47 protein-coding genes are annotated in these 52,765 nt (G+C 57.8%); 30 read left to right on the top strand and 17 right to left on the bottom strand.

Annotated elements, in window-relative coordinates:
• Positions 1-189 precede the first annotated feature (189 nt).
• From QZY07_RS16630 to QZY07_RS16600, 7 genes are all read left to right on the top strand, one after another.
• Positions 190-1,278 carry a radical SAM protein gene (locus tag QZY07_RS16630; protein WP_363184377.1) on the top strand — a complete coding sequence of 363 codons (1,089 nt, stop codon included), beginning with the start codon at positions 190-192 and terminating at the stop codon, positions 1,276-1,278.
• A gap of 758 nt (positions 1,279-2,036) precedes the next feature.
• Positions 2,037-3,203 carry an efflux RND transporter periplasmic adaptor subunit gene (locus QZY07_RS16625; RefSeq protein WP_295405149.1) on the top strand — a complete coding sequence of 389 codons (1,167 nt, stop codon included), beginning with the start codon at positions 2,037-2,039 and terminating at the stop codon, positions 3,201-3,203.
• A gap of 70 nt (positions 3,204-3,273) precedes the next feature.
• The gene (locus QZY07_RS16620; RefSeq protein WP_295405148.1) at positions 3,274-7,170 is read left to right on the top strand and encodes an efflux RND transporter permease subunit; all 3,897 of its coding nucleotides are present in this window, start codon (positions 3,274-3,276) and stop codon (positions 7,168-7,170) included.
• A gap of 156 nt (positions 7,171-7,326) precedes the next feature.
• Positions 7,327-7,938, top strand: coding sequence for a hypothetical protein (locus tag QZY07_RS16615; RefSeq protein WP_295405145.1), 612 nt, complete (start codon positions 7,327-7,329; stop codon positions 7,936-7,938).
• Positions 7,939-8,232: 294 nt separating this feature from the next.
• Positions 8,233-9,009 carry a hypothetical protein gene (locus QZY07_RS16610; RefSeq protein WP_295405142.1) on the top strand — a complete coding sequence of 259 codons (777 nt, stop codon included), beginning with the start codon at positions 8,233-8,235 and terminating at the stop codon, positions 9,007-9,009.
• A gap of 61 nt (positions 9,010-9,070) precedes the next feature.
• Positions 9,071-9,703: a ParA family protein gene (locus tag QZY07_RS16605; RefSeq protein WP_295405139.1), complete on the top strand. Its 633-nt coding sequence runs from the start codon at positions 9,071-9,073 to the stop codon at positions 9,701-9,703.
• Positions 9,704-9,771: 68 nt separating this feature from the next.
• On the top strand, positions 9,772-10,239 hold the full coding sequence (locus QZY07_RS16600; protein ID WP_295405154.1) for a hypothetical protein: 468 nt from the start codon (positions 9,772-9,774) through the stop codon (positions 10,237-10,239).
• 155 nt (positions 10,240-10,394) lie between these two features.
• Here QZY07_RS16600 and QZY07_RS16595 read toward each other — a convergent pair whose 3' ends face one another.
• The 3 genes from QZY07_RS16595 to QZY07_RS16585 form a co-directional block, all read right to left on the bottom strand.
• A complete protein-coding gene (locus QZY07_RS16595) occupies positions 10,395-11,030 on the bottom strand; it encodes a DUF3782 domain-containing protein (RefSeq protein ID WP_295405136.1) in 636 nt (211 codons plus the stop codon).
• A 274-nt stretch (positions 11,031-11,304) separates the two neighbouring features.
• Positions 11,305-11,640 (bottom strand): type II toxin-antitoxin system RelE/ParE family toxin, encoded by a 336-nt coding sequence (locus tag QZY07_RS16590; protein WP_295405134.1) that lies wholly within the window; start codon positions 11,638-11,640, stop codon positions 11,305-11,307.
• Complete coding sequence (locus tag QZY07_RS16585) at positions 11,627-11,878, bottom strand: type II toxin-antitoxin system prevent-host-death family antitoxin (RefSeq protein WP_295405132.1); 252 nt, start codon at positions 11,876-11,878, stop codon at positions 11,627-11,629. Before QZY07_RS16585 ends, QZY07_RS16590 begins: the two co-directional genes overlap by 14 nt.
• Positions 11,879-11,943: 65 nt before the next feature.
• Here QZY07_RS16585 and QZY07_RS16580 point away from each other — a divergent pair, with 65 nt between their 5' ends.
• Positions 11,944-12,423, top strand: a complete 480-nt coding sequence (locus tag QZY07_RS16580; RefSeq protein ID WP_295405131.1) for a hypothetical protein — start codon at positions 11,944-11,946, stop codon at positions 12,421-12,423.
• Positions 12,424-12,520: 97 nt separating this feature from the next.
• Entirely contained in the window at positions 12,521-13,441 is a 921-nt protein-coding gene (locus QZY07_RS16575; protein ID WP_295405128.1) for a 5'-nucleotidase, read from the top strand.
• 4 nt (positions 13,442-13,445) lie between these two features.
• Here the strand turns inward: QZY07_RS16575 and QZY07_RS16570 are convergent, their stop codons facing one another.
• Genes QZY07_RS16570 through QZY07_RS16560 form a run of 3 tightly spaced genes read right to left on the bottom strand, consistent with a single transcriptional unit; the run spans position 13,446 to position 16,681 of the window.
• Positions 13,446-14,009: a L,D-transpeptidase family protein gene (locus QZY07_RS16570; RefSeq protein ID WP_295405125.1), complete on the bottom strand. Its 564-nt coding sequence runs from the start codon at positions 14,007-14,009 to the stop codon at positions 13,446-13,448.
• Positions 14,010-14,026: 17 nt separating this feature from the next.
• Positions 14,027-15,220 carry a methyltransferase domain-containing protein gene (locus QZY07_RS16565; protein ID WP_295405123.1) on the bottom strand — a complete coding sequence of 398 codons (1,194 nt, stop codon included), beginning with the start codon at positions 15,218-15,220 and terminating at the stop codon, positions 14,027-14,029.
• 33 nt (positions 15,221-15,253) lie between these two features.
• Entirely contained in the window at positions 15,254-16,681 is a 1,428-nt protein-coding gene (locus tag QZY07_RS16560; protein ID WP_295405120.1) for a LysM peptidoglycan-binding domain-containing protein, read from the bottom strand.
• 177 nt (positions 16,682-16,858) lie between these two features.
• Between QZY07_RS16560 and QZY07_RS16555 the strand changes: the two genes are divergently transcribed.
• From QZY07_RS16555 to dnaQ, 3 genes are read left to right on the top strand one after another with little or no spacing between them, the layout of a single operon-like run.
• Positions 16,859-17,623 (top strand): methyltransferase domain-containing protein, encoded by a 765-nt coding sequence (locus QZY07_RS16555; RefSeq protein ID WP_295405117.1) that lies wholly within the window; start codon positions 16,859-16,861, stop codon positions 17,621-17,623.
• Positions 17,616-18,077 (top strand): ribonuclease HI, encoded by a 462-nt coding sequence (gene rnhA / locus QZY07_RS16550; protein ID WP_295405114.1) that lies wholly within the window; start codon positions 17,616-17,618, stop codon positions 18,075-18,077. The genes QZY07_RS16555 and rnhA overlap by 8 nt, the downstream gene beginning before the upstream one ends.
• A complete protein-coding gene (dnaQ, locus tag QZY07_RS16545; protein ID WP_295405111.1) occupies positions 18,058-18,774 on the top strand; it encodes a DNA polymerase III subunit epsilon in 717 nt (238 codons plus the stop codon). Before rnhA ends, dnaQ begins: the two co-directional genes overlap by 20 nt.
• On the opposite strand, the gene fnr is transcribed toward dnaQ, so the two are convergent.
• Positions 18,771-19,532, bottom strand: a complete 762-nt coding sequence (fnr, locus tag QZY07_RS16540) for a fumarate/nitrate reduction transcriptional regulator Fnr (RefSeq protein WP_295405108.1) — start codon at positions 19,530-19,532, stop codon at positions 18,771-18,773. The genes dnaQ and fnr overlap by 4 nt on opposite strands.
• Before the next feature lie 241 nt (positions 19,533-19,773).
• Here fnr and QZY07_RS16535 point away from each other — a divergent pair, with 241 nt between their 5' ends.
• Both QZY07_RS16535 and kdsA read left to right on the top strand, forming a co-directional pair.
• Complete coding sequence (locus tag QZY07_RS16535) at positions 19,774-21,417, top strand: CTP synthase (RefSeq protein WP_295405106.1); 1,644 nt, start codon at positions 19,774-19,776, stop codon at positions 21,415-21,417.
• Entirely contained in the window at positions 21,414-22,244 is an 831-nt protein-coding gene (gene kdsA / locus QZY07_RS16530) for a 3-deoxy-8-phosphooctulonate synthase (protein ID WP_295405104.1), read from the top strand. The genes QZY07_RS16535 and kdsA overlap by 4 nt, the downstream gene beginning before the upstream one ends.
• A gap of 39 nt (positions 22,245-22,283) precedes the next feature.
• On the opposite strand, the gene ispA is transcribed toward kdsA, so the two are convergent.
• The 3 genes from ispA to QZY07_RS16515 are packed head-to-tail and all read right to left on the bottom strand — an operon-like array spanning position 22,284 to position 23,626.
• Positions 22,284-23,177: a (2E,6E)-farnesyl diphosphate synthase gene (gene ispA / locus QZY07_RS16525; RefSeq protein ID WP_295405103.1), complete on the bottom strand. Its 894-nt coding sequence runs from the start codon at positions 23,175-23,177 to the stop codon at positions 22,284-22,286.
• Complete coding sequence (locus QZY07_RS16520; protein ID WP_201096067.1) at positions 23,167-23,412, bottom strand: exodeoxyribonuclease VII small subunit; 246 nt, start codon at positions 23,410-23,412, stop codon at positions 23,167-23,169. Before QZY07_RS16520 ends, ispA begins: the two co-directional genes overlap by 11 nt.
• A gap of 52 nt (positions 23,413-23,464) precedes the next feature.
• Positions 23,465-23,626, bottom strand: coding sequence for a hypothetical protein (locus QZY07_RS16515; RefSeq protein WP_295405100.1), 162 nt, complete (start codon positions 23,624-23,626; stop codon positions 23,465-23,467).
• A gap of 180 nt (positions 23,627-23,806) precedes the next feature.
• Here QZY07_RS16515 and parE point away from each other — a divergent pair, with 180 nt between their 5' ends.
• Together parE and QZY07_RS16505 are read left to right on the top strand one after the other, a co-directional pair.
• On the top strand, positions 23,807-25,708 hold the full coding sequence (gene parE / locus QZY07_RS16510) for a DNA topoisomerase IV subunit B (RefSeq protein WP_295405098.1): 1,902 nt from the start codon (positions 23,807-23,809) through the stop codon (positions 25,706-25,708).
• A gap of 20 nt (positions 25,709-25,728) precedes the next feature.
• On the top strand, positions 25,729-26,850 hold the full coding sequence (locus tag QZY07_RS16505) for an FIST N-terminal domain-containing protein (RefSeq protein WP_295405096.1): 1,122 nt from the start codon (positions 25,729-25,731) through the stop codon (positions 26,848-26,850).
• Between the two features lie 113 nt (positions 26,851-26,963).
• Here QZY07_RS16505 and QZY07_RS16500 read toward each other — a convergent pair whose 3' ends face one another.
• Positions 26,964-27,647, bottom strand: a complete 684-nt coding sequence (locus QZY07_RS16500) for a YceH family protein (RefSeq protein ID WP_295405094.1) — start codon at positions 27,645-27,647, stop codon at positions 26,964-26,966.
• Positions 27,648-27,711: 64 nt separating this feature from the next.
• A complete protein-coding gene (locus QZY07_RS16495; RefSeq protein WP_295405091.1) occupies positions 27,712-28,359 on the bottom strand; it encodes a biliverdin-producing heme oxygenase in 648 nt (215 codons plus the stop codon).
• 227 nt (positions 28,360-28,586) lie between these two features.
• On the opposite strand from QZY07_RS16495, the gene QZY07_RS16490 reads away from it, so the two are divergent.
• The 8 genes from QZY07_RS16490 to QZY07_RS16455 all read left to right on the top strand — a co-directional run bounded on the left by QZY07_RS16490 (position 28,587) and on the right by QZY07_RS16455 (position 37,950).
• Positions 28,587-29,585: a sulfotransferase gene (locus QZY07_RS16490; protein WP_295405089.1), complete on the top strand. Its 999-nt coding sequence runs from the start codon at positions 28,587-28,589 to the stop codon at positions 29,583-29,585.
• A gap of 55 nt (positions 29,586-29,640) precedes the next feature.
• The gene (locus QZY07_RS16485) at positions 29,641-30,807 is read left to right on the top strand and encodes a GNAT family N-acetyltransferase (RefSeq protein ID WP_295405086.1); all 1,167 of its coding nucleotides are present in this window, start codon (positions 29,641-29,643) and stop codon (positions 30,805-30,807) included.
• A gap of 85 nt (positions 30,808-30,892) precedes the next feature.
• Positions 30,893-31,555, top strand: a complete 663-nt coding sequence (locus tag QZY07_RS16480) for a polysaccharide biosynthesis/export family protein (RefSeq protein WP_295405083.1) — start codon at positions 30,893-30,895, stop codon at positions 31,553-31,555.
• 78 nt (positions 31,556-31,633) lie between these two features.
• Entirely contained in the window at positions 31,634-32,782 is a 1,149-nt protein-coding gene (locus QZY07_RS16475; RefSeq protein WP_295405081.1) for a hypothetical protein, read from the top strand.
• A 101-nt stretch (positions 32,783-32,883) separates the two neighbouring features.
• A complete protein-coding gene (locus QZY07_RS16470; RefSeq protein ID WP_295405077.1) occupies positions 32,884-34,467 on the top strand; it encodes a lipopolysaccharide biosynthesis protein in 1,584 nt (527 codons plus the stop codon).
• A gap of 41 nt (positions 34,468-34,508) precedes the next feature.
• A complete protein-coding gene (locus QZY07_RS16465) occupies positions 34,509-35,327 on the top strand; it encodes a CpsD/CapB family tyrosine-protein kinase (protein WP_295405074.1) in 819 nt (272 codons plus the stop codon).
• A 35-nt stretch (positions 35,328-35,362) separates the two neighbouring features.
• Positions 35,363-36,730 carry an O-antigen ligase family protein gene (locus QZY07_RS16460; protein ID WP_295405071.1) on the top strand — a complete coding sequence of 456 codons (1,368 nt, stop codon included), beginning with the start codon at positions 35,363-35,365 and terminating at the stop codon, positions 36,728-36,730.
• A 41-nt stretch (positions 36,731-36,771) separates the two neighbouring features.
• Positions 36,772-37,950 carry a glycosyltransferase family 4 protein gene (locus QZY07_RS16455; RefSeq protein WP_295405069.1) on the top strand — a complete coding sequence of 393 codons (1,179 nt, stop codon included), beginning with the start codon at positions 36,772-36,774 and terminating at the stop codon, positions 37,948-37,950.
• A 49-nt stretch (positions 37,951-37,999) separates the two neighbouring features.
• On the opposite strand, the gene QZY07_RS16450 is transcribed toward QZY07_RS16455, so the two are convergent.
• A complete protein-coding gene (locus QZY07_RS16450; RefSeq protein ID WP_295405066.1) occupies positions 38,000-40,282 on the bottom strand; it encodes an AAA family ATPase in 2,283 nt (760 codons plus the stop codon).
• A 337-nt stretch (positions 40,283-40,619) separates the two neighbouring features.
• Here QZY07_RS16450 and QZY07_RS16445 point away from each other — a divergent pair, with 337 nt between their 5' ends.
• Positions 40,620-41,459 (top strand): polysaccharide deacetylase family protein, encoded by an 840-nt coding sequence (locus tag QZY07_RS16445; protein WP_295405063.1) that lies wholly within the window; start codon positions 40,620-40,622, stop codon positions 41,457-41,459.
• Positions 41,460-41,512: 53 nt separating this feature from the next.
• Here the strand turns inward: QZY07_RS16445 and QZY07_RS16440 are convergent, their stop codons facing one another.
• The 4 genes from QZY07_RS16440 to QZY07_RS16425 all read right to left on the bottom strand — a co-directional run bounded on the left by QZY07_RS16440 (position 41,513) and on the right by QZY07_RS16425 (position 44,445).
• Complete coding sequence (locus QZY07_RS16440) at positions 41,513-42,403, bottom strand: alpha/beta hydrolase (protein ID WP_295405061.1); 891 nt, start codon at positions 42,401-42,403, stop codon at positions 41,513-41,515.
• Between the two features lie 129 nt (positions 42,404-42,532).
• Positions 42,533-42,766, bottom strand: a complete 234-nt coding sequence (locus QZY07_RS16435) for a SlyX family protein (RefSeq protein WP_295405058.1) — start codon at positions 42,764-42,766, stop codon at positions 42,533-42,535.
• Positions 42,767-42,777: 11 nt separating this feature from the next.
• Entirely contained in the window at positions 42,778-43,392 is a 615-nt protein-coding gene (locus tag QZY07_RS16430; protein ID WP_295405055.1) for a hemolysin III family protein, read from the bottom strand.
• Between the two features lie 6 nt (positions 43,393-43,398).
• Complete coding sequence (locus tag QZY07_RS16425; RefSeq protein WP_295405053.1) at positions 43,399-44,445, bottom strand: serine hydrolase; 1,047 nt, start codon at positions 44,443-44,445, stop codon at positions 43,399-43,401.
• Positions 44,446-44,609: 164 nt separating this feature from the next.
• On the opposite strand from QZY07_RS16425, the gene QZY07_RS16420 reads away from it, so the two are divergent.
• From QZY07_RS16420 to QZY07_RS16400, 5 genes are all read left to right on the top strand, one after another.
• Positions 44,610-45,839, top strand: a complete 1,230-nt coding sequence (locus tag QZY07_RS16420; RefSeq protein ID WP_295405050.1) for a GTPase — start codon at positions 44,610-44,612, stop codon at positions 45,837-45,839.
• Positions 45,836-47,377: a GTPase domain-containing protein gene (locus QZY07_RS16415; RefSeq protein WP_295405047.1), complete on the top strand. Its 1,542-nt coding sequence runs from the start codon at positions 45,836-45,838 to the stop codon at positions 47,375-47,377. Before QZY07_RS16420 ends, QZY07_RS16415 begins: the two co-directional genes overlap by 4 nt.
• A gap of 398 nt (positions 47,378-47,775) precedes the next feature.
• A complete protein-coding gene (locus tag QZY07_RS16410) occupies positions 47,776-50,577 on the top strand; it encodes a methyl-accepting chemotaxis protein (protein ID WP_295405046.1) in 2,802 nt (933 codons plus the stop codon).
• Positions 50,578-50,662: 85 nt separating this feature from the next.
• Positions 50,663-50,803 (top strand): hypothetical protein, encoded by a 141-nt coding sequence (locus tag QZY07_RS16405; RefSeq protein ID WP_295405043.1) that lies wholly within the window; start codon positions 50,663-50,665, stop codon positions 50,801-50,803.
• Between the two features lie 175 nt (positions 50,804-50,978).
• The coding region (locus tag QZY07_RS16400; RefSeq protein ID WP_295405040.1) for a methyl-accepting chemotaxis protein at positions 50,979-52,765 on the top strand (1,787 nt) is incomplete at its 3' end.

Genomic DNA, 52,765 nt, shown 5'->3' with positions numbered 1-52,765 from the left:
TACCAACCATGTTTTTTAACAGAGCATCGGTTTCGCTACCAATCGCGTTAGCCATGATCTGCTATTTCCAAATATAATTTTGCCCTGAAAATAATATTGGCAAATCATAAGCTTATGTCAAGCTAACAAAGTAGAATTAGTCAGCACATCCATAGTGCTGAAATATTTCATTATTGCTCCAAGGTGGAAATGTTTATGGATCTGCAACGGCTAAGTAGCTTGGCTTGGAATCACGCTCTGAGTTCGTTCGGCGAGGAAGTATATCTTAAAACTGGCCTAGATTTGACAAAGCCCGTGTCTTTCTCCGCGCTCGTCAATGAGCGATGCAACGCGAAATGCCTTTACTGCGACTACTGGCGGCTCAAAGAATACAATGAGATGAGCATCGACGAGTGGAAGCGTGCTCTCCTCAGTATAAAGGACTTCGTAGGCAACTATTCCATCAGTTTTAGTGGGGGAGAGCCATTTATCAAGGTTGGTTTCATGGATCTTCTTCTCTGGTGTGCCGAGAATAATATCTCTTCGGGCGTGACGACTAACGGCTCGGCCTTGACCCTGCGCAATGCGGAAAAGGTTGTTGCGGCGCGTCCGTTCAATGTCAACGTTTCGGTGGACGCACCAATCGCAGAAGTACACGATTATCTGCGGGGGTCTCCTGGCTTGTTCGACCGACTCAGCGCAGGTATTAGAAATCTAGTCCAAGAGCGTGAACGCCAGGGCGCTAAATTTCCAATCATTATCAAACCGACTGTTAATGCGAAGAACTTCAGATATCTTCCTGAGATGGTGGATTGGACGAAGAAGATTGGCGCGAGCTGCGTGTACCCGCAGCCGATGAATAAGTGGACACAGGAGACGACCGACGATTTGTGGATAGAGGAAAGGGATCTACCGGAACTTGAGAATGTCATCGATCATCTAGTCGAGATGGCGGGCAGTGGCGAACCCATCCTCACGCCACCGAAAATTCTTAAGCTGATCCCCGACCATTTCAGAGAAAAAAAGGCACCTAGGGACACTCTGCCTTGCCGCGTTGGTGCTCGGAATTTTTTCATTCGTCCTACGGGAAGCGTCGAATTGTGTCACCATGGATTCGCCTCGGTTGGAAATCTGCGCGATCAGTCCGCTCGGGATATCTGGTACGGCCAAAAGGCCCAAGAAGTGCGGCGGCAGACCGTGCAATGCGAGCAACTCTGTTTGGTGACGTGCCTCTCTCAGAAGACCCTCAAGGACAAATTCACTATGGGCAAGCGTCTCCTCCGGTCTCGTGGTGGTTAGCATCTGAAGCCTACACAGCCGCCTTCAGGCGCCCGAGTTCGCCGAAGGCCTGCTGAAGCGCCTCGATAGAGAGCTTCGCGCGTAGCGCGAAGGGTTTGAGTTTGTGGACCCGCTTGAGGCATTCGAGCTTGAAGACGGCGTAGATCGATTAGGAAAACGTGATTGTACTGTGTCCGCACCGTCCGTCGGTGATTTGGCGAGGGCTGCGTTGGACTTGAGCGATTGGTATTGCTCCTCGATACCCCATCACGAAAACCGCTATAGAGGCGTTTTTGACAACCCCAAACTCCCCTTCCGTGATCTCGGCGACCGACTGGGTCCTACTCAACAAACACGCCTGAAATCCATGTTGCGCGGCAAACTCGGCCAGACAACCGTCAGGCTGGTTTCGTTATCGACTGTGCGATCGAGAAACCTGGCGCGCGCGGGTTCGTCATTTGGTTTTATGGCGCTGAATCCGGTGCGCTGTCCGTTGAAGGAGTGGCTTGGCTTGAATGTCGAATGGTGCTGAAGGCATACTGCACCACTGCGCCGATTGAGAATAACCATAATGTCCGGGCAACTTGATGAGGCGGCGCCCTCGGCGATCTCAACCTCGAAGGATTCCGTCTCTCGCCTCGGAACTGACGGTGGACGAGGGGGCTTCGTCGAGAGCCGATATCGAGTGTCACTGAACTTTAGGTCCGGCCGTGGTGAAGCGTGTCGGGCATTTCCACTCAAAAATACAGCGTTTGGTGTGCAATCCGATGGGAATACAGATGAAAATCGCGTCCGCCGCTTCCCTGCTCGCCCTCGTTGTTCTGGCATTGCCGAGCACGGCCGACGAGATTGCCCAGAGGCTGGCCGGCGAGGAGGTTGGCGAATCCTTCGTGGTTCAGCAGGCGCAGGGCGCGCCCACGATCTCGCTGGGCGGCACGGTCGTCCCCTATAAAGAGGTGACCCTGGCGGCCCAGCTTCCTGGACGAGTGACCTTTATCGTGGGCCGCGAGGGAGATTCCTTCGAGGAAAGCAAGCTGCTGGTGGCCATCGGCGACGAGGAACTGCTGGCCAACCGGCGCGCGCTGCTGGCGCAGATGGCGAGCGCGGATGCTCAACTGCGCAACGCCGGCGTCCAGTACAGCCGTGAAATTCATTCGCCACAGTCGCGCAATGCGCCTGGCGGCATGGGGTTGCCGAATCTGTTCGATCAGATGTTCACGCGTCCGGTCGAGGGTTTCGTCGGCGACCGCGATCGCGGCGCGGAGCGTTCCGCCGACTTGTTTTCGTCCGGAACCCAGATCCAGGAGGCGCAGAACGCCTTGTTGAGATTGCAGGCGGAGTTGCAGGCGCTGGATGCGAAGATCCGCGATGCCCGCAGTATCGCGCCGTTCACGGGGGTGATCGTCAAAAAATTCGTCGAGGTGGGCGACACGGTGCAGCCGGGTCAGCCGTTGCTGAACTTCGCCGATGTCGAGTATCTTCAGGTCGAGGTCGATATCCCCGCCAGACTGCGCCCTGGTTTGAAGGAAGGGCAGATGGTTCAGGCCGAACTCGATCCCTCCAGTCGACGGGTACCGGTGCGGGTCGCGCAGATTTACCCCATGGCCGATCCGCAGCGTCACACCATCAAGATCAAATTCGATCTACCCCAAGGGGTCTCCGAGCCGGGCATGTACGCCAAGTTGCTGGTACCTGACCTCAGCGCCCCGACCCGTGCCAATCCGGTGATTCCAGCCAGCGCCGTCCGCTATAACGGCAGTCTGCCGGGGGTCTATGTCCTCAATGATCGCGGCGCTCCGCAATTGCGGTTGATCCGGGTCGGGGAGGAACTGAGCGGCGGTTTGATCACCGTCTTGAGCGGTCTGAAGGCGGGCGAGCGGGTGCTCGTCAATCCGGGGCCACAGGTCACCGCGGGTTGGGCCAGGGGTTCCGCCGCGGATCGCTAGGAACCCGCGCCCGTCCCTTGGATTTCATGCCGCGGTCGCGCGGCGAAGGCCCGGATAACCTGGATTCGATATGCGCCAAGACAACATTTCTCCATCGCCACACGACAATCCGCATCCGTCGACACCTTCGACCGCGCTCAACATGGATGACGACTATCTAGGCATCGCCGGGCGGACCGCCAAGTTTTTCATCCGCTCGCCCCTGTCGCCGCTGTTTTATGTCGCCATGCTCATGATGGGCATGCTGGGTCTGCTCATGACGCCACGTCAGGAAGACCCGCAGATCTCGGTGCCCATGATCGACATCATGGTGCAATATCCGGGCGCCTCCTCCCAGCAGGTGGCGAATCTCGCGACCCAGCCGCTCGAACGGATCATGAGCGAAATTCCTGGCGTCAAACATGTCTACTCCGCCTCGCAGCGCGGTCAGGGCATCGTCACCATCGAGTTCGACGTTGGCGAGAAAATGGGGCCGTCGCTCGTCAAGGTGAACGACAAGCTGTCCTCGAACATGGACAAGATTCCGCCGGGGGTCATGCCGCCGCTGGTCAAGAGCAAGGGCATCGACGACGTGCCCATCGTCACCTTGACACTCTGGTCCAAGGATCTGGACGGCGATGGAGCACCCGATGTCGACGATGGTCAATTGCGTCTGCTGGCCCAGGACATGCTTCAGGCCATCAAGCAGGTCAAGAACACGGGTAACGCCTTCATCGTCGGCGGGCGCCGGGAGCAGGTCACCATCGATGTCTCTCCCGAGCGTCTGTCCGGGTATCAGATTAGTCTCGATCAGGTGGCTCAGACGCTGAAAAGCGCCAATGCCGAAACCACGGCGGGCGGCGTCGAGGCGAGCGGCTCGCATTTCATGGTGACGACTGGCGCCTTTTTGACCGGTGTCGAGGACATCAGCCGGCTGGTGGTCGGCACCTTTAACGGGATGCCCGTCTATCTGCGCGATGTGGCCGATGTCAAGCTGGGGCCCGAGGATGCGTCCCAACTGGTGGCCTATTACACCGGGCCGGCGGCGGACAGCGAGACGCGGGCCGATGGCCGTCCCGCCGTCACCATCGCGATCGCGAAGAAGGAACTGACCAATGGCGTGACCGTGGCGCAGGCCATCCTCGATCAGATGGAGGGTCTCAAGGGTTCCCGGATTCCGGACAATGTCGAGGTCAGCGTCACCCGCAACTATGGCGAATCCGCCGATCAGAAGGTCTCGGAACTCATCCTCAAGTTGATCAAGGCGACCTCCTTCGTGGTGGTCCTGGTGCTGTTGGCGTTCCGCGCGCTGCGCCCGGCCATCGTCGTCATGCTGGTGATTCCGGTCGTGCTCTTCATGACGGTGTTCGTGGCGTGGGTGGGCAATTTCACCATCGACCGCGTCAGCCTGTTCGCGCTCATCTTCTCCATCGGCATCCTGGTCGACGATGCCATCGTCGTCATCGAGAATATCTATCGGCGCTGGCTCGAAGAGGGCCATACCGACGAGGACACGGCGGTCGACGCGGTGCGCGAGGTCGGCAATCCGACCATCCTGGCGACCTTCACCGTGATCGCGGCGCTGCTTCCCATGGGATTTGTGAGCGGCATGATGGGGCCCTATATGGCGCCCATCCCGGTGCTGGGTTCGGTGGCGATGTTCATCTCGCTGTTCGCCGCCTTCGTGTTCACGCCCTATCTGGCGATCTCCAACTGGCTGCGTCCTTCGATGAGGTATCTGAAGGCCGCCGAGAAGCGCGAACACAAGGGCGCGGAACGCATGGAGCGGTTTTTCCGGCGTGTCCTCACGCCGCTGATCGAGGATCGCCGGAAGCGTCGGACGTTTCGTCTGGTGCTCTGGGGTTCCTTTCTCTTCGCCTGCTCGTTTTTCTATTTCCAGTGGGTGGCGGTCAAGATGATGCCGCTCGACAACAAGCCGGAATTTTCGGTTGTGATCGACATGCCGGAGGGCACCGCGCTGCCGGTCACCACCAATCTGGCCCGCCGCATGGCCGACAAGCTGCAATCGCTGCCCGAGGTCATCGCTATTCAACTCTATGCCGGTACCGCGCGCCCGTTCGATTTCAACGGCATGGTCCGGCATTACTATCTGCGCGCGGATCCCTGGAACGGCGAATTGCAGGTGCAACTCACCGATAAGCATGACCGCGAGCGCACCAGTCATGAAATCGCCACCGAAGCGCGCGACCTGCTGGCCAATCTGGCACAGAGCGCGGGCGCCAGGATCGCGGTGGTCGAAATGCCGCCGGGTCCGCCGGTCCTCCAGTCCGTGGTGGCCGAGATCCATGGGCCGACGCCGGAGATGCGCAGACAATTCGCACGCGATGTCACCGGCTTTTTCGAGCAGGCCGAGAGTGCCCGCGATGTGGATAATTATCTGCGCGACGCCTTCGACTACTGGCGTTTCGATGTCGATACCGAAAAGGCGGTGCGGCGCGGGATTTCGGTCGACACCATCAACCGCAATCTGTCCATGGCGCTGGGCGGCGCGCCCATGGGCGATATCAAGCAGCAGGCCGGGCGGCAGAGCGGTCATGAGCCGATCCAGATCGTGCTCCAGGTGCCGCTGGCCGAGCGTTCGCAGATTCAGCGCCTGGGCGACCTGCCGATTCAGTCGAGCCAGGGGCAGACCGTCCCGCTGAGCGAGCTGGGACAATTCCAGCGAACGGCGGAGGAGGATCTGATTTTCCATAAGGATCTGCGCCCGGTCGAATATGTCGTCGCCGACGTGGGCGGACGACTGGCGGCCCCGGTCTACGCCATGTTCCAAATCCAGGATCTGCTGGCGGCACAGAATTACACCGCCCCGGATGGCAGCAAGCCCGCCGAGGGCGGCGGTTTTGGCGATGCCTTCTTCTGGCTGGGTCCGCCTCCGGACAGTAACCGCATGTCCTGGGAGTGGGCGGGCGAGTGGACCGTCACCTACGAAACCTTCCGCGACATGGGCGCGGCCTTTGCCGTGGCGCTGGTGCTGATCTATATCCTGGTGGTGTGGGAGTTCGGCAATTTCCGCATCCCGCTGGTCATCATGGCGCCGATTCCCCTGACCCTGCTCGGGATCATCCCGGCCCATTCGCTGATGTTCGCGATGGGCATGGGCGGCGAGTTTACGGCGACTTCCATGATCGGCTGGATCGCGCTGGCCGGCATCATCGTGCGTAACTCGATCCTGCTGGTGGATTTCGCGATTCACGAGATCCAGAAGGGCGTGGCGGTGGACGAGGCCATGATTCGGGCCTGCAAGATCCGCACGCGGCCGATCCTCATCACCGCGTTTGCGCTGGTGGCGGGTTCGAGTGTCATCATCACGGATCCGATTTTCCAGGGGATGGCGATCTCGCTCCTGTCCGGGGTTCTGGTCTCGACCGTCCTGACCCTGGTCGTGATCCCGCTCGGTTGCGTGGCGGCGAGCAAGGATATGTGCGAGGTGGCTGCCGCCAGCGCGCCGCCCGGCGCCATGCTTCCCTGCCGTCATGACATTGCGCCGGGTCAGGTCACCCCGACGCGACCGAAGCGAGATGGCCGGTCCAGCCGCCTGCTCGGTCAGGTCGTCGAAGTATTCGTGCTGGTGTTCTATGCCATCCGCGGAATCTTTCTGCTGCTGTTCGAGGCGGTGAAGAGTCGTCTGCCGTCGGGCAAGGGTGCCGGGTCGTCGCGCCCCTCTTCCGGTTCGACGGCCGGTGCTCCAACCCGGCGCGAACCGGAAACCAGAGCGGAGATCGTGACGGAGGTGGCCGAATTGCCGCCAATGGCCTCAACGCCGACGGATCGGGCCGCAACATCAACAGAGACAACACGCAAAAAGGTCGCGACTCCCCGGAAGACCGTGGCCAAAAAAGCAGCGGCTTCGCGCAAGGGAGCCGACCCGGACGCGAAACCGAAACCGGCGGCATCGACCCAGAAAAAATCGCCGCGACGGGGTATTCGTTTAAAAATCGAGGATGACACGGATCCGGATCAGCGGTAGTGAGCGATGTTGATCGCGCTCATCCCGATCCGGATCGACGCGATGCGGATTGGACCGCCGCTTCGTCCCACGGGACGAGCTTGACAACCGATGACGCGCCCCTTGCCGACCAAGATGGAGCCGGTGTGTGACCCGAGAGGGATTGAAGGCGAAGTCATGAAGCGCAAGCTGTTCAAGGCCGGAGTAGTGGCCGTCGGGTTGTTGGTTGCCTGGGGTGTATATGCTCAACCAGACTCCGACCGCCGCTGGAATCGGTCGGGAGACAATGATCGCCAGGTCTGGGGGGCGCCGTCAGTCGACCGGGATACCTGGTCGGATCGAGAGACGGACTGGAACCGCAGCGATGCCGCCGGCCAAACCGAACGCGGTTGGTCCAACGATGGAGAGCACGGCGACGGTTCGGGCGATCCCGGCGTGCCGTTCGATCCCTGGGGGCAATCGGGCGGCCGGTATGAATTTCGCCAAGAGGGTGTGACCGATGACGTGCGGGGGGGGCTTCCAGGTGAGACATCGGGAGCCGACGATCCGGTCTATCGCTTCCGTGGGGATTCCTGGTCTGGGCAGGGCGATGGGCAACCCTCTGATGGTGAAGCTCAATATCGATTCAGGCCGCTCTCGGAGCCTGAGCAGGCACGCAAGGGACAAATGCCGGAGTTTCGGCCGCTAGAGCCCCGACCAGGGACGAGTCGTCAACCCGGTTTGTACGACTCCATGAGAGCGCCGGATCGTCGCGAGTCCGTCGAGCCGGACGCCTGGTTTGAACGCTAGTGCAACTGCACGAAAGTCCCAGGACCGTCCCAGGACCGTCCCAGGTCGTTGTCGTTGTCGTGATCGCGGTCTCGACATGGCGAATATTCGATGACGACAACGACAGCGACAACGAGGAGGCCCCGGTCTCGGAACTTGGGCAGCGAAGCACTAGCGTTTGGCGCCATCGCGAGCGAGCGCGCCATGCGCCTCGACGTCGCGCGCTGGACTTGCCGAGGTTTGCAGAAGGAAGGGACTGAAACATCCGATCAGCACGATCAACGATCAACGATCACGAGCAGGGGGACAGATATGATGAAAATTCAGCAATACATGCGGGTCGCGGCGATCCTTGGATCTGTCCTGGCGATCACGGCTCAAGCGGAGATTGCCGGCGTTCAGTTCTCGGCCGAGATGGTCAGCCGTGGGCCGGATGCCTCTCCGTCGACGGGCAAGATGTATGTCGGCGATGGGCGGATCCGCATCGAGATGACGCAGGAAGGTCGCGAAATCGTGCGGATCAACGACCAAAATCGCCGGATCGAGTGGATTCTCTTTCCCGACCAGAAAAACTATCTGGAACGCTCCGCTCCCGAGGGCGACGTCGCTCCGGCGCCCCTGCCGACGCCATCCGCGGAAACCAATCCCTGCGAGGGCCTGCAAGGGGTGAATTGTCGCCGTGCCGGGGAAGAGGAGGTTGCCGGTCGCGCCGCGGTCAAGTGGGAGATGACCGTCACGCACGAGGGCAAGACCCTCACCGGCGCTCAGTGGATCGACGTTCAGCGTGGACTGCCGCTGAAATATCTCATGCCGAACGGCCAATCCATGGAACTGCACATGCTTGGCACCGAGACCATCGACGGGCGCGGGGTCGAAAAATGGGAAATGACCACCGTCATCCCCAATCAGCAGCCGATTCGAACCTTCCAGTGGTACGATCCAGAGCTAAAACTCTCGGTGCGCGAGGAGTTTCCCGGCGGCCATGTGCGCGAGCTCGACAAGATTCAGATCGGCGCGCAGCCGGACGATCTCTTTAACGTGCCCGCGGGTTATACGCGCCTGGAGATGCCGCCGGTGGAGCCGGGGCAATAAGCGGGTTGGACAGTCACGGGACGAAAACTCCCAGGGTCGGCACTCCGATGGATCCGTTGTCATGATTACGATTGTCGGCAGTCTGAAAGGCGGTTCGGGCAAAAGCACCCTGACCTTCAATCTCGCGGTTTGGCTCGCGATGGCGGAGGTCAAGGTCATGCTGGCGGATGTGGATCCGCAGGCCACCTTGTCCGACGTCGTCGGGGTGCGCAGGGAGGAAGGCTTCGCGCCGCCGCTGCGGGTATTCGATCAAGCGGTCTTGACGGAGGATCGCCTGCGGGACGCGGACGAGACCCTGATCGATGTCGGCACCTCGGACATGGAGAGCATGCGCCTGGCCTTGTCACTCTGCGATCGGGTGGTGGTGCCGGTGCCGCCTTCCCAGGCAGATCTCTGGTCGACTCAGCGTTACATCCAACTCATTGCGAGCGTGCAACGCGAAACGCCTCTGGACATCATTGGTTTCATCAATCGGGGGGATACCCACCACGCGGTTCAGGAGACCAACGAAACCGCCGCCGCCCTGGTGTCATTGCCTGGAATCCGCTTTATCAAACCGCGCCTGTCCCAGCGGACCGTCTTTCGCCGCTCCTTTAGCGAGGGACTGGCGGTCTTTGAACTCGATTCGCGCGGCAAGGCCGCGCGCGAGTTCATGGGCCTGGCGGCGGCTCTTTATCCGAATCTCGTCAGCTAGGCGGCTTCATGAATACTGAAATCCCAACGGGCGATCCGTTGTCTAAAGGGGCATCCGATCTGGATACCATGGATTCCGATGCAACCGATTCCAGGCTGAATGCGTTTGCCATCGACCGGCTCTCCCAAGCGTTCGAGACCAGCGCCAAGCGCTGGGAACTCATCGTCTATCCGAGCCTGTTCGCCTTCATCATTCTGGCGGCCTATGGCTTTTATCTGATTTTCAGTCTCGCCAAGGACGTGCATTATCTGTCCATCAGCGTCGATACCAACATGACGGTGATGGCGAGCAACATGCAGTCGGTCTCCGACAACATGGCCCAGATGAGCCGGAATGTCCGTGCCATGGCGGTCAGCGTCGATTCCATGGCGCGCGATGTCAATACGCTGGAACCCATGCTGACCAGCATCCAGAACATGGATCGCTCGATGCAGAACATGACCCTTGCCACCACCTCCATGCGCGACGACATGGCGGTCATGAATCAAAGTATCAGCCGCCCCGCGCAATTCATGAACCGCTTCATGCCCTGGTAGCGTCAGTTGCCCCGCGATCGCGATCCTCCGTCGCGAAGCGCCGGGGTCAGCGTGCGTTGCGTAGCCTCGGCAATTCTCCGTTTGAGCCTGACCGTTTCGCCTTCTCTCCCGGCAAGGAAGGTAAGGGCGGCATGAAGCTGTTGGCCTGAATGGCGCTACCAAACCGCCGGCGCGAATTCCGCCGGGTTGCGCACCTCGACCTGTTCGCCGTTCTGGCAGAGCACATAGAGGCCCTGAGCCATCGCATACTCGGCCACGGTCTCCGTCACCACCATCCCCGCCACCGCGCCCATGACCCGATGATGCTTGTAGAGCGGCAACACCCGCTTGAGCTTTTCCAACCGCGCAACATGCGCGTCCACCTGCTCGACCGTCAGCTTGCTTTTGCATTCCACCCCGACCAAGGCGCCATCGTTGACGACCAGCAGATCGATTTCCAGCGCCTCCCCGTTGCGCTTGGCCGACACGCCCGGATAGACCGCATGCACCTCGATGCCCTGGGCGCGGAACAGCCGCACGACGGCGGGCGCGACCAGGTGCTCGACGAACTCGCCCAGCCGATTCCCCAACTCGCCGAGGTTTTTCGACACTTGTTTAACGATCCGGTTGGTTTCCTGAAACTGGCGATCGGTTTCCCGCCGGCTTTCTTTCATGAAGCGTTCGGTTTCCTGAAACCGGCGCTCGGTTTCTTGAAATTGGCGCTCGGTTTCTTGCGATCTTTCCTTGATCAAGCGGTCGGTTTCGGCAAACAATCGCCACACGTCTTCCAGGGTTGGATTGGCCAGGCTCATGGTGTTCCTCGCGGTGTGCGTCGTGGATGGTGCGGATGCCCTGCCGCCAGTCTAGGGATCGCTTCGCGCGTCGTCCATCGTACTGGTGGCCGATGGCTTTTATCTGATTTTCAGTCTCGCCAAGGACGTGCATGATTTGTCCATCAGCGTCGATTCCATGGCGCGCGCGAACGAGCGCGAAACCCAAACCCGACGGTTGGAACCGCATCCTGCCAAGCTTAAGCAAAAAGTCATGCCATCGAAATCCAAGGAATGGATTATTTTTTGGGGACAGTCATCGCTGATCCGAGGCCAAGCGTTCGACGGCAAGCCGATAAGCCACGTTGTCTTCACGCTTGGCCACCGCCATCACCATAACGATCAGTACATCGTCCTTCACGCGATAGACGAGACGCCAACCTTGTTTTCGCAGCTTAATTTTGTAGCAGCCCCGCAAGCTGCCATGTAACTCTGAACCTGGTACGTGCGGCTGCGCCAGACGTTTCTTGATCGCTTGACGAAGCGGTTCCTTGACGCTGCCATCGAGCGCCTCCCATTCGGCGAGTGCCTGCGGCACAAACTTGAGCCGATACCGGGTAGAAGCTTCCTGATCGATGTCAGATTTTGTCAATGTCGACCTCGATGGCGTCGTCTTCATACGCAAGACGGTGACGCACCAGTTCCACCAGATCGCGGTCGACCAGATCTTCTACCATGGCCGCGAAGAGCTTTGGCGTGATCATGTAGAAGGCCGGACGGTTGTGATTCAGCACAGCCACGGGCTTCTCACCGGCGGTACGCAGCACCTGCGCCGGGTTGCGTTTGAATTCGGACATGCTGATGGAGTAATCGGCGTAGATTGTGTCCATGGTCGGCTCCTGGATAGTATTGGCTACAAATATAGTGCCAAATAAGGCGCTTTTTCAATCGAGGAATGAAAGGGGCCAGCAAGGTCGCTAGCGGTTCGATGGGTTTCGTGACCGGCGAGCGTCACTGCCCAGTCTTCAGCGTCGTGCCGCAGTCACTCTACCCATCCACGCTGGCTACATCGTGCAGCGCGCGGCGTCAAGACCGTTGGTTCGCCGAGCGCTTTCCAGAGGATCGGCTGTTGTTCCAGGTGGGGGCCTATTCCGAGTGCTATGATCCGCCGGGCGAACTGCCGGCATTGCTGGCGCTTAAGCCCTTGACGGCGAATCGGCGCGGGGCGCGTTATGGCGTTCCGGTGCGGTTGGAGGGGGCCTGTCTGGCGCGTCTGCTCGCCGCCGGGCGCTCGGCGCTGGTGGTCCGGCAGGGGGAGGGCGTCTGGACCGGGGTGCGGGAGCGGCAGATCGCGTGGCGTGTGGCGCCTCCCGGAGCCTTGCGCGGTTCAGAGTCCAGGGTCGCCGTCGCGCCATCACGCGCGCTCATGCGCTGAGGCGGTCGGCTTCCTCGGCCTGACCGCCGAGGGGTCATTCTCAGGATGTCCTGGTGGGCTGAAAATCAGACAACGCAGGCGAACAGTGAAGGGAAAAATGTCGAGCGATGCTGGTCTGGATCACGAGACCGTGCGGCTGATCGTCGCCATCTCCTCGCGCGCGCTCTTCGATCTGAGCGAATCGCACCGTCTTTTCGAGACGCAGGGGGTCGACGCTTATCGCGAGTACCAGGTGGCCCATGAGGGCGACATCCTGGAGCCGGGCGTAGCCTTTCCGCTGGTCAAGAAACTGATGAGCCTCAATGCGACCTTGGGCGAGCGCGGGCGCGTGGAAGTGATTCTGCTCTCGCGCAACAGTTCGGACACCGGTCTGCGGGTGCTGACCTCGGCCCACCATCATGGGCTCGATATCGCCCGCGCGGCCTTCACGGGCGGGGCGAGTCCTTACCGCTATGTCGCCGCCTTTGGCGCGCATCTGTTTTTATCCGCAGACCCGCTGGATGTGCGACTGGCACTGGATGCCGGCTGTGCCGCGGCCACGGTGCTGCCGTCCTCGCCGCCGACCGCCGAACATGAGGATGAGCGGGTCCGTATCGCCTTCGACGGCGATGCCGTCCTTTTTTCGGACGAGGCGGAGCGCGTCTATCGACAGGAGGGGCTCGCGGTCTTCAACGCGAGCGAGTCGGCGGCGGCTCACGAGCCATTGCCCGGCGGTCCCTTCAAGGGCTTGCTGGTGGCGATTCATCAGCTCCAGGCACTGTTCCCGCCGGATGACTCGCCCCTGAGAACCGCGCTAGTGACCTCGCGCGGCGCGCCCTCGCATGAGCGGGTGATCCGTACCCTGCGCGCCTGGGGCATTCGCATCGACGAGGCGCTTTTTCTCGGGGGACTCGGCAAGGCGCGCTTCCTGACGGCCTTCGATGCCGATATTTTCTTCGACGATCAGTCCGTGCATTGCGACGCCGCGCGTTTGCATGTGGCGACCGGACATGTCCCGCACGGCGTTGCGAACGATTAGGCGATCAGGGCAGGATCTCGATCGGCGTGCCATCGGCGGTCAATGACCAGATCTCGTCGATCGCCGGGTTGGAGACGGCGATACAGCCGAACGTCCAGTCGCCTTCTCTTGGCCTTCCTCCGGCGTGCGCATTCGGTTGCCCGTGGATCATGATCATGCCGCCCGGGCGGCCCCCCCGGGTGTGTGCCCGCAGGCGATCTCGCGCATTGGGATAGGAGAGATGGAGCGATTTGCGGTAGCTGCTGCGCGGATTGCGCCGCTCCAGGACGTAGCGCCCCTCGGGAGTACGGCCGTCGCCTTCCAGCCGCTTGGGGCCTTCCGGGCGGAAGCCGAGTGCGATTGGATAGGTGCGTAGCGGCTGATCGCCGCGCATGAGATAGAGACGGCGCTCGGCCTTTTTCACGACTACGCGATCAGCCATGCTGGGATTTGGCGGCCGAAATTCCGGCGGTTTGTTTGCCGTGGATTGCGGAAGGTCGAAGGTGGGAAGGAAGGACATCGCCGGCGCGGTGGGCGCCAGCAGGATGGCGAGCAGAAACGCCGTCAACAAAACGTGCCGCGTTCCCATGCGATCCCCGCGTTGACTCAGATTCGTCGTCCCCAGACCGCGTGCACCGGGTCCGAGTGGGGTAGCCGATCGGCATATTTGTCGTCCGGCGGGCGGGGCAATCCGCGCATCGACCAGGTTTCGAGATCCTGAAACAGGCAGGATTCCAGGAAATAGTCGAGCACCAGACCGGGTCGCTCGAATTCGTGGAGCGCTGGCCAGAGCTGGATGGTCTTGGGCGGGAACCAGCGGTTCGAGAAACTGACGATGAAGATTCCGCCAGGGCACAAAACTCGGGCGATGTCCCGGAAGACCGCCAGGGGCTGTGTCAGATATTCCACCGAGGCGGTGCAGATGACGGCATCGAAGGCGTGATCCTCGCAGGGAACCCTCGGCTCCGCGTTGAGATCATGGACCAGGCGTTGGTGGAGCAGCGGGTTTGCGGCAAGTTCGTCGGCGTTCATCCCAAGTCCGGTGACCGGACCGGTCTCCAGCGTGCCGGGAAGGTGCGAATGCCAACTCGACAGCAGATCCAGGATGCTGTCTCCGCCGGCGATCAGACGGCCATGGAGCGCGCTGATTTGACCGATGGCGGTACGGTCGAGATGATCGACAAAACGCGGCTGTTGGTAGAAGGCCGCATCAGGCCCGGAATCCTGACGCCGGAACGGCTGGCCCGACCAGAAATCGGTGGGCAGATCGCGCCAGCGTGCCTGCATCCCCGGACCGCCGCCGGTGATCAGATCCGCCACCTCATTGCAGCGACCGCCGTGTTCCACAACCTGATTGGCAATGTCTTCGATGCTGAGATCCAGACGCAGCGGATACGCGGCCAGCGGGTGGTTGAGGTCGATCCGCAGTTGCTCCGGTCTGGTGTCGACGACCCGAAACGGTTGCCGATCGGCGATCGCGCCAGGGTCCGGTAAGCGGGCGAATTGGCCTGGATAAAAACGCCCGAGGCGCGGTTCGGCATCTTCCGGCGCCAGACGGGAGCGGTCGAAATGACGAGGTTCGAGCGAGATTAGCCGCTCTTCTCGAAAAGGCGTCGTCAGAACGCCGGGATCGAATGCATGACTGCTCCGATCGCCACCGGATCCGCCAGCGATGGCCGCGTCGAGTTCAGGCGGGAAGACATCCCGCCAGGAATTCAGCCGGGCGAGCAGGAGCGCGTCGTTGTGAAGCGCATGGCGACTCTTCCACTGAAGATTGAAGACGATCCGGGCAATGGCCATTGCGTTTGGGGTCGGTTAGGCGATGCCCCTCGTTCAGCTCCGATAGATACGCAGTTTTTCGCCCTGTTTCAGACGATTGTCGGTGATCCGGTTCCAGCGCCGGAGTTCCGTGACGGTTACGCCATAGCGGCGGGCGATGGTCTCGATGGAGTCGCCCTTGCGCACCCAGTGGGTGACAAGGTTCTGATCTTCCTGTTTGGGGATGCGCAGGGTCTGACCCGGCAGCAGCGGTTCGCGCGGCGACAGGCCATTCCAGTCGGCAAGATTGTCTCGCGCGATCCCATGTCGCAGCGCGATCGATGTCAGGGTCTCGCCGTTTTTGACCTGATGGACCTTGTCGTCCACGAGATTAACGTTCGCGACGGCGGGCTCCCTCTGACGGAGACGGACGGCGGTTCGCGAGGAATCGGCGGCCCCCACCGTCATCGGCATCACCCTGACCACGTTCGCCGAGGACGGTTTGAGTTTGGCGCCGGTTCCGGCGGGAACCATGAGTTGGGCGATGTTTTGCCCCAGCGATTTCGATTTGATCTCGGGATTCAGGCGCTGGATCTCGGCGAAGTCCACGCCGGCGGCGATCGCGACCTTGACCAGATTCATGGGCGTGCTGGTCAGCAGCATCTCGGTGCGGGGGCGATCGGCGATCACGGGCAGTCGCTGCCCGTATTTGCGCGAATCGGCGACCAGCCGGGCCGTGGCGAGGATCTGCGGGACGTATTGCTTGGTCTCGTTCGGCAGGTTCAAGGACCAGAAATCGGTGGGTTTGCCGTTGCGACGGTTGGCCTCAAGAGCGGCCTCGACCCGTCCGGGACCGCAATTGTAGGCGGCCATGGCCAGCTCCCAATCGCCATCGAAGCGTCGGCTGAGCTGATCCAGATAGTCCATGGCGGCGCGCGTCGAGGCGACGACATCGCGCCGCTCGTCGTATCCGTTATCCATGCGCAGCCCCATCTCGCGGGCGGTGTAGGGCATGAACTGCCACATGCCGCCGGCGGCCTTGGGCGAGGTCGCGGCGGGGTTATAGCGGCTTTCGACATGGGGCAGCAGCGCCAGCTCCATGGGGAACCCGCGTCGCTCGATCTCGGCGACGATGGTCGGCAGATAGGGCGTCGCCTGTTGCGACATTTTTTCCAGATAGCGGGGATCGCGGCGGAACCGTTCGAGCGTGGAATCGATGCGGGAGTCGGCGTGCAGATTCATCTGCATACCGGAGCGCACCCGGCTCCAGACATCTCCTGTCGGGAGGCGGTTTGCCACCCTGGATTTGGATTTCCCCGCGACGAGAACATCCTCGGCGGGTCTGACGAAGCCGTATTCGCGGGCGGAGACCATGCCCGAATAGGCGCCATCGAAATTGTTGAAGGCGGTGACGTCGGGTTGCCTGGCACAACCGTTCAGCAGCGGCAAGGCAAGGGCGACGAGCGCACAAGAGGCGCGTCCCAAAAGTCTGGCATCAGGCATTGGAACCCCATTTGAATTTTTAACTGCTTGTTTGAGCGAAATATTATTTTTTATCACGGCACATGATACGCAAAGGACGCGCAGAATTCCAGGCTTGAACGCGGATATCACACATTCGGCCGCACGACAGCGTTCGCGATCATGGGTACCATGTGCACCTCAAAGAGAGGCATCCGCATGACAGTTTCCCAACGCCGGACATCGCCGTTCAAACGGCTCCAGGACTGGTATCGCTCGCCGCTTGGGCGGAAAGTGGCCAGGGCCGAGAGCGAGTGTGTGCAGCGTCTGCTCCATCAGACCTTCGGGTACTATCTGGTGCAGCTTGGTCCAACCGAGATTTTTCGCGAGGCGCTGGACTCAAGCCGCATTCGTCACCGGATCATGCTGCCTCCCGAACAGCCGTCCGGGCAACACGGGATGGAGATCATCGGTCTGGAGAGCCAGCTTCCGCTGGCGACCGATAGTATCGACGCCATCCTGCTGCCGCATACGCTCGACTTCACGGATGACCCACGGGCCGTACTGCGCGAGGTCGAGCGGGTGCTGATCCCCGATGGGCGCGTGATCATCGTGGGCTTCAATGCGTTCAGCGCCTGGGGTCTCTGGGGAGTGCTGTTGAGCGTCAGTGGGCGGATGCCCTGGTGCGGTCGTTTCAGAATGCCTTCGCAAGTCGAGGCGTGGCTTGCCGACGCCGGGTTTGCTATCGAGTTTTGTGAACGCATCCTGTTCTGCCCGCCCTTGCGGAGCGCGCAGGGTGCGCATTGCGCGCCAATCGAGTCGTTGGGACGGCGCTTCTGGCCGGTGCTGAGTGGCGGCTACGTCATCCGGGCGGTCAAGCGGGTCGCCACCCTCACCCCTCTGAAACCATCCTGGAACCGACTGCACGCCCTTTTGCCGGGCAATGCCGTCCGACCGACGACACGGGGTAGAAGTCATGTCTGAGACTGTGCAAGCCTTTACCGACGGCGCCTGTAAGGGGAATCCCGGGCCGGGCGGCTGGGGCGTGCTGCTGCGTTGGGGCGCGGCCGAACAAGAGCTGTGCGGCGGCGAGCGCGAGACGACCAATAACCGCATGGAGCTGATGGCGGTGATCGTCGCGCTGGAGTCGTTACAAAAGCCAACCCGGATCGAGATCACCACCGACTCGCAGTACGTCAAGCGCGGGGTCGGCGAGTGGATGCCTAATTGGAAGCGCAACGGCTGGCGCACCGCCAACCGCCAGCCGGTCAAGAACCGCGATCTCTGGGAACGGCTCGATGCCGCGCTCGGCGGTCACGAGGTCCTCTGGCGGTGGGTCAGGGGCCATACGGGACACGCCGAAAACGAGCGCGCCGATCGCCTGGCCAATCAGGGCGTGCCCGGCGCGGGAGGGCGGAATGCGTCAGGTCGTCCTTGATACCGAGACCACGGGACTGGATCCCAGGGAAGGGCACCGGATCATCGAGATCGGCTGCGTCGAGTTGATCGACCGCCGGCTCACGCGCAACGTGTTTCATCAATATTTGCAACCGGATCGCGAGATCGACGTCGGGGCGGTAAATGTCCACGGCATCACCAACGCCTTTCTCGCCGACAAGCCGCGCTTTGCCGAGGTCGCGGAGGATTTTCTGCGCTATGTCGAGGGCGCGGAGTTGATCATCCACAATGCGCCATTCGATGTGGGCTTTCTCGATCACGAACTGAGGCAATGGCGGGCGGATACGCCAAGTATCCGGGATCTTTGCGAGGTGACCGACACGCTCGCGATGGCGCGCCGGCTCCATCCGGGACAGCGCAACGGGCTGGACGCGCTCTGTAAGCGCTATGCCGTCGATAACTCGCACCGGGATCTGCATGGCGCCCTGCTCGACGCCGAAATACTGGCCGACGTCTATCTCGCGATGACCGGTGGACAAGTCGCGTTCCACCTGGATGTGGATGTCTCCGAAGCGGGGGGGGATCCGCGCACCCGGCATCGCGGTCAGCTCGATCCTGGGCGTGCGCGCCTGCGCGTGGTCCACGCCGATGCTGTCAGTTGTGCCGCGCATGCGGCGCGGCTGGCGGCTATCCAGGCCGCAAGCGCGGACGGTTGTCTTTGGCTGAAGGCGGATTAGGTCTGCTGTTGCTGCTGGCGCCGGCTCTGCCCGGAACCGCCGACCAGGGATTCCAGCGCGGGCAAGTCGAGCAACTGGATATGCTTGCGATCCACGCACATCAGACCGTCTTCCTGGAAGCGCGTGAACAGTCGGCTGACGGTTTCGACCGCGAGTCCCAGATAATTGCCGATCTCGTGGCGCGACATGCTGAGATAGAAATCGGAGGGCGAGAGACCGCGCTTGTGCAGGCGTTGGGACAGGCTTAAAAGAAACGCGGCCAGACGCTCCTCCGCGTTCTTCTTGCCGAGCAGCAGCAGCATGTCGGTATCCTGGCCGATCTCCTTGCTGAGCAGCCGGTACATCTGATGCTGAAGGCTGGGGGTGGTCGCGGTCAGGTCTTCGAGTCTGGTGAAGGGGATTTCGCAGATCGCCGAGGTTTCGAGTACCTTGGCGGAACAGGCGTGGACATCCTTGTCGATGGCATCGAGACCGATGATCTCGCCGGGCAGATGGAAGCCCAGAACCTGCTCGCCGCCCTCGGAACTGGGCGCGAAGGTCTTGACCGACCCGGTCTTGACGACATAGAGCGCCCGGAACCGGTCGCCCTCGCGAAACAGATAATCGCCGCGGTGCAAAGGTCTGGCGCGTTTGACAATCTCGTCGAGACGCTCCACGTCTTCCGGAGACAGCCCCATGGGCAGGCACAACGAGGCCAGCGTGCAGTTCTTGCATGCGACTCGAATGGATTCCAATGAAATGACTTTGAATTGACTCATGGCACCGCCCCCTCGCCATCGGCAGCTCAATTTTGGTCTGCCATTTGATCTGGATCAAGAATAGGTGTTTTGTAACCGCATCGATGACAAATTACAAGGGCAGGGGTTCGTGTACCAATTACGCTACCCTGCTGACTTCGCGGGCGGCGGCGAGCCGATTGAGCCGACGCCGCGATTTTGGTAGTTTGTCGAGGTTATCGGGCCACCGCCCTCGACCCTCCTTCTGCTGCGCCTGCTTCCTATGACTAAGTTTATTTTTATTACCGGCGGTGTCGTCTCGTCGCTGGGCAAAGGCATTGCCTCGGCATCGCTCGGGGCCCTGCTCGAAGCCCGTGGACTGCGCGTGACGATGATCAAGCTCGATCCCTACATCAACGTCGATCCGGGCACCATGAGCCCGTTTCAGCACGGCGAGGTCTACGTGACCGACGACGGCGCCGAGACCGACCTGGATCTAGGCCACTACGAGCGCTTCCTGCGCACCCGCATGGGGCGCAACAACAACTTCACCACCGGCCAGATCTACGAGAGCGTCATCCGCCAGGAGCGCCGCGGCGATTATCTCGGCCGGACCGTGCAGGTGATCCCGCACATTACCGACGAGATCAAACAGAGTATCCGGCTTGGGGCCGAGGGCGCGGATATCGCCATGGTCGAGATGGGCGGCACCGTGGGCGACATCGAATCGCTACCCTTCCTGGAGGCGATCCGCCAGATGCGGGTGGAGGAGGGGCGCGAGAACGTGCTCTTCATGCACCTGACCCTGGTGCCTTATATCCGCACCGCCGGCGAGATCAAGACCAAACCGACCCAGCACTCGGTCAAGGAACTGCGTTCGATCGGTATCCAGCCCGACATCCTGCTGTGCCGCGCCGAGCAGGATCTGCCGAACGAAGAGCGGCGCAAGATCGCGCTCTTCACCAACGTTCCCGAGAACGCCGTCATCTCCGCCGTCGACGCCGATAACATCTACCGCATCCCGCGCCTGCTGCACGCCCAGAAGCTCGACGAACTAGCGGTGCGCCAGTTCCAGCTTGACGTGCCCGAGGCCGACCTCAGCGAGTGGGATCGGGTGCTGGACGGTTTCGACCATCCCACGCACCAGGTCCGCGTCGGCATGGTCGGCAAGTACATGCACCTCACCGAAGCCTATAAATCGCTGTCCGAGGCGCTCGCCCACGCCGGCGTGCATACCAGCACCAAGGTCGAGATTCTCTATCTGGATGCCGAGGAGATCGAGCAGCAGGGCACCGCCTGTCTCGCCGGACTGGATGCCATTCTGGTCCCCGGCGGGTTTGGCGAACGGGGCATCGAAGGCAAAATCCTGGCGGCCCAGTATGCCCGCGAACAGCGCATTCCCTATCTCGGCATCTGTCTCGGGATGCAGATCGCGGTGATCGAATATGCCCGTCATCTCGCCGGTCTGGAAGGCGCGCACAGCACCGAATTCGACCGCGCGACCCCGCATCCGGTGATCGCCATGATCACCGAATGGCGCGACGAAAAAGGCAAGATCGAGACGCGCGCCGAAGGTCAGGATCTGGGCGGCTCCATGCGACTGGGCGGTCAAAACTGCCGTCTCGAACCCGGCAGCCTGGCGCGCGCCGTCTATGGCATGCCCCAGGCCCGCGAGCGTCACCGTCATCGCTATGAATTCAACAACCGTTATCTCAATGCCATGAAGGATGCCGGGATGCGCTTTTCCGGCTGGTCGCTCGACAACAAATTGGTCGAAATCATCGAGATTCCGGATCACCCCTGGTTCATCGCCTGTCAGTTCCATCCCGAATTCACCTCGACCCCGCGCGACGGTCACCCGCTATTTTGCGGCTTCATCCGCGCGGCCCTGACCCAACACGAATTGACTGGAGATCAGGCCGCATGATGCGCTTGGCCAATTTCGAGGTCGGAATCGACCGCCCGCTCTTCCTGATCGCCGGTCCCTGCGTGATCGAGAGCGAGACACTGGCGGAAGAAACGGCGGGCGCGCTCAAGGAAATGACCGACGCGCTCGGCATCCCCTTTATCTATAAATCCTCGTTCGACAAGGCCAACCGTTCCTCGGTCGGCAGCTTTCGCGGGCCGGGTCTGGAGGAGGGATTGCGGATTCTCGAAGCGGTTCGCGAACGCATCGGCGTCCCGGTGCTGACCGATGTCCATGAGGACACGCCGCTCAACGAGGTCGCCGCCGTCGTCGACGTCCTCCAGACGCCGGCCTTTCTCTGTCGTCAGACCAACTTCATCCGTGCGGTCGCCAGTCAGGGCAAGCCGGTCAACCTCAAAAAAGGCCAGTTTCTCGCGCCCTGGGACATGCGCCATGTCGTCGACAAGGCGCGTTCGACGGGCAACCAGCAGATCATGGTCTGCGAGCGCGGGGCCTCCTTCGGGTACAACAATCTGATTTCGGACATGCGCGCGCTGGCCGTGATGCGCGAGACCGGCTGTCCGGTGGTCTTCGACGCCACCCATTCGGTGCAATTGCCGGGCGGGCAGGGGGATCGTTCGGGTGGACAGCGCGAATTCGTCCCCGTGCTGGCGCGGGCCGCCGTCGCCGCCGGAGTCGCCGGGCTGTTCATGGAGACCCACCCGCGCCCCGACGAGGCGCTGAGCGATGGGCCGAATGCTTGGCCACTGGGGCGGATGCGGGAGTTGCTGACGACGCTGGTTGAGCTTGATCGGGTGGTCAAGGCGGCGGGATTGGCTGAATCCTAACTTGACCCCATCAAGAGACGTCTTCCAGGTCGGCAGGTGTCAATTCCTGCGCCCCAGCAGCGCGCTCGCGATCCAGCGCATGGGATCGGCGCCGTCCGGCAGGATCTCGATGGCGGTCAGCGCCTCGCCGATCAGATCGGCCGCCATCTCCTTCGCCTCGGCCAGTCCGACCAGGGCCGGGTAGGTGGCCTTGTCGAGCGCCTGATCGCGCCCGGCGGTCTTGCCGATCAGGGCGGTGTCGCCCTCCACGTCGAGCACGTCGTCCTGGATCTGGAACGCCAGTCCGAGACACTTGGCGTACCGGTCCAGGCGCTCGGCGCGGTCCGCGTCGAGCGAGCCGTGGGCCAGGATACCCATCTGCACGGAGGCGCGAATCAGCGCGCCGGTCTTGTGGATGTGGATATGTTCGAGCATGGCGACATCGAGCGCCTTGCCCTCGGCCTCCAGATCCAGCGCCTGACCGCCGACCATGCCGCGCGAGCCGCTGGCGCGGGCCAGTTGCTCGACCATCGCGATCCGGATTTGCGCATCCAGTCCGGTGGCCTCTGCAAGCGCCTGAAAAGCCAGCGTCTGCAGCGCGTCACCGGCGAGGATGGCAGTGGCGTCGTCGAAGGCGCGGTGACAGGTGGGGCGTCCGCGGCGCAGGTCATCGTCGTCCATCGCCGGGAGATCGTCGTGGATCAGCGAGTAGGCGTGGATGAATTCCACCGCGCAGGCGGGACGGTCGAGCCGGGCGGGCTCGATGCCGAGCGCCTCGCCGGTCGCGTAGGTCAGCAGCGGACGGATGCGCTTGCCGCCGCCCAGCACCGAATAACGCATGGCCTCGTGCAGGCGCAGGGGCGGCACGCTGGCGCGCGGCAGAAGTTCGTCGAGCGCGGTTTCGAGACGCGCCTGACAGCGTGTCCGGTAGGTGTCCAGTTGGTTATGGGTCATGGGGCTCGAAAGGTTCTGGCTCGGCCTCGGGCCGGGCATCGGTGAGGATACGCACCCGCTGCTCGGCCGTGTCCAACGCCTGCTGGCAGACACGGGTGAGACCGATGCCGCGCTCGAAGGCCGCCAGCGAGTCCTCGAGTGTCATCTCACCCTTTTCCAGGGCATCGACAACGCTTTCCAACTCGTTCAGGGCCTGCTCGAAGGATGGCGGGGGCGGGGTGGCTGGTTTTTTCATCGGCTTCTGGATCGGGCTTTAGGCGGTACGGTAGCCTAGCTGGGTTGAGCGGTCAAACCAACACGGTCCAATCCAGGCAATCTGCCAGGGTAGCGGCTTTCAGGTTGCGTTTTGCGGAGGACGACCGATGCTTTTTTTCAATGCCTTGGGGCGGATCAGGTCCGAGATGCATTTTCGGCCAGCGCGCCAGGGCGAGTCCCAGCAGCGCAGCCATGAGGGGTGGCGGGTGCGGGCGGTGCGGTTGTGACCGGGACCGGGACCGAGACCGGGCGCCAGCCCGTTTGTTGTAGAGACAACGCAATGCCATGTCTCTAGGGTGGCCCAGGGAGCGGCCAGCGGATGCGCGCGGTACGGCTATCAATCCGAAACGTTACATAAAAGGAATGTGCTCTCCATGACCGGCAATTACGATGCCTCTGCCATTGAGGTCCTGATGGGCCTCGACCCGGTGCGCAAGCGCCCCGGAATGTATACCGATACGACCCGCCCCAATCATCTGGCCCAGGAGGTGATCGACAACAGCGTCGACGAGGCGCTGGCTGGCCACGCCCGCGCGATCTCGGTGGTGCTCCATGCCGACGGCTCGCTGGAAGTCAGCGACGACGGGCGCGGCATGCCGGTCGACATGCACCCGCAGGAAGGCTTGCCGGGGGTCGAGGTGATCCTGACCAAGCTGCACGCCGGCGGGAAGTTCAACACCGATAACTACCGTTTCTCGGGCGGTCTGCATGGCGTGGGCGTTTCGGTGGTCAACGCGCTCTCGCAAACGCTGGAGGTGTGGGTCAAGCGTGGCGGTCATGAATATCGCATGACCTTCGCGGGCGGCGTCAAGACCAGCGATCTGAGTCAGATCGGCACGGCGCCACGCGGCAAGACCGGTACCCGGCTGCGCTTCTGGCCCGATCCCAGGTATTTCGATACGCCCAAATTCGCCATCCGTCCGCTGGTCCATCTGTTGCGGGCCAAGGCGGTGCTCTGTCCGGGGCTGGAGGTGCGCTTTCTCGACGCGGCGAGCGGCGAGGAGCAGGTCTGGTGTTACCGCGACGGTCTCAAGGATTATCTGACCCAGGAACTGAACGGGGCCGAGACGGTCCCGGCAGAGCCCTTCATTGGGGATATGACGGGAACCAACGAAGCAGCGAGCTGGGCGCTGGCCTGGTTGCCGGAACCGCTCAGGGCGGGCGGCGGCGAGCCGGTCGCCGAAAGCTATGTCAATCTGATCCCGACCGTGCAGGGCGGCACCCATGTCAACGGGTTGCGCTCCGGGCTGACCGAGGCGGTGCGCGAGTTCTGCGAGTTTCGTAACCTGCTGCCGCGCGGGGTCAAGCTGGCGCCGGAGGATGTCTGGAGCCGGGTCAGCTATATCCTCTCGGTGAAGCTGATCGAGCCGCAATTTTCGGGGCAGACCAAGGAACGGCTGTCCTCGCGCGAGTGCGCGGCCTTCGTCTCCGGCGTGGTCAAGGACTCCTTCAGTCTCTGGCTGAATCAGCACGTAGGGGAAGGCGAGCGGATCGCCGAACTGGCCATCGGCGCGGCTCAGACGCGGTTGCGCGCCGGGCGCACCGTGACGCGGAAGAAGATCACCCAGGGACCGGCACTGCCCGGCAAGCTGGCCGACTGCACCGCGACCGATCCCGAGCGCGGCGAGCTGTTTCTGGTCGAGGGCGACTCGGCCGGCGGCTCGGCCAAGCAGGCGCGCGACCGCGAGTTTCAGGCCATCCTGCCGCTGCGGGGCAAGATCCTCAACACCTGGGAGGTCGATGCCAGCGAGGTGCTGGGCTCGCAGGAGGTGCATGACATCGCGGTCGCCATCGGCGTCGATCCAGGCATCGACGATCTCAGCCGGCTGCGTTTCGGCAAGGTCTGCATCCTGGCCGACGCGGATTCTGACGGCGCGCATATCGCGACCCTGCTGTGCGCGCTCTTTTTGCGTCATTTCCGGCGTCTGGTGGCCGAGGGGCATGTCTATGTCGCCATGCCGCCGCTGTACCGGATTGACGTGGGCAAACAGGTTTATTATGCCCTGGACGACGACGAAAAACGCGGAGTGCTCGACCGCATCGCGGCCGAGAAGGTCAAGGGCAAGGTCAATGTCCAGCGTTTCAAGGGGCTGGGCGAGATGAACCCGTCCCAACTGCGCGAGACCACCATTCATCCCGACACCCGGCGCCTGGTGCAGCTCACGATCGAAGCCGATGACGACAGCGATAACCTGCTCGACATGCTGCTGGCCAAAAAGCGCGCCGCCGACCGCCGCGGCTGGTTGCAGGAAAAAGGCGATCTGGCGGAAATTTAAAACGACTGGAGTTGATCACAATGCCCCCATTCCGTTACGGACACGCGGCGAACGCCGACTGGACCCAGGCCGCCGCGGCCTGTCTGACTCAGATCGGCCAGGTTCCGGAGCAGGCGAATCTTGGCTTTCTCTATGTGTCCGACGAATTCGCCGACGAGCTGGACGATCTGCTGGACTGGTTGCGCCACGCCACCGGCGTGCAACAGTGGGTCGGCAGCGTCGGCATCGGGATCTGCGCGACGGGGGTCGAATATTATGAACAACCCGCGATCGCCGTCATGCTGGGCGAGTTCCCGGCGGATGCCTTCCGCGTCTTCCCGAGCCTGATCAAAGATTTCGACGCGTTCGATGTCAGTCATGGCGATTGGATCCAGGCCCATCCTCCCTATCTGGGTCTGATCCACGGCGATCCGGCGAACGAACGCATCGAGTCACTGATCCAGCAACTCGCCCAGCGCACCACGTCCGGTTTTCTGGTGGGCGGTCTGACCAGTTCGCGCGGCTCGGCGGTCGGCATCGCCAATACCCTCACCGAGGGCGGACTGTCGGGCGTGCTGTTTTCCGACCAGGTCGCGCTGATGACCCGTCTGAGTCAGGGCTGTTCGCCGATCGGTCCGCATCGCACCATCACCGAGGCCCAGCGCAATATCCTGATCAAACTTGACGGACAGCCCGCGCTGGAGAAGTTCAAAGAGGATATCGGCGAGACCCTGGCCCAGGATCTGGGCAGTCTCGGCGGTTACATCTTCGCCGGTCTGCCGATCCCGGGTTCGGATACTGGCGATTATCTGGTCCGCAATCTAATCGGCATCGACCCCGATCACGGCTTGCTGGCCATCGGAGACAGGGTCGAATCCGGGCGAGAGATCATGTTCTGTCGGCGCGACGCCGAAACGGCCAGGGACGACCTGGATCGCATGCTGCGAGCCCTCCGGCAGCGCCTGTCTCGTCCGCCGAGGGGCGGTATTTATATTTCCTGCTTGGGGCGCGGCGTCAATCTATTCGGCCCCGATTCCGCCGAACTCAAGCAGATTCAGGACACGCTCGGCGATTTCCCGCTTGTCGGTTTTTACGCCAATGGCGAGATTTCGCAAGATCGCGTGTACGGGTATACGGGTGTCTTGACCTTGTTCGCTGACTAAATTTCTTTCTTTCCAAAAAGAGCAGGTCAGGCATGAATGGACTGACAAATCCACTGCTGTTGCTGGTTGCCCTCTTGCTGGCGTCATGATGTTGGGCATCATGCGCTTTGCCGTTAATCACCGTGTCGATCGGTCAGCCCAGTGAGCTGCCAGAGCCGGCCCAGCTCTGCTCGCAGGGATGCGACTTCAGCTTCCAGCGCCTCGATCCGGTTGCCTTGACCCGCAAGGACCGCTGGCGATCCCGTTTTTGGTTCGACGCTGGCGGATTCCTCGGTCTTTGGCGGACCGCACAACAGATGCGCGTAGCGTTCCTCGCGCTTGCCGAGCGATCTCGGCAATTCGACGACCAGGGCATGATCTCTGGTTGCCATGCCCCGCAGGATTGACGAAACCTGATTCAAGTCCGCGAATTCCGCCAGGCGTGCCGTGTTGGTGCGCAATTCGCCGAGCGTTTGCGGCCCGCGGAGCATCAGCACGCACAACAACGCCTGTTCCTGACGACTGAGGAAGAAGGTGCCGACCATCTTATGATCGAAGCGTTCGGAGCGCCCCGAGAGACTGGCGTGGATCAGACCGCGGTCGCGTAACCGGTTGACTGCATGCCCGACCTCGGCCGGTGTCAGGTTCATCGCGGGGTGACGGGCGCTCTTCTGGTTGCAGGCGCTCACCAGGCTGTTCAGAGTCAACGGGTACTGATCCGGCGTTGTGCGCTGTTTCTCCATCAGGCAGCCAATGATGCGCGCCTCCGCTGGATTCAGCAGCGCGTCGGGAGCATCGGCATCTTCGTTGGGGGGCATGGTCGTTTCCTTCTCTCTGACGATGCGTTTAAGCAAATGTGTTGACAGCTCAATCGTCAAGTGTTCAATGCGTGAAATCCGCTTGCTCTAGCTGGCGGTAAACTGCGTCGAAGGTTGCGATTGCGCCGTCGATGACCTCGTCTGGCAGCAGTGTTCCGTCGGCGGAGAGAGTATCCAGCGTTTCGGAAAAATGCTTCCAGTGGGCGGATGTTTGTTCGCCATGGAAGTTGAGAAAGGACGCAGAGCCAAGTTCGGCCCCCAGGATTCGACGTAAATGTCTGGCAATCGTCCGTCCGCCAAGGGTCGCGCCTTCCAAAACATAGATGCCGCCAACGATGCCGCTGGTGCCGCGTGTCTCGAAGACGTTTGATATCCCCTGGTCCCGTTCGGTGATCGGCACAGGCGAATGACCGACTTGCTCTTCCAGGTCGCGAAGCAACATGGGCAACTTAGGACGTATCCTTAAATGCTCACGCAGGGCATCGTCTAGTCCCTTGTACAAAGCCGTTTCCACGATGACATAGATGCCGGCGAGGATATCGAGATAGTGCCGATAGTCGTCCTGGGTTACCTCCTGAGAGGTCAGGCGGAGCATGACTGGCAATCGCTCGACTGCCGTATGCGCATCAGCCGTGGCTCCACGCAATTTTACAGCCAGGCTAACCTTTGATTTATGTTGCAAAGGATCGCTGTTTCGGTCGAAATTAGACATCTGCTAGTCCTTAAATCAGTCATAGCTAACGCATTTGGCATTTCAAGATCACGGATCGTCTAAATTGGCGACTGCCAGACGGTGCTTCCGGAGAGAATCATCACGATAATCTTCAATCTCATCGGGATCTCTCGTCATGGAGCCAAGTGCAAGTGTGCTAGAATTTTCCGATGTTCGGGAGCAGACCGCGAGTCAATTTTAGCGAGCCGATGAGGATAGATGTTGCGATGTCCAAGCCTGATAAGGGAAATCTTCCTTTCGAACCACCAATGCTGATTGCGGGGTCGAGTCGCAGCGGGACAACATGGGTGCTTGATGTTCTTGCAACCACGCATGAGTTGCGGCCGATCTTCGAGCCACTTCATCCCGGCGCCGTGAAAGATGCGCAACGCTATGCTTGGAAGTACGTGCCTCAGGACTCCGATCTCCCAGGCATGGAGGAGTTTTTTCTTCGCGTATTTTCGGGAGATCTGTCGACCTTGTGGACAGATTTTCGTGTGCCTCCGCGCGATATCTTTCCCAGGCTTTCCACGCTCGACCGACTGGACGCATTCAAGAAGTTGCTCAAAGAGTGGCAGCGCGCACTGAATCAGTATAGAACATGCCGAACGTGGCGTTCAAGAAACCCTGTTATTGTAAAGTGTATTCGTGCAAATTTATTGCTTGGCTGGTTGGCGAGCAGGTTTAACGCGAAAGTGTTGCTGTTAGTGAGGCATCCTGGTGCTGTCGTGGAATCGAAACTTCGTCTCGGCGGATTCTCATGGGATCCGTCTAGAGTCATAAGCGCTTATCGAAACGATGAGAACCTGTTTCGTTTGAATAATGGGCAATATACTGAGCTTTTGAGTCAAGACCTTACGAATGCTCAGGCGCACACATTGATATGGTGTATCGAAAACCAACTGCCACTCTCCGATGCGGAAAAAAATGGTTATCTAACCGTATATTATGAAGATCTTGTCGACGAAGGAGTTCCAGAGTGGGATCGAATCAGTCGGTTTTTTGATTTGAAGCCTGTCGAATGGGACAGGGAGTTATTTTCGAGTCCGTCGCAGCAGGCTTCGCCAGATTGGCGAAATGCATCGAAAAGAGTACATGTGCACAGCAAATGGCTTGATCGGATTGCTCCGCGGGATTTGCGTGATGTCGATGAAATACTTAAAGTGACTGGTGTGACGAACTACGATGCTTATACGCCTTCGCCTAAAAAATATCTGTCGACCTGACTCTCTGGAGATCATTCATTAATTTTCTGCCGAGGATTCTCGATTGTCAATGCGAATGCTTCCAGTGGACGTAGGAAATTCTTTGCGGAATGACTACAAACTAATCCTTTATAAAGGCACCGACGATCTTGCTCCCCTGTTTGATGCTTGGCGTGAAATTGTCGCTGGCTTAGATTGTGCTTCTTTTATTCAGTCGCCCGATTGGATAGGCGCCTTTCTAAAGACTGGTCCAATTGCATATGAAAATTTTTTTGCGATATTGATCACCAATAAATATAATATTCCAGTCGGTGTTTTTCCTCTCGAATATATAAAGCAAAAGAAATTCGGTTTGAGTCTTGGCGTCTGGAGTGTATTCAGACCGAATGATGATATGGGGCTGAGTGATTTTATATTCGCTCAAAATCCGCAAAATCGGGTTTTACTGGATTTGATGATTGGCTATCTGCAAGAGTCTAGTCCTAGATCTTTCGATCTGATCCTTCTGCGAAACGCGGCGGAAGACAGTGCGATCGCATATGCAATGCATCTTTGCAAGCCTGCGATGCGCATTACTGCCTACCACCATGACAGTAAATTTATTCGATGTAAAAATAGCTACGAAGAATCGACCTCCGGTCTTACGACTAAGTATCGACGTAACAATCGAAGAAAATTAAAAAATCTGCAACAATTAGGGACGGTAAATTTTTCATCTGCCTGCAACTTTCCAGATCTGAAATCAGCATTTGACGACTTTGTCGATACAGAAGCTTCAAGTTGGAAAGGTCGCGCTGGCACCGCGCTTCGATACGACGATGCGCGGCGAAAATTTTATGAAGAGTTGCTCGTCAGGTTTGGCGCGGCCGGCCAATGTGTGATCGATGTCCTGACCCTTGACGGGAAACCCATTGCCGCACAGTTCGCGATTATTTCTGGAGCGACTTACAATCTATTAAAAATTGGCTATGATAGTGCTTTTAGTGCGCACAGCCCAGGAGTGCTTCTTCTGGATTGGACCTTGCGAGAATACTCTGGACATCCTACGATACGACAGATAAGTTTTGTCACTGGGGCTCGCTGGAACGACGATTGGGCGCCTTCTAAACTGGCCGTCTTCGATCACTATTTGTACAGGCCGACAGCAAAAGGCGTAGTTGTTTTTGTTATCGAGAAGCTAAAACAGAGAGTCAGACCACTCTATCAGCGCTATCTTGAATCAAAAATAACAAGGGTTGACTGACAGGCTGAATGAGTAATCGGTAAGCATGCTGTGTCTTAGTGGTATATAAATTTGCCACATGAAATATCGTTTAAAGTGTATGTGCATGCAGTTATTGAAATTCATTGACTTGCATACAAGCGCGTTAAGGCAAAAACCAGGAATTGCGGGGGTATCTGTGCTAACCACTTTAAAGAAAACTGGAATAATGGTTGTTGCTTGGATCATGCTTCCAGGCATGATAATGGTAAATCTGCACGCCGCGGAGCTAGGTGCGGTCGATGCTGGATACAAACTTCGCGCCGGTGATATTGTGAACGTGTCAGTTTGGCAGGAGCCTGGCCTGGAACAATTAGTGCTGGTCCGTCCGGACGGGGGGATCTCGTTTCCCCTTGCTGGAGATTTGAAGGCTGAAGGATTGACCGTCGACGAATTAGGGAGAAGCCTCAAGTCTAAGCTGACGCGATATATTCCCGATCCAGTCGTTACGGTCACGCTTCAGGAAATTCCAGGAAATCGCGTCTATGTGGTTGGACGCGTCAACAAACCAGGTGATTTCCCGATTATTTCGCGCGATTTAACTGTGATGCAGGCAATTTCGATTGCAGGTGGACTATCGCCATTTGCGAAAGAAAATAAGATCAGAATTTTGCGTCAAGTTGATGGCAAGGAACAATCGTTTCCTTTCGATTACAAGCAGGCTATTCGTGGCGAAGGGTTGTCACAAAATATCAGGCTGCAACCCGGTGATGTCGTCGTTGTGCCTTAAATCGCAATGGACAAGAATCATATAAAAAATACCCCTCTACGGTCTCGGCCAAGCGTCACGGTACCCTTGGTACTAGGCATGATAGCTGTTAGTTTATCGGCCTTCAGCGATGACATCTTACAACAACCCTGGAAATTTGAACCTGGTGCGCGCCTGAGTTTGTTCTACGACGACAATGTTCGACTAAGTGTGGATGATCCAGAGGCTTCACTTGGCGGGCTGGCTGAGATCTACGGACTTTTAGCCTGGCGAACCGAGAAAAGTAGCCTGGGTCTAAGAGCGGCGATTGATGGAAGTTATTACGACGATATCAGCGAGCTTAACACAACGGATGGCTCACTCGATTTCACCTATGACTATCGTATGAGCCGAGTTAAATTTGGGCTGGTGACTAGACTTCGCTACGATTCCACGCTGACAAGTGAAGATGAGGCGGATACGACCGGCGTGGTGCAAGCTAATAAGCGCCGTACAAGTCTTGAAATCGGACCATCGATAGGATATGACCTCACGGAGCGGGCAAGGATAAATGCTGAGTACACATTTTTGGATGTCTCCTACGAGGATGCAGAGGCCATTTCTCTCTCGAATTTCCAAAACTCACGACTTGGTTTCAACACAGAGTACGATCTGAGCGAGCGTAGTCGGTTGCTTGGTCGATTGAGTTATGAGCAATATGAATCGGATGAAGTCAGTCAAAGCTCAGAAAGCTTCGGAGTCGAAGCCGGTTTCAGATTTCAATTCTCCGAACGCACAACGTTGAGCGCGCTTGGTGGTGCTCGTTTTGCTAGTATAAAAAGTGACGGAACAGGGCAAAGCGGATCTGACGATGAGAATAGTAGCGGTCCCCTACTCGAGGTCGGTCTCGACCGAATTTACGAACGAGGGACATTAAGGTTGTCACTGGAACGATCTTTGCTGCCAAGCGGACGGGGCTCCCTGTTAGATACGACGATAGCGTCGGTCATCGTCTCCAGTCCACTCACGGAAAGACTTACCTCAAGCCTGACTGCGCGAGGGATTCGCAACAGAAATCCTGGAGATGAAGTCAATGCCAATGACCGAGATTATCTTATCCTGTCTCCAGCGTTGCGATGGAGGTTAAATGAGTCCTCCTGGCTTGATTTAAGTTATCGATATCGCTGGCAGGATCGCGAGGTCTTGGATGGGATTGCTGATTCGAACTCAGTCTATTTCGGCTACGGATATGATTGGGGACGCAGATAATCCAAACTGCCTTCCCAGAATGACACTCTTCCCTTGCATCCCTCGATCATGAGTCGTATGTACTGGCAACAGTTTAGAATATAAAATAAATGGTGCATGTAATGGACGAGCAATCAAAGTCCCGCAGTGAAATACTTGAGATGCTTAAGCGGCGCAAGTGGTATTTTTTTATTCCTTTTTTTTTATTATTGGTCTTGAGCGTCGGATTTACATACTCCCTGCCTCCTGTTTATCGATCAACAGGCAAAATACTCATTGAGCAACAGGAAATTCCAAGTGATCTAGTTAGCTCGACCATCACGAGTTACGCGGACAATCGCATCTCTCTGGTGCAGCAACGTGTAATGACTGGGTCAAATCTGATCCAGATTATGGATAAGCATAAACTTTTCGAGCAAGAACGCCGAGAGCAAGGGGGGGACTCTGCGGCGCTAGAACTTATGAAAAGCGCTGTCAACATGGAGCTTGTAAGTTCGAAAATCGTCGACTCTCGAACTGGCCGATCAGCAGATGTAACGATCGCTTTTACTGTTTCATTCGATGCCGAGTCCCCTCAGGTCGCTCAGTCTGTTGCTTCTGACCTTGTCGCCTTTTACCTTGAGGAGAATCAGAAGATCCGTCAGAAAGTTACTCAAGACGCAAAACTTTTTGTTCAGCAAGAAGCGACAAGATTAGCTGATGAGATTGGAAGTCTTGAGGAAAAATTGGCTGCATTTAAAGCGAATTCAGGAGATAGTCTACCCGAGATGATGGATTTCAACCAAGAGTCTTTGCAAAAAACTAGAGAAAGACTTCGTGAAGTTGAGCAATCGATCATTTCATTGACGGAAAGTTCCATTCTTCTGCAAGGAGAACTGGCGAGAACGGATCCCTACAGCAAACAAATATCTGCGGACGGGGAACGTGTCTTGACAGCAAGTCAACAGTTGGCCGCACTAGAGTCAAAATACCTTGCTCTTTCATCGCGGTACTCCGCAGAGCACCCTGACGTAAAAAAATTAGACAGGGAAATTCGAGCCCTTCAACTGGATGTTCGCCGTTCGAATAGCTCAGGCGAAGATGGCAGAACAATAGGATCAGCCTTGGTCAAAGATGCGGACAATCCAATCTATATACAGATTCGTACGAGACTTACGGCGAATGAGGCAGAGCTTGACTCACGAAAGAAATCGCGAACTGAGTTAATCGAACAAATTGCCATGTATGAAAGAAGAATAGCTGCATCCCCATCGATTGAACGTGAATATCTCGCAATAACCCGGGATTATGAGTCTGCCTTAGCAAGATATCGTGATGTTAAAATAAAATTGAGTGAGGCAAAACTAGCCGAAGCGGTGGAAACCGAAAGTAAAGGAGAACGATTTACGCTGATTGATGCGCCTGTCGTTTCGAGTGAGCCATTCAAGCCGAATCGGCCTTCAATGATATTTCTAGGAATGGTTTTAGCTTTTGGTGCAGGAATCGGAAATATGACCCTACGAGAAGCACTTGATAAAGGGATCTATGGAAGTCGTCGATTGGAGGGGCTTACAGGTGCTGCTCCACTCGCGGTAATCCCTTTTATTGAGACGGTTGCTGATCGTGAGCGGTATCGCAGGAAGCGCAATCAATTGATTGTCGGTTTGGTTGGCACCGCGATTATAGTAATGTTAATTATACATACATTTCTATTTTCCCTGTGGTAGCCTGATAAATATTTCATCCGCTTCATAATTAGGGTTTATTCATGGACCGTTTAAAGAAAGCACTAGAAAAAGCGCGTGAAGAACGTTCATCGCTTGGACGTTATAGCTCGATGAGTCAATCTGGAACCTTTTCAGAACCGAATTTCGGTTCTATCAATACACCAATAGAGTATAAAAACATTGAAGTCGAGGTCGCGCGGCTTGAAGCTCACCGCATACTCCTTGGAGGTGGTATAGCTGCCAATGTGGAAGGCGCTTTTAAAATGTTGCGCACTCAGGTTCTGAAAATAATGAAGGCTAACGGTTGGTCAACCTTGCTTGTGACTAGTCCTACTCCGGGCAATGGTAAGACGGTAACTGCAATTAATTTGGCAATCACTCTTGCAAGGCATGCGCAACAGTCTGTGTTATTGGTTGATTTGGATCTGCGACATCCCTCGATTCGGACATGCTTCCTTGATGACCCTATTCCAGGAATTAGTGATTTCTTGTTAGGTGATGTGCCAATAACGGATATTATCTTCAGTCCTAATATTGAAGGTCTTTTGGTTCTTCCAGGTCGTGAAGCTTTTTCGCATTCATCAGAAGCGCTGTTGCTTCCAAAAATGCAGAGTTTAATAAGCGATATCAGGAGTCGGTATTCAGATGGAATCATTATTATAGATATGCCGCCTGTGCTTTCAGTAGACGATGTTGTTGCGGTTTCGCAATATTGGGACGCTGCCCTCCTTGTGATTGAGGAAGGTCGAACAACAGCAGAAGATGTTCGTAGAATGTATGAGATGCTAAAGGATAAAGCGATACTCGGTACGGTACTCACGAAGTCCGATCATGGGGCAATGATTTATGACTATCATTAGCTTTACAATGATTTTGAGTCTAAGAATATAATTTTATGGAATTGTCGTCTGCGCAGTGGCTACAAATGAATATAGCAGCGGTCATCGCTGTTTTAGCTTTCTTACTTGTTTATTTTGTGCCTACCAAGTGGGTGGTTATAACCCTGATATTAATAATACCATTTCAGATTATAGGTTCAAGGTACGGTTCGCTGACAATTTATTTGATTTATCTAATAGCGTTTGTATGGGTTTTGCGCACTCAGTTTCGGGAATTACCGTTCCTAGGATATGTAGGATTTATATTTTTTTCCTATGCGCTCGCACTTAGCCAAGTACCATCAGTAACATTACAAGACCATTTGCTATATCTTTTCCTGGTAGGCTCAGACTTTTTGGTTTTTTATATTGTTTACAATTATTTCCGTCAAAACAGGGATGTTAAACATTTTCTATATCTGTTTCTGATTTTGAATGGCTTAGTTTTACTTTATAGTGTCGCGCAGATCGTTGTGGGGCTTGATGAGAGTTCTCCATTCGTTGGCGGCGAGATAGGATTGCGACCCGCCCGGGAAGATGGACGTCTCAGTGGCCCGTTTAAAACTGTTGGCTTAACCGCCGAGTATATGGTGATCGGGGTATTTATAACGGGATACGCTCTTTGGATGCTGAAATTGAGTCAGGTTATTAGGCTCTTGTTGATTTTTATGATCATGGGTAATTTCTCCATGATGATCGCAACTGGTAACAGAGGGGGTATATTTACCTTAGTTGCAGGATGTTTATTGTTTCTTTTTTTGTTTAGGAAGGAGATGGGGGCTCGTGGCGTTCTTTTAAGTCTTGTTGGAGCAGGGATCGCCTTTGCTGTTTCGTCAATTGTTGTCATTAATTATACTGATTTCAATAAATTGTTTGATCGGTTGGCGGAAACTGAAATCGAGGAAGGTATCCCAGATACGAGAAGTAAAACATGGCCGCAGACCTTGGAGCACATATCGAGCAAACCGATCCTTGGTCACGGGCCACAATTAAAATTTTCGGATAATACCTACATGAGACCTGGTGCACCACAGCCTGTTTTGTGGCCGCACAATCTATATCTGTTCCTCCTCTATACGCTTGGCATTATTGGCTTTATCGCGTACCTTGCTTTTTTGATGCGCATAACTTGGAGTTTTTACGATGGGAGTCGAACTCCAAGAGAGACTCTTGTTGAGGACGGCTTTGCCAGACTTGCGATCATCGTGATGGCCTTATTTCTAATCGACCAGATTAAGGTCGAGTTTCTGAGGTCGGAATCGACTGAGTATCAACATTTCATATTTATGATTTGGGGGGCTCTCACCGCATTGACGAATAAAGAGATTAGAGATACCGGAAATTCATCTAATGGCGTTATCAGGCGGACAACCCATAAGGGTTAATTATTTATGAAGTCAACCTTTTGGACATGATTAAGCAGGACATGATGCTCCAGCAGTTGCCAATTAAGGCTCTATTTATTGTACCTTCTCTACGTCGTGCCGGAGCGGAGACTCAGGTCGTTAATCTTGTTAACCGACTTGATGCCAACCAAATTGAAAAACACTTGCTAGTCTTTGAAAAAGAAATAGATCAATTAGATCGGCTAGATCAAGATTGTGTACGATTTCATCATGTCTTACGCACTAGGAGATGGTTTGATTGGAATCTCATCTTAATGATATCGCATGTCATCAATGTTGAAAAAATCGATGTTATACATTGTAGTTCGCCGTTTACTGCTTTCTGGGGCTGGCTAGCGAGCAAGTATTCAGTTAACAAGCCCCCAGTCATTGCTGCAATACACACAACTATCAGTCGAGGCTTGAAAGAGGAATTACAAAACAGGTTTATTTATCAATGGATACTACGACGATGTGATGCAATAGTTTTTGTATGTATGCGGCAAAGGGAATATTGGCTAAAAAAATATCATTTTTTAGAGGGCAATTCTGAGGTAATTTATAATGGTATCGATACGGATCATTTTGAGCCTATTGCATTTATTGATGAAGGGAGATTATTTAGAAAAATTCATGAGATACCTTATGATGCTACTGTACTCACATGCATAGCCGGCTTTAGACCAGAAAAAGGTCAGAAAATTCTTGTCGATGCCTATGCAATGATTGATCGAAAAGATACCTTTGTTGTGTTCGCTGGAGATGGGCAAACTAGACAAGCAATCCAGGATCAGGTAACTGCATATGGCATCGGAGATCGTGTATGTTTTATCGGTGAAGTTGCTGATGTGCGGCCTGTATTGGCCAGCACTAATTTATTGATATTGCCTTCTACTGCTGTAGAGACTTTTTCAATGGCTATGCTTGAAGCGCTTTCTATGGAAATTCCTGTCTTGGCATCAGATATAGGAGGGATGTCTGAGGCAGTTATCGAAGGCTCGACTGGAAGTTTATTCCAGCCTGGAAATACTGAAAATCTGGCTTGTAAAATAAATTCTCTCACGTCTGACCTATGTTCATTACAATTGATGGGAAAAAATGGACGAAAACTCGTACTCAGTCAGTTTCGTGAGGATCAAATGGTTTCAGAGATGGCTGCTTTACTAAGACGAATTGTCTATACTAAGTCCCTGACTATTCCTCGTATTGATGCAACATAAAGGGTTTTAAGTTATTCGCCTAGTCTTCCTCTGGCCCTATATTAATTCATTAAAAATTGTTTTTATCGTAGAGTTCGATTTCAATGCGACGATTTACCCATGCGCCTATTTTGTTTTCTTGATTAGGTGCAACTTTCATTTCACTTTTACCCCGACCCTCGTATTCCACTTGTTCAATAGGAATACCGCTGTTAACCAAGTAATCCGCAACGACTTTTGCACGCCTATCCGATAACGACTGGTTCAGCGAAATGCTTCCTGAACTATCTGTGTGAGAAATAACTTTGAGATGAATTTCGCGAGATTTCTTTAGGATGCCTGCGATCTGAGAAAGCACTCTTTGAGCCTCAGGCGGCAGCGCGGCACTTCCGTCTTTGAATTGAACAAGGCTGCCGAGGTTGGCGGTTAAATGCTTCGGAGAAAGTTTCTCGATCGATACAGTTAACTGACTCAATTGGTTTTCAAGAGTGACTATCGGTAATATTGCTTGTTTGTCATTGTCAGCTATCTGAATTTGAGAGATTATGCCCTGATTCTCAGTTGAGGAATTCTGTGGTGTGTTTTGCTCGGAATATTTTAGGAAATTAGGACTATCCGTAACTTGCTCTTTGGTTTCCAATTGATTCTGGGTGTTATCGTTATCGATGCTAACCACAAAATCGTCTGTCGATGATTCTTTTTGAGATGAGCTAATTTTTAGTTGCCCTTGCCCTTGCCCTTGCCCTTGCCCATTCTCTAATTGCGATGATGACAGTGTCCCAAGTGCATGTGATTGTTGATTCATTAACGTGGATGGTGATTTCAAAGGCTCTTGACTGATCTCGTCGGTCGTAGAATAAACTGCTTCGGTGCTTGGATTGCTAATCGATTCTGTGGCACTCGTGGGCTCTGTTGAGTTTTTAATGTTTACCTTTAGTAAATTTGAAATCCTCTCTCTAATACTGTCGCTAATCGGTGAGTCGCCTAGCCAGATTGATGCGATTCCGAGGGATATTAGCAGAACAAGTACACTCATGACAGGCAGCATTCGATTGGGCGATTTGCTGTCTTTCTTCTGAATGCGTTGAGCTGCTAAAGGTAATTTCTTGTAAGGCGCTGTGTGAGAACCGTTTATCTCTTGCTGTTTCAGTTTCGCACCTATGCTGTTCTGTTTCTGATCCGAAGCTGCGGTGTTGGCATGAAAGACAGATCGCGATTGAGGTTCTCCTGCTATATAAAATGGCGTTCTAGTTGGCGGAATAGGGTTTGTTATAGTGCTACCGAGGCTTTTGGGGGCTTGTGTCAGAGGATGTGGTGCTATCCCAAAGTTTAATGGCGAGAGCGTTTCACCTTGGTTTAATTTTGGCGCAATATCAGATGAATTAGTTGTCGTGTTTTGGCCGCTGGCAGTATTGTTGGAAATAGCTGACGTAATCGTGATTTCGTTTGACTTGATTGCATTTATCGCGTTTGCGGCTGTGTTGCCGATTGAAGGCTTATGTGTTTCAGGTTTTTGCCGAACAATTCTTTCGCTGTCGATCGAGATGATGAGATTCGGCATATGAGTCCGGATTAGCTCATCAATTGATTCACTTGTAATAAATCTCTCGCCTGCTCCGTATGCGTATACGAGGGCTGTATCGCAAATGAGGTTAATAACCCTTGGTATACCTTTACTGTAGTGATGAATTGCTTCGCAAGCATCCTGACTAAAAATCTCGTGAGTCCCACCGGCGATTATTATGCGGTGGCGGATATAGTTTTCCGTTTCCTTTAGTCCAATCCGTCCGAGATGGTATGAGGAAGCTACTCTCTGAGCGAATTGTTCGAGATCGGGATGATGAAGTAGGTCGCGTAATTGCGGTTGTCCTAAGAGCATCAACTGCAATACAAGATCTTTGTCAGAATTGATATTCGATAGTAAGCGAAGTTCCTCAAGCGTCTCGATACCGAGGTTTTGAGCTTCGTCCACGATTAAAAGAACGCGTTGCCCTTTTGCGTATTTGTCGATAATAAAGTCTACAAATGCCCGGTATTTTTCGAGCTTTGTTGCATTTCCCATCTGAATGTCGAGGGCCATGCAAACCCAATCCATTAGGTCGCCAAGCGATTGATGCGTGTTTGAAATCAACCCCACGGTGTAGCTCGTGTCAAGCTTTGTTAACAAGTAGCGCATCAACGTGGTTTTACCTGAACCGATTTCTCCGGTGAGAATCATGAAGCCGGCTTGGTTTAATAATCCGTACTCGAGTAATGTCAACGCCTGTTGATGCTGATCGCTCATAAACAAAAAACTTGGATCAGGTAGAAGCGAGAAAGGTTTTTCGCGAAGGTTAAAAAAAGATTCGTACATTTTATAATCCTTCTTGCATTAAAGTTGCATTATCTGACGGATAAAGGAGGGTTAATTTTGTATAATTTCTGCGTGACTGGGAATTTACTGGTTATGTAATATCCATAAGAGTTTGGGATTCGATTTGGCAGTCTGTCTCCGGTAAATGTCGACCCTCGCGCACTTTTGAGCCTGTCTTGAATATTATCATGGGTCTGCTTGAACTTGAGCGTGAAATCCAGAAAAAGCCAGTGTCGGATATGCTGTCATGGTTTATAACGCAGGATAGCAGTGCAGGTAAAATCATGTTCTGCTTTACCTGAGGAATAGACATCGTGTCTGAGGGACTACAACTGAAATGAATATTTATTTAGGCAACACAAAAACCCTAACCAATCGAGCAACCCGCCAAGTTAAGCGTTTGATTGGGAGGGTATTGCTTGGCGCACCCATAAAGCGAATCGTAACCTCGAATCACATTTGGATCGCGGCATTTCATCGCGTGGACAATCTTGATTTCCCCGATCAACTAACCTGTGGAACCGAGGAGTTCGCTGATTATTGTGAATTTTTTGCACGTACATTTCGAGTTGTTCCGCTCTCCCAACAACTAGATGAGGTCGGTCGCAAGTCATCTGGCGGGACGCTCTCGATTACTTTTGATGATGGCTACCGCGATAATTTTGAACATGCTGCCCCAATCCTTGAGCGTTACGGGCTTCCAGCAACCTTTTTCGTTGCTACTGGATTTATCGGAACCAAGGATGTTGCCTGGTGGGATCGATCCATGCCAAAAGCTCCCGGGTGGATGGATTGGGATCAGGTTCGATCCCTGCACGCCCGTGGCTTTGAGATTGGCTGCCACACCGTCACGCACGCAGACCTTGGAAAAATTTCTTCGGCATCTGCGCTTGATGAAATAACTCAGTCTCGTCAGCGGCTACAAAACGAACTCGGGATAGACATCAACCTCTTCGCTTATCCTTACGGAGGTCGGAACAATCTGAGCAGTGAGAATCGATCAATAGTTAAAGAGGCAGGCTTTCGTTGCTGTCTTTCCTGTCATGGCGGCGTAAATTCAATACAATCCGACCCTTTCCATCTTCGGCGTATTCCGGTGAACTCCTATCGTGGCGAGACGGCGGATGACATCGCTTATCACTTTATTTGGAATCTTGCACGACAGAACTCGCTTTGATCATGATTTGAGCTTTCTCGGGAGTGCGGATTGTTTGTGATCCTGGATGCGGTTTAGAGGCGGTTGAACCGCTTCAGGAACTCTTTAACAATGCCTAGGAATGCTTCCGGGGTCTCTTCCTGTGGGAGATGTCCGCATTCGGGGATCAGCGCAAGCGTAGCGTCTGGTAATTCCGCAGCCAGGCGCTGACTTTCCTCGGGCTTGACCGCCCGATCGTGCGCGCCGGTCACCACGAGGGCGGGGACGGCCAATGCCGGCAGACGCGCCTCCAGCCCCAGATGCCGTGTGGTCAGAAACAGCTCGAAGAACGCCTGGTCCCAGGGGCCGATCATGAAATCGGCCTTGCAGGCGGCGAGTTCCGCGTCCGTCAACCGCTCCTGCCGATACCAGAATTTACGCAGCGCCTTGTCATAGAGTTTCGCGATCATGAACTTCATCAGACGCGAAAACACCGGCCGGGCGGCTTTCATGACGGCCAGCATGGGTCCAGGCACCTCGCTGGTCGCGTAGCCGCTGTAAATCATGGCGCCGACTAGCACTAGCCCCTGGACCTTCGCGGGATGGCGCAGCGCGGTCAGGAGTGCGATGGTGCCGCCGGTGGAGTTCCCGATCAGGATCGCGCGCGCGAATCCCAGTTGTCCGATTAGCGCGGCCACCAGATCGCTCTGCGCCTCCGCGCTGTAACGTGCGCCGCTACCGTCTTGCGGGAGCGGGCGCGAGGTCAGGCCGAAAACCGGGCGGTCGAACGCGACCACCGTCGCCTGCTCGGACAGCGATTCCATGACCCGTCTCCAGGAGCGCAGACTCAGAAAACTGCCATGCAGCAGCAGGATCAGCGTCGGACCGCTTCCGGCGCGTTTGTAATGGACCCGGAACCCATTGCAGACCAGAAACTGGCTGTCGGCATTGGCAAGTCGATTCTGTAAGGCGGTGAATGTATCCATGGGAAGCGGAATGCCTGCGGTCGATTCAGTGACAACCAAGATACTCAAACTTTCCATCGCATGCCACAGAACCGGTTAACCACGTCCGGCAGCCTCGCCCAAACCAACAAGCGCCGGAGTCGGCGCGATTCAATAATGAGGCGGTGGTGGTTCCGCCCGCGCGGTCTCCGCGTGCGGGTCGGGCAGGGCGGCGATCCGCGTGCGCAGCTGCGTCATCTCCTGTTGGAGCCGGGAAAGTTCACCCTGCTGACGGGTGACGACGAGATTGAGTTGCTTGATGTCGTCGTCCTGATAGGTCAGACGCATCTGCAGATCGGCGATGGCCACCAGGATGGAACGCACGGAATCGGTTGCCTCGGGCATCTTCGGCGACATCAGAGAAAAAAAAGAATCGTGACGTAATGACTGATGCTGCCGGCAAGCACGAACAGGTGCCAGATGCCATGACACCAGGGGTAGCGGTTGTCCAGGACATAAAAGACGATGCCGACGGTGTAGAAAAGTCCGCCCGCCAGCAGCCACCAGAATCCGCCGGGGGGGAGTGCGGCGATCAGCGGGTCCAGGGCGAACAGCACCAGCCAGCCCATGCCGAGATAGATGAAGAGCGCAAGGATCCGCGGACCCTTGCGGGGCAGCGAATCCAGGACGATGCCGAGCAGCGCCAGACTCCAGACAGCGCCGAACATCCACCAGCCCGTGGCGCCTTGCAGGGCCAGCAGGGTGAACGGGGTATAGGTGCCGGCGATCAGCAAATAGATGGCGTGGTGGTCGAGCGTTTGGAAAACCTGTTTCGCGCGCCCGCGCAGGCTGTGGTAGAGGGTCGAAAAGAGATAAAGCAGGAACATCGTGACCCCATAGATACTGAAGCTGACGATGCGCAGGGCACCACCTTCCGCACCTGCAAGGGTCACCAGGACGGTTGCGCCGATCAGGGCGAGGACGGCGCCGACAAGATGCGAAATGCTGTTGAAGCGTTCGCCAGCGTACATGGCGGTTTACCTCGCGGCGGTCTTTTGTCCGTTCAGGAACCAGTCCCGCACTCGATTGGCGTCGCCCAATGGGGTCAGTTTTCCCGCGCCGTCGAGCAGGACGATATAGAGCCGCCGGTCGGCGATACGGGTCTGCATGACGAGACAGCGCCCGGCTTCGTTGATGAAGCCGGTCTTGCTGATTTCCACGTTCCAGTCGGGGTTGCGGACCAGCGAATTGGTATTGCGGTACAGCAGCGCCCGCCCGTCGGCGAAGGGATGCAGCGTCATTTCGCCGGTGGAGGTGGTCTTGCGAATAAAGGGATAGGTGGCGGCCGCCCGGACCATCTTGACCAGGTCCTCCGCGGAGGAGCGATTCTGTCCGTTGAGTCCGCTGGAGTCGGCGAAATAGGTGTCGTACATCCCGAGCGACTTGGCCTTGCGGTTCATGGCGCTGACGAAGGCGGGCGTGCCGCCGCGGAAGGTGGTGCGTCCGAGGGCGTGGGCGGCGCGATTGTCGGAGGACATCAGAGCCGCCATCAGGAGTTCGCCGCGCGTCAGGTTGGCCTTGCCGATCATGAGTCGCGAACTGCTGTTGCGCAAACGGTCGCGGTCGTCCTCGACGATGCCGATCCGGGTACTCAGCGGGACGCCGGCGTCCAGCACCACCATGGCCGTCATCAATTTCGTGACGGAGGCGATGGGTTTGATCTGCTGCGCGTTTTTGGCGTAGATACGGTTGCCGCGCTCGTCGACCACCAGTGCGCTGGCGGACTGAAGATGAAGTCCGGGGGGATTCCGATGGGACAGGTCGTCCTGGCGGTATAGCTCGCGCGCCATGGACAGGATTTCTGACGGATCGCGATCGTCGATGCTGGTTCGATCGCGTGACTCGGGTGAAGAGTAGGTCCGCGAGACGATCTCGGGTTCGCTGCGCTCGGGCGCGGCGCAGGCGCCGCCGCTCAGAACCAATGGACCCAGGAAGATTGCCGTCAGGAGTATTCGACCCAAGCCGCCCGGCCAGTCTCCATCAAGGGCTTGGGGCAGGGATCGCAACACGCGCAACCTGGACATGACGGCGGCCTCTCTTCTCTTGGGGTCGATGAAAATATTCGCCGATTATCGCATAGCCCCACGGATGTGCGCGTCCTGGGTTTTGCTCGTGCTTGCTCAATTGCTGGCCGATTGTCCATCTCCCGATACAATCGACGGGTCTGCCGCACTCCGAGGTTCGCTCCATGTCCGCTCCCCCCTGGAAAAACTGGCCGAATCGCTGGCGCGATCTGCGTCAGGCGCTGGTCGATCCGCGCGTGGACGACGCACGTCTCGGGCCTGCGCTCGACGCCGCGCGCGCGCGTCATCCGCTGCCGGTGATCTGGCTGATCGGCAAGACCCAATCCGGCAAAACCTCGATCGTCCGCGCGCTCACGGGCAGCGAGCAGGCCGAGATCGGCAACGGCTTTCAGCCCTGTACCCCGACCCTGCGTCTCTATGACTTCCCGGCCGAGGCGCCGGTGGTGCGCTTTCTCGACACCCGCGGGCTGGGCGAGGTCGCCTACGATCCGGCGGAGGATCTCCGTTTCAGCGAGTCCCAGGCGCATCTGCTCTTAGGGGTGATGAAGGCGTTCGACAGCCATCAGGAGGCGGTCCTCGCGGTGCTGCGCGCGGTGCGCCGGCGGCATCCCGAATGGCCGCTGATCGTCGCCCAGACCGGGCTGCATGAAGCCTATCCCTTCGAGGCCGGCCACCCGTTGCCCTATCCCTTCGCGCGTGTGCCCTGGCCGGCGTCGGTTCCGCTCGATCTCGCCCGTGCCCTGCGGATTCAGCGGGATCTGGCGGGTAAACTGCCGGGCGCGGCGCCGGTGTCCTGGGTGCCGGTGGATCTGACCTTGCCGGAAGATGGCTACGATCCCCCGGACTATGGACTGGAGGCGCTGTGGCAGGCGATCGAGACGGTCTCGACGCTGCGTCTGCGGGCGCTCCTGCTCGGCGACGCCGCGGTTCGCGATGTCTATGCGCGGGCGGCGCATCCGCACATCGTCGGCTATGCGTTGACGGCGGCCGGGATCGGCGCCTTGCCGCTGGTCGATCTGGTGGGCGTGCCGGCGATCCAGGCCAAACTGCTGCACAGTCTGGCGGCCCTTTATGAACAGACCTGGGATCGCCGGGCGATCGCCGAATTCCTGGGGCTGCTGGGGACCGGCATCGGGGTTGCCTATGGCGCGCGGATCGCGGGGCGGGCGCTGGTCAAGCTTGTGCCCGGTATCGGACAGACGGTCGGCGCGCTCTGGGGGGCGAGCGCCAGCGGGGCGACCACCTATGCGCTGGGCAAGGCGGCCGGTTTCTATTTCGATCATCGCAATCGGGGTCTGGCGACCGAGGCGCGGGCATTGCGTCAAGTCTTCGCCGAGCAGATGTCGCGAGGTTCGGAGATTTTACGGGACAGCATCCGCGCGGGACGAACATGAACGCACTTTTCAAGCGGATCGATCGCTGGTGGCTGGCGGCCCTGTTGTTGTGGACGGTGCCCTTCCTGGCGCTGTTGCCGCTCGGGATGCTCTGGTTACGGCAGGAAGGCGTGCTGCTGGTCTGGCTCACCGCCCTGGTGGTCTTCAGCGCGGCGGGCTATGGCATGCAGTTCTGGTTGAGACGACGCGAGCAGTCATGCCCGACGGCGGATCAGACCCAGCCCAACCCGGACTGGCCCCCGGACGCGGAGGCGGCCTGGGCGCTGGTCGAGGCGTTCGCCGGGAGCATCGAACCGGACGACTGGCCGCTAGGCGACGGTCAGCAATTGGGGTTGCTCGCCCAGCGGACCCTGGAGAAGGTCGCTGGCCATTTCCACCCCGACGTGGACCGCCCACTGCTGGAACTGACCCTGCCGCATACACTGCTGATCGTCGAGCGGGCCAGCCGCGATCTGCGCGACAGCATCACCGAAAACATCCCCTACAGTCATCGCCTCTCAGTCGGCGCGCTTGTCCGCGCCTATCGCTGGAAGCCCTTCGCGGAGCGGCTGCTCGGACTCTATCGCGCCGGACAATGGGTCATGAATCCGGCACATGCCGTGCTGAACGAGGCATGGGCGCATCTGCGCGGGCGCGGCTATGCGATGGCGCAACAAGACCTCGCGCGCTGGCTGTTGCGGGAAGCGGTGCGCAAGGTCGGACGCTACGCCATCGACATTTACAGCGGAAGCCTGTTGCTGACCGACGAGGATCCGCTGAGCCGGGCGACCGACGGCTCGGTCAAGGATCTGGCCGTCGCCGCCGAGAGCGAGAGCGAGAATGCCTCGGGACCGGTGGGCGAGCCGCTGCGGATTCTGGTGCTGGGCCGCGCCAATGCCGGCAAGTCGAGCCTCGTCAACGCGCTCTTCGGACAACTGCGCGCGGCGACCGATCTGGTGCCCGACACCACGCGGGCGCTGACGCCCTACCGTCTGGAGCGCGAAGGGCTGGAGATCGCCCTGATCCTCGACGCGCCGGGCGTGGAACGGCTCGCCTACAAGCGTCTGCACGAGGCGGCGAACGCGGCCGACCTGATTCTCTGGGTCAGCGCCGCGCATCGTCCCGACCGGCAGTCCGAGCGCCAGACCCTGGACGCGCTGCGCACGGCGCAATCCGCGCGGGTCGGTCGCCGTCCGCCGCCGCTGCTGGTGGCGGTCACCCATATCGACCGTCTGCGCCCCCTGCGCGAATGGCAGCCGCCCTATGACCTCACCGAGACGCGCAACCTGAAGGCGATGAGCATCCAGGCCGCGGTGACCGCGCTCGCGACCGATCTGGAAGTGCCGATCGCCAGCGTGATCCCGGTCTGTCTGGCCGAGGGACGGGTTTACAACGTCGAGGATACGCTCTGGGCCGCGCTGCTCGGCCAGTTGGACCGCGCGCGACGCGCGCGGCTGCTGCGCTGTCAGGACGAATGCCGCCGCAAGGAAAACTGGATGCTGCTGCGCCGCCAGCTCGCCAATGCGGGGCGGTTTCTGCTGGCTCTGCCAGGGCGGTGATCGGGGCAAGGGGCAAGGGGCAAGGGGCAAGCTCCATTTTCGCGATACCGCTTTGCTGTGTCACGAGAAAACGGGAAATCCTCCGAGCGTTTGGCTGCCCAACCGCTTAACCGCCCGACGCATCGACGACCCCTGCCTGAAGCCGTTCGTGGTGAGGCCATCGAACCACGAACGGCTTCGCGAATGGTTTCAGGTTCACAAAGAACGGCTTCAGGTTCAAATCCTTCCACCCTTCCACCCTTCCCCCTTCCCCCTTCCCCCTTCCGTGATGAAGCTCACTCCACTCAAACTGAATCCCCGAACCATGGAAAGTGGCATGGATATATCATAGTGCGCTCGCGATGCAGGCAACACTCTCGCTCCGTTCAGGACGACCCTACCGAGAAGGCTCAGAGACCATGCGCACCAATCTGCCCGTCACCGATACCGAACACCTGATGCGGGACGATCAACTGATCGTCTCCAGCACCGACCTGAAGGGTCGAATCACCCATTTCAATCGCGATTTCCTGGAGATCAGCGGTTTCGGCGAGGAGGAGCTGCTTGGCGCGCCGCACAACCTGATCCGCCATCCCGACATGCCGGCGGCCGCCTTCGAGGATCTCTGGAAGACCGTGCAAGCCGGTCGTCCCTGGACCGGGCTGGTCAAGAATCGCTGCAAGAATGGCGATTTCTACTGGGTCGAGGCCAATATCTCGCCGGTGCGTGAAAATGGCTCCATGACCGGCTATATCTCGGTGCGGCGCAAACCGACGCGCGAGCAGATCGCGGCGGCGGAGATCATCTACGAGCGCCTGCGGGCAGGCAAGCCGGCGCATCCCTGGTTGTCCAGGGTCGCGAGTCGTTTTAACGATATCCGTATTACTCGGGCGTTGCCGAGCGGTCTCGTCCTGATTTCGCTGCTGTTCATCCTGGCGGCGGGGTTTTCGCTACTCGGTCTGCGTCAGGCGAGCGATCAGGTGCGGCGGATCTCGGAGCAGACCCAGGTGCTGGAGGAGGCCTACAACGATATGTATGGCCACGGTCTCCAGATGGCCGCCGCCATGCGCTATCTCCTGATCGAACCCACGGATAAACAGGCACGCGACAACGTCGACAAATCGGGGGGCGTCTTCGCCAAGGCGCTGGAGGCGGCACGGCGCGTCTCGTCCGGCGACGTCGCGGCTCTCAAGACGCTGGAGGCGATCGCCGCGGACCGGCAGCGTCATATCGAATCCCAGAAACACGTCCTCGCGCGCCTGGACGCCGGAGATCTGGCGAGCGCCAAGCAGGTCTACAACACCGAGGACAATATCATCTGGCGCCAATATCGCCTCCTCATCATGGATGGCCTCAAACAGGTCCGGCAGGAGGCGCAAAGCGAGCGGGACGCCTTCATGGCGTCAGCCGCCCAGAATGAGCGCGCGGCGATCGGATTCTCGCTGCTGGCCCTCATGGTCAGCGGACTGCTCGGTTTCTGGCTGGTGCGCAAGATCGCACGCCCGCTGAAGATCACGCAGGGTCATCTGGAAACCATTTCCAACGGCGATTACTCCACTCACATCGAGGCCATTCATCAGGACGAACTGGGCGAGATGCTGCTGGCCGTCAAGTCGGTTCAGGCTCGGCTGGACTACGACATCCAGGAAACCCGGCGAATCGCGCGGGAGAATCTGCGCATCCGTTCCGGACTCGACCATGTGACGATTCCGGTCTCGGTCTCGAACGATCGCAATGCACTGGTCTATCTCAACCAAGCCGCTCGTTCGCTGTGGGAAGGTATGGCGCCTCAGATTGCGCACCGCCGGCCTGGCTTCGAGGTCGCGCGACTCTTCGGGAGCAATCTTGCCGACTATTTCGAGGACGCGGAAACACAGGCGACCTATCGCAGCGAATTATCCCGTTCCTGTGACATCGATACCTCGGTGGGCGGTCGGCAACTGCGTGTCACCGCCAGCCCGGTGCTCGACCGCGAGGGAATCTATCAGGGCCGGGTTACCCAATGGCTCGATCGCACGACCGAAGTGGCCGTGGAGCGCGAAATCGCCGCCATTGTCGCTGCCGCCGCCAATGGCGACTTCACGCAGCGGATTGCGCTCGCGGGCAAAGACGGCTTCTTCCTGCCGCTGGCCGAGGGCCTGAACCGCCTGATGGAGATCGTCGCGGGCGGGCTGGCTGATGTCGCGCGCGTGCTCAACGCCATCGCCCAGGGCGACCTCACCCAGACGATCGACGCGGACTACGCCGGTACCTTCGGGCAACTCAAGGACGATGCCAACACCACGGTGGATCACTTGCGCGAGGTCATCGGACGCATCCTGGATGCCTCCGAATCGATCGGCAGCGCCGCTAGCGAGATTGCCGCCGGCAACGCCGACCTCTCGGGGCGCACCGAGGAACAGGCCGCCAGCCTGGAAGAGACCGCCAGTTCGATGGAGCAGCTCAACGCCACGGTCCGGCAGAACGCCCAGAACGCCAATCAGGCCAATCAACTCGCCCAGAACGCCAACGCGGTGGCCATACGGGGCGGGGAGATGGTGCAACGGGTCGTGGGCACCATGGGCGCGATCCAGGAATCCAGCAAGCAGATCGCCGACATCATCAGCGTGATCGACGGCATCGCTTTCCAGACCAACATCCTCGCGCTCAACGCCGCCGTCGAGGCGGCGCGCGCCGGCGAGCAGGGGCGTGGTTTTGCCGTGGTCGCCGCCGAGGTGCGCAATCTAGCCGGACGCAGCGCCCAGGCCGCCAAGGAGATCAAGGGGCTGATCACCGACTCGGTCGCCAAGGTCGAAAACGGCGCGCAACTCGCTGGTCAGGCCGGCGGCACCATGGACGAGATCGTCAGCGGTTTCCGGCAGGTTGTCACCCTGGTCGACGAGATCACCCACGCCTCGCGCGAGCAGAGCACCGGCATCGAGCAGGTGACCCAGGCGGTCGCCCAGATGGACGAGGTCACGCAGCAGAACGCCGCGCTGGTGGAAGAGGCGGCGGCGGCCGCCGAGAGCCTGGAGGATCAGACCCGCGTGCTCTCTCAGGCGGTGGCGATGTTCAAGTTAGCCGGGCAATACGCGCCGCCGCCGGCCGCGCGCGCGGCCAAACCCGCCAAGCATACGGCTTCCCGGGGCGCGCTTCTGGAGACCTCGGTCAAAACGCGCCACGCGACACGCAAGCCTGTCGCCGCCATGGCCGACGACGAGGATCAGTGGGAGGCGTTCTGAGGCGAATCCTTGCCCGACAAGCCGAGAACGCCTGTCGATTGATGCTTTGTGCCAAGAGCACGTACTGAAAACCATGGAGTATTGGTTGAATGACAATGCGAACGAAATTAATCCTGTTCTTTTTGCTGACAGTCATGCTCTTGATGCTGCTGGCTTTGGTTGGAATGAACAATATTCAGCGGATGTCGGCGGTGAGTTTGACTGGATTTCAGTCCGTCAAGGCTGAAAACGAATTGATGATCTCAATCGAAAACGCCCACGCGCATTTCAAGATACAGGTCCAGGAATGGAAGAATATTCTGATCAGGGGGAATGATCAGAAGAGCTTCGAAAAATACCTTTCCCAGTTCAATCAAGAAAACCAAGTCGTTCAGACGTATTTGGACACCGCAATTCGACTCATGCGCAAACTTGGCTTGAGCACCGATGACGCGGAGTTGCTCAAACAAAATCATCTCGACTTGAGTGTGAAATACAGCGAGGCATTGAAGCAATTCGACGCGCAGGATCCCAATGCCGGTAAGTTGGTCGACAAGCTGGTCAAGGGTATTGATCGTCCAGCATCGGAGGGCATGGAAAAACTGGTGGGAGTGATTGAAGCCCGCTTCTCACAGCGCATTACGGACGAGACGGAAAGCATCGGGGCGATTGCCGAGGAAGCCCGCTTTCAATTCCTGATCTTTGTGGTCTTTGGACTCTCGGTCTCTTCTCTGCTTTCATTCTTCGTTCTGCGCGACCTGCTGCGTCAGCTTGGCGGAGAGCCATCCTATGCGGCGCACATCGCGCACCAGATCGCGAATGATCAACTTGATCTGGAGATCAAGGAGTCGGTCAGCGCGAAGGGCAGCGTGCTGGCGGCAATGAAGACCATGCAACAGGCGCTCAAGACACGTCTCGAAATTGATCGCGCGACAGCAGCGGAGAATCTGCGGGTGCGGATCGCGCTCGATTGCGTGGATAACAATATCCGGATTGCCGGAGCCGATGGCAAGGTGGTCTTTGCCAATCGCTCGCTGCTGGCGGCCTTGAAAAAGAATGAGGCGGGGATCGCGCGTCAGATCCCTGGTTTTTCCGTGGATGGTTTTATCGGCAGTAATATCGGGGCTTTTTACAGTGATCCTCAAGCGGCGCTGCAACGTCTTGCCGCGATTAAGGACACCACGAGAACACGTTTGGTCATCGATGATCGCGACTATGACATCATCACCAATCCAGTCATCGATGACGATGGCCAGCGGCTTGGGACCGTTGGCGAGTGGGCGGATCGCACCGAGGAACTCGCCGCGCAGAAAGAACTCAATGCCGTCGTCGATGCCGCGGTTGCCGGCGATTTCGCGCGGCGGCTCAGCCTCCATGACAAACAAGGCTTCTTCCTCGACGTTGCCGAGAAGATGAATGCGCTGCTGGAGATTGTCTCCAGTGGATTGGCGGATGTCGGGCGCGTGTTGAATGCGATCTCGCGTGGGGATCTGACCGAGCGGATCGAAAGTGACTATGCGGGCGTCTTTGGACGGTTGAAGGATGACACCAATGCGACGGTCGCGCGCCTGCATGAGGTCATCGGGAGCATCCTGGACGCCTCCGAGGCGATCGGCAGCGCCGCCAGCGAGATTGCCGCCGGCAACGCCGACCTCTCGGGGCGCACCGAGGAGCAGGCGGCCAGCCTGGAAGAAACCGCCAGTTCCATGGAGCAGCTCAACGCCACGGTCCGGCAGAACGCCCAGAACGCCAATCAGGCTAACCAACTGGCGCAGAACGCCAACGCGGTCGCCATACGGGGCGGCGAGATGGTGCACCAGGTCGTGGGCACCATGGGCGCGATCCAGGACTCCAGCAAGAAGATCGCCGACATCATCAGCGTGATCGACGGCATCGCCTTTCAGACCAACATCCTCGCGCTCAACGCCGCGGTCGAAGCGGCGCGCGCCGGCGAGCAGGGGCGTGGTTTTGCCGTGGTCGCCGCCGAGGTGCGCAATCTGGCCGGACGCAGCGCCCAGGCCGCCAAGGAGATCAAGGGGCTGATCACCGACTCGGTCGCCAAGGTCGAAAACGGCGCGCAACTGGCTGGTCAGGCCGGCGGCACCATGGACGAGATCGTCAGCGGTTTCCGGCAGGTCGTCACCCTGGTCGACGAGATCACCCACGCCTCGCGCGAGCAAAGTACCGGCATCGAGCAGGTGACCCAGGC

Source organism: uncultured Thiocystis sp., from assembly GCF_903866365.1.
Classification (GTDB): Bacteria; Pseudomonadota; Gammaproteobacteria; order Chromatiales; family Chromatiaceae; genus Chromatium.
The sequence above is the reverse complement of the archived record's forward strand: the minus strand, read 5'-3'. Positions and strand labels throughout refer to the sequence as shown.

Coding starts and splice junctions, on each gene's coding strand:
- QZY07_RS16630 (WP_363184377.1), top strand. CDS start 190: ATGTTTATGGATCTGCAACGGCTAAGTAGCTTGGCTTGGAATCACGCT.
- QZY07_RS16625 (WP_295405149.1), top strand. CDS start 2,037: ATGAAAATCGCGTCCGCCGCTTCCCTGCTCGCCCTCGTTGTTCTGGCA.
- QZY07_RS16620 (WP_295405148.1), top strand. CDS start 3,274: ATGCGCCAAGACAACATTTCTCCATCGCCACACGACAATCCGCATCCG.
- QZY07_RS16615 (WP_295405145.1), top strand. CDS start 7,327: ATGAAGCGCAAGCTGTTCAAGGCCGGAGTAGTGGCCGTCGGGTTGTTG.
- QZY07_RS16610 (WP_295405142.1), top strand. CDS start 8,233: ATGAAAATTCAGCAATACATGCGGGTCGCGGCGATCCTTGGATCTGTC.
- QZY07_RS16605 (WP_295405139.1), top strand. CDS start 9,071: ATGATTACGATTGTCGGCAGTCTGAAAGGCGGTTCGGGCAAAAGCACC.
- QZY07_RS16600 (WP_295405154.1), top strand. CDS start 9,772: ATGGATTCCGATGCAACCGATTCCAGGCTGAATGCGTTTGCCATCGAC.
- QZY07_RS16595 (WP_295405136.1), bottom strand. CDS start 11,030: ATGAGCCTGGCCAATCCAACCCTGGAAGACGTGTGGCGATTGTTTGCC.
- QZY07_RS16585 (WP_295405132.1), bottom strand. CDS start 11,878: ATGGACACAATCTACGCCGATTACTCCATCAGCATGTCCGAATTCAAA.
- QZY07_RS16580 (WP_295405131.1), top strand. CDS start 11,944: ATGAAAGGGGCCAGCAAGGTCGCTAGCGGTTCGATGGGTTTCGTGACC.
- QZY07_RS16575 (WP_295405128.1), top strand. CDS start 12,521: ATGTCGAGCGATGCTGGTCTGGATCACGAGACCGTGCGGCTGATCGTC.
- QZY07_RS16570 (WP_295405125.1), bottom strand. CDS start 14,009: ATGGGAACGCGGCACGTTTTGTTGACGGCGTTTCTGCTCGCCATCCTG.
- QZY07_RS16565 (WP_295405123.1), bottom strand. CDS start 15,220: ATGGCCATTGCCCGGATCGTCTTCAATCTTCAGTGGAAGAGTCGCCAT.
- QZY07_RS16560 (WP_295405120.1), bottom strand. CDS start 16,681: ATGCCTGATGCCAGACTTTTGGGACGCGCCTCTTGTGCGCTCGTCGCC.
- QZY07_RS16555 (WP_295405117.1), top strand. CDS start 16,859: ATGACAGTTTCCCAACGCCGGACATCGCCGTTCAAACGGCTCCAGGAC.
- rnhA (WP_295405114.1), top strand. CDS start 17,616: ATGTCTGAGACTGTGCAAGCCTTTACCGACGGCGCCTGTAAGGGGAAT.
- dnaQ (WP_295405111.1), top strand. CDS start 18,058: ATGCGTCAGGTCGTCCTTGATACCGAGACCACGGGACTGGATCCCAGG.
- fnr (WP_295405108.1), bottom strand. CDS start 19,532: ATGAGTCAATTCAAAGTCATTTCATTGGAATCCATTCGAGTCGCATGC.
- QZY07_RS16535 (WP_295405106.1), top strand. CDS start 19,774: ATGACTAAGTTTATTTTTATTACCGGCGGTGTCGTCTCGTCGCTGGGC.
- kdsA (WP_295405104.1), top strand. CDS start 21,414: ATGATGCGCTTGGCCAATTTCGAGGTCGGAATCGACCGCCCGCTCTTC.
- ispA (WP_295405103.1), bottom strand. CDS start 23,177: ATGACCCATAACCAACTGGACACCTACCGGACACGCTGTCAGGCGCGT.
- QZY07_RS16520 (WP_201096067.1), bottom strand. CDS start 23,412: ATGAAAAAACCAGCCACCCCGCCCCCGCCATCCTTCGAGCAGGCCCTG.
- QZY07_RS16515 (WP_295405100.1), bottom strand. CDS start 23,626: ATGGCTGCGCTGCTGGGACTCGCCCTGGCGCGCTGGCCGAAAATGCAT.
- parE (WP_295405098.1), top strand. CDS start 23,807: ATGACCGGCAATTACGATGCCTCTGCCATTGAGGTCCTGATGGGCCTC.
- QZY07_RS16505 (WP_295405096.1), top strand. CDS start 25,729: ATGCCCCCATTCCGTTACGGACACGCGGCGAACGCCGACTGGACCCAG.
- QZY07_RS16500 (WP_295405094.1), bottom strand. CDS start 27,647: ATGCCCCCCAACGAAGATGCCGATGCTCCCGACGCGCTGCTGAATCCA.
- QZY07_RS16495 (WP_295405091.1), bottom strand. CDS start 28,359: ATGTCTAATTTCGACCGAAACAGCGATCCTTTGCAACATAAATCAAAG.
- QZY07_RS16490 (WP_295405089.1), top strand. CDS start 28,587: ATGTCCAAGCCTGATAAGGGAAATCTTCCTTTCGAACCACCAATGCTG.
- QZY07_RS16485 (WP_295405086.1), top strand. CDS start 29,641: ATGCTTCCAGTGGACGTAGGAAATTCTTTGCGGAATGACTACAAACTA.
- QZY07_RS16480 (WP_295405083.1), top strand. CDS start 30,893: ATGCAGTTATTGAAATTCATTGACTTGCATACAAGCGCGTTAAGGCAA.
- QZY07_RS16475 (WP_295405081.1), top strand. CDS start 31,634: ATGATAGCTGTTAGTTTATCGGCCTTCAGCGATGACATCTTACAACAA.
- QZY07_RS16470 (WP_295405077.1), top strand. CDS start 32,884: ATGGACGAGCAATCAAAGTCCCGCAGTGAAATACTTGAGATGCTTAAG.
- QZY07_RS16465 (WP_295405074.1), top strand. CDS start 34,509: ATGGACCGTTTAAAGAAAGCACTAGAAAAAGCGCGTGAAGAACGTTCA.
- QZY07_RS16460 (WP_295405071.1), top strand. CDS start 35,363: ATGGAATTGTCGTCTGCGCAGTGGCTACAAATGAATATAGCAGCGGTC.
- QZY07_RS16455 (WP_295405069.1), top strand. CDS start 36,772: ATGATGCTCCAGCAGTTGCCAATTAAGGCTCTATTTATTGTACCTTCT.
- QZY07_RS16450 (WP_295405066.1), bottom strand. CDS start 40,282: ATGTACGAATCTTTTTTTAACCTTCGCGAAAAACCTTTCTCGCTTCTA.
- QZY07_RS16445 (WP_295405063.1), top strand. CDS start 40,620: ATGAATATTTATTTAGGCAACACAAAAACCCTAACCAATCGAGCAACC.
- QZY07_RS16440 (WP_295405061.1), bottom strand. CDS start 42,403: ATGGATACATTCACCGCCTTACAGAATCGACTTGCCAATGCCGACAGC.
- QZY07_RS16435 (WP_295405058.1), bottom strand. CDS start 42,766: ATGCCCGAGGCAACCGATTCCGTGCGTTCCATCCTGGTGGCCATCGCC.
- QZY07_RS16430 (WP_295405055.1), bottom strand. CDS start 43,392: ATGTACGCTGGCGAACGCTTCAACAGCATTTCGCATCTTGTCGGCGCC.
- QZY07_RS16425 (WP_295405053.1), bottom strand. CDS start 44,445: ATGTCCAGGTTGCGCGTGTTGCGATCCCTGCCCCAAGCCCTTGATGGA.
- QZY07_RS16420 (WP_295405050.1), top strand. CDS start 44,610: ATGTCCGCTCCCCCCTGGAAAAACTGGCCGAATCGCTGGCGCGATCTG.
- QZY07_RS16415 (WP_295405047.1), top strand. CDS start 45,836: ATGAACGCACTTTTCAAGCGGATCGATCGCTGGTGGCTGGCGGCCCTG.
- QZY07_RS16410 (WP_295405046.1), top strand. CDS start 47,776: ATGCGCACCAATCTGCCCGTCACCGATACCGAACACCTGATGCGGGAC.